At 58.4% G+C, this 56961-nt stretch carries 53 protein-coding genes (2 of these 53 running past the window's edge); 32 read left to right on the top strand and 21 right to left on the bottom strand.

Annotated elements, in window-relative coordinates; all coding sequences use genetic code 11:
* The 4 genes from AA74_RS0100775 to feoC all read left to right on the top strand — a co-directional run.
* On the top strand, window positions 1-613 hold the final stretch of the coding sequence (locus AA74_RS0100775) for a Tex family protein (RefSeq protein WP_025910299.1). 1718 nt of this gene lie to the left of the window's left edge; 613 of the gene's 2331 nt are visible here — the last part of the coding sequence; its start codon lies beyond the left edge, outside the window; its stop codon occupies window positions 611-613.
* 319 nt (window positions 614-932) lie between these two features.
* Entirely contained in the window at window positions 933-1160 is a 228-nt protein-coding gene (gene feoA, locus AA74_RS0100770; protein ID WP_008503050.1) for a ferrous iron transporter A, read from the top strand.
* Window positions 1161-1190: 30 nt separating this feature from the next.
* The gene (gene feoB, locus AA74_RS0100765; RefSeq protein ID WP_025910297.1) at window positions 1191-3509 is read left to right on the top strand and encodes a Fe(2+) transporter permease subunit FeoB; all 2319 of its coding nucleotides are present in this window, start codon (window positions 1191-1193) and stop codon (window positions 3507-3509) included.
* A gap of 12 nt (window positions 3510-3521) precedes the next feature.
* Window positions 3522-3761 (top strand): [Fe-S]-dependent transcriptional repressor FeoC, encoded by a 240-nt coding sequence (gene feoC, locus AA74_RS0100760; RefSeq protein WP_008503052.1) that lies wholly within the window; start codon window positions 3522-3524, stop codon window positions 3759-3761.
* Here the strand turns inward: feoC and bioH are convergent.
* Window positions 3733-4515 carry a pimeloyl-ACP methyl ester esterase BioH gene (gene bioH / locus AA74_RS0100755; protein WP_008503053.1) on the bottom strand — a complete coding sequence of 261 codons (783 nt, stop codon included), beginning with the start codon at window positions 4513-4515 and terminating at the stop codon, window positions 3733-3735. The two genes, feoC and bioH, sit on opposite strands and share 29 nt — an antisense overlap.
* 35 nt (window positions 4516-4550) lie before the next feature.
* Here bioH and gntX point away from each other — a divergent pair, with 35 nt between their 5' ends.
* The 3 genes from gntX (at window position 4551) to gntT (ending at window position 7504) form a co-directional block, all read left to right on the top strand.
* On the top strand, window positions 4551-5234 hold the full coding sequence (gntX, locus tag AA74_RS01000000121895) for a DNA utilization protein GntX (RefSeq protein ID WP_032667195.1): 684 nt from the start codon (window positions 4551-4553) through the stop codon (window positions 5232-5234).
* A 61-nt stretch (window positions 5235-5295) separates the two neighbouring features.
* On the top strand, window positions 5296-5871 hold the full coding sequence (nfuA, locus tag AA74_RS0100740; RefSeq protein ID WP_008503055.1) for a Fe-S biogenesis protein NfuA: 576 nt from the start codon (window positions 5296-5298) through the stop codon (window positions 5869-5871).
* 316 nt (window positions 5872-6187) lie between these two features.
* Complete coding sequence (gntT, locus tag AA74_RS0100735) at window positions 6188-7504, top strand: gluconate transporter (RefSeq protein WP_013099097.1); 1317 nt, start codon at window positions 6188-6190, stop codon at window positions 7502-7504.
* Window positions 7505-7591: 87 nt separating this feature from the next.
* Here gntT and malQ read toward each other — a convergent pair whose 3' ends face one another.
* Together malQ and malP are read right to left on the bottom strand one after the other, a co-directional pair.
* The gene (gene malQ, locus AA74_RS0100730) at window positions 7592-9670 is read right to left on the bottom strand and encodes a 4-alpha-glucanotransferase (RefSeq protein WP_025910290.1); all 2079 of its coding nucleotides are present in this window, start codon (window positions 9668-9670) and stop codon (window positions 7592-7594) included.
* Window positions 9671-9679: 9 nt separating this feature from the next.
* Window positions 9680-12073, bottom strand: coding sequence for a maltodextrin phosphorylase (gene malP, locus AA74_RS0100725; RefSeq protein ID WP_025910288.1), 2394 nt, complete (start codon window positions 12071-12073; stop codon window positions 9680-9682).
* A gap of 588 nt (window positions 12074-12661) precedes the next feature.
* Between malP and malT the strand changes: the two genes are divergently transcribed.
* The gene (gene malT, locus AA74_RS0100720) at window positions 12662-15367 is read left to right on the top strand and encodes an HTH-type transcriptional regulator MalT (RefSeq protein WP_008503059.1); all 2706 of its coding nucleotides are present in this window, start codon (window positions 12662-12664) and stop codon (window positions 15365-15367) included.
* Between the two features lie 85 nt (window positions 15368-15452).
* Here malT and AA74_RS0100715 read toward each other — a convergent pair whose 3' ends face one another.
* From AA74_RS0100715 to glpE, 3 genes are read right to left on the bottom strand one after another with little or no spacing between them, the layout of a single operon-like run.
* Window positions 15453-16211, bottom strand: a complete 759-nt coding sequence (locus AA74_RS0100715) for a DeoR/GlpR family transcriptional regulator (protein WP_008503060.1) — start codon at window positions 16209-16211, stop codon at window positions 15453-15455.
* A 16-nt stretch (window positions 16212-16227) separates the two neighbouring features.
* On the bottom strand, window positions 16228-17058 hold the full coding sequence (gene glpG, locus AA74_RS0100710; protein ID WP_023345039.1) for a rhomboid family intramembrane serine protease GlpG: 831 nt from the start codon (window positions 17056-17058) through the stop codon (window positions 16228-16230).
* A 47-nt stretch (window positions 17059-17105) separates the two neighbouring features.
* Entirely contained in the window at window positions 17106-17438 is a 333-nt protein-coding gene (glpE, locus tag AA74_RS0100705; RefSeq protein ID WP_008503062.1) for a thiosulfate sulfurtransferase GlpE, read from the bottom strand.
* Between the two features lie 188 nt (window positions 17439-17626).
* On the opposite strand from glpE, the gene glpD reads away from it, so the two are divergent.
* Window positions 17627-19135, top strand: a complete 1509-nt coding sequence (gene glpD, locus AA74_RS0100700) for a glycerol-3-phosphate dehydrogenase (RefSeq protein ID WP_008503063.1) — start codon at window positions 17627-17629, stop codon at window positions 19133-19135.
* An 86-nt stretch (window positions 19136-19221) separates the two neighbouring features.
* Here the strand turns inward: glpD and glgP are convergent, their stop codons facing one another.
* The 6 genes from glgP to asd all read right to left on the bottom strand — a co-directional run bounded on the left by glgP (window position 19222) and on the right by asd (window position 29942).
* Window positions 19222-21669, bottom strand: coding sequence for a glycogen phosphorylase (gene glgP / locus AA74_RS0100695; RefSeq protein ID WP_025910282.1), 2448 nt, complete (start codon window positions 21667-21669; stop codon window positions 19222-19224).
* An 18-nt stretch (window positions 21670-21687) separates the two neighbouring features.
* The gene (gene glgA, locus AA74_RS0100690) at window positions 21688-23121 is read right to left on the bottom strand and encodes a glycogen synthase GlgA (RefSeq protein WP_008503065.1); all 1434 of its coding nucleotides are present in this window, start codon (window positions 23119-23121) and stop codon (window positions 21688-21690) included.
* Window positions 23121-24416, bottom strand: coding sequence for a glucose-1-phosphate adenylyltransferase (gene glgC / locus AA74_RS0100685; RefSeq protein WP_008503066.1), 1296 nt, complete (start codon window positions 24414-24416; stop codon window positions 23121-23123). The genes glgA and glgC overlap by 1 nt, the downstream gene beginning before the upstream one ends.
* A 17-nt stretch (window positions 24417-24433) precedes the next feature.
* Window positions 24434-26407 carry a glycogen debranching protein GlgX gene (glgX, locus tag AA74_RS0100680; protein WP_025910278.1) on the bottom strand — a complete coding sequence of 658 codons (1974 nt, stop codon included), beginning with the start codon at window positions 26405-26407 and terminating at the stop codon, window positions 24434-24436.
* Entirely contained in the window at window positions 26404-28590 is a 2187-nt protein-coding gene (gene glgB / locus AA74_RS0100675) for a 1,4-alpha-glucan branching enzyme (RefSeq protein WP_021242180.1), read from the bottom strand. Before glgB ends, glgX begins: the two co-directional genes overlap by 4 nt.
* Before the next feature lie 248 nt (window positions 28591-28838).
* Window positions 28839-29942, bottom strand: a complete 1104-nt coding sequence (asd, locus tag AA74_RS0100670) for an aspartate-semialdehyde dehydrogenase (RefSeq protein WP_021242179.1) — start codon at window positions 29940-29942, stop codon at window positions 28839-28841.
* 177 nt (window positions 29943-30119) lie between these two features.
* On the opposite strand from asd, the gene yhgN reads away from it, so the two are divergent.
* Entirely contained in the window at window positions 30120-30713 is a 594-nt protein-coding gene (yhgN, locus tag AA74_RS0100665; protein WP_003861574.1) for an NAAT family transporter YhgN, read from the top strand.
* A 136-nt stretch (window positions 30714-30849) separates the two neighbouring features.
* Here the strand turns inward: yhgN and AA74_RS01000000121880 are convergent, their stop codons facing one another.
* Window positions 30850-31110, bottom strand: a complete 261-nt coding sequence (locus tag AA74_RS01000000121880) for a hypothetical protein (RefSeq protein ID WP_032667191.1) — start codon at window positions 31108-31110, stop codon at window positions 30850-30852.
* Between the two features lie 44 nt (window positions 31111-31154).
* A complete protein-coding gene (gene tusA / locus AA74_RS0100660) occupies window positions 31155-31397 on the bottom strand; it encodes a sulfurtransferase TusA (RefSeq protein ID WP_017693840.1) in 243 nt (80 codons plus the stop codon).
* Window positions 31398-31564: 167 nt separating this feature from the next.
* Here tusA and AA74_RS0100655 point away from each other — a divergent pair, with 167 nt between their 5' ends.
* Window positions 31565-32230 carry a 7-cyano-7-deazaguanine/7-aminomethyl-7-deazaguanine transporter gene (locus AA74_RS0100655; protein WP_008503072.1) on the top strand — a complete coding sequence of 222 codons (666 nt, stop codon included), beginning with the start codon at window positions 31565-31567 and terminating at the stop codon, window positions 32228-32230.
* 72 nt (window positions 32231-32302) lie between these two features.
* Window positions 32303-32860, top strand: a complete 558-nt coding sequence (locus AA74_RS0100650) for a DcrB family lipoprotein (RefSeq protein WP_008503073.1) — start codon at window positions 32303-32305, stop codon at window positions 32858-32860.
* 4 nt (window positions 32861-32864) lie between these two features.
* Here AA74_RS0100650 and AA74_RS0100645 read toward each other — a convergent pair whose 3' ends face one another.
* Window positions 32865-34082, bottom strand: coding sequence for an MFS transporter (locus AA74_RS0100645; protein WP_025910271.1), 1218 nt, complete (start codon window positions 34080-34082; stop codon window positions 32865-32867).
* A 145-nt stretch (window positions 34083-34227) separates the two neighbouring features.
* On the opposite strand from AA74_RS0100645, the gene AA74_RS0100640 reads away from it, so the two are divergent.
* The 20 genes from AA74_RS0100640 (at window position 34228) to acpT (ending at window position 51313) form a co-directional block, all read left to right on the top strand.
* Window positions 34228-35277 (top strand): AI-2E family transporter, encoded by a 1050-nt coding sequence (locus AA74_RS0100640; RefSeq protein WP_008503075.1) that lies wholly within the window; start codon window positions 34228-34230, stop codon window positions 35275-35277.
* Window positions 35278-35613: 336 nt separating this feature from the next.
* The gene (locus tag AA74_RS0100635) at window positions 35614-36003 is read left to right on the top strand and encodes a hypothetical protein (RefSeq protein ID WP_008503076.1); all 390 of its coding nucleotides are present in this window, start codon (window positions 35614-35616) and stop codon (window positions 36001-36003) included.
* Window positions 36004-36072: 69 nt separating this feature from the next.
* Window positions 36073-37137, top strand: coding sequence for a class I SAM-dependent methyltransferase (locus AA74_RS0100630; protein ID WP_008503077.1), 1065 nt, complete (start codon window positions 36073-36075; stop codon window positions 37135-37137).
* A gap of 67 nt (window positions 37138-37204) precedes the next feature.
* Window positions 37205-37927, top strand: a complete 723-nt coding sequence (locus AA74_RS0100625; protein WP_008503079.1) for a beta-ketoacyl synthase chain length factor — start codon at window positions 37205-37207, stop codon at window positions 37925-37927.
* Window positions 37924-38739, top strand: coding sequence for a 1-acyl-sn-glycerol-3-phosphate acyltransferase (locus AA74_RS0100620; RefSeq protein WP_025910266.1), 816 nt, complete (start codon window positions 37924-37926; stop codon window positions 38737-38739). Before AA74_RS0100625 ends, AA74_RS0100620 begins: the two co-directional genes overlap by 4 nt.
* Window positions 38720-38977 carry a phosphopantetheine-binding protein gene (locus AA74_RS0100615; RefSeq protein WP_008503081.1) on the top strand — a complete coding sequence of 86 codons (258 nt, stop codon included), beginning with the start codon at window positions 38720-38722 and terminating at the stop codon, window positions 38975-38977. Before AA74_RS0100620 ends, AA74_RS0100615 begins: the two co-directional genes overlap by 20 nt.
* Before the next feature lie 12 nt (window positions 38978-38989).
* On the top strand, window positions 38990-39241 hold the full coding sequence (locus tag AA74_RS0100610; RefSeq protein ID WP_008503082.1) for an acyl carrier protein: 252 nt from the start codon (window positions 38990-38992) through the stop codon (window positions 39239-39241).
* A gap of 54 nt (window positions 39242-39295) precedes the next feature.
* Entirely contained in the window at window positions 39296-39835 is a 540-nt protein-coding gene (locus AA74_RS0100605; protein WP_023294735.1) for a hypothetical protein, read from the top strand.
* On the top strand, window positions 39828-41189 hold the full coding sequence (locus AA74_RS0100600) for an acyl-CoA synthetase (RefSeq protein WP_025910260.1): 1362 nt from the start codon (window positions 39828-39830) through the stop codon (window positions 41187-41189). Before AA74_RS0100605 ends, AA74_RS0100600 begins: the two co-directional genes overlap by 8 nt.
* On the top strand, window positions 41176-41529 hold the full coding sequence (locus AA74_RS0100595) for a hydroxymyristoyl-ACP dehydratase (protein ID WP_008503085.1): 354 nt from the start codon (window positions 41176-41178) through the stop codon (window positions 41527-41529). The genes AA74_RS0100600 and AA74_RS0100595 overlap by 14 nt, the downstream gene beginning before the upstream one ends.
* Window positions 41520-43211 (top strand): glycosyltransferase, encoded by a 1692-nt coding sequence (locus AA74_RS0100590; protein ID WP_023345045.1) that lies wholly within the window; start codon window positions 41520-41522, stop codon window positions 43209-43211. Before AA74_RS0100595 ends, AA74_RS0100590 begins: the two co-directional genes overlap by 10 nt.
* Window positions 43212-43214: 3 nt before the next feature.
* On the top strand, window positions 43215-43637 hold the full coding sequence (locus tag AA74_RS0100585) for a thioesterase family protein (RefSeq protein WP_008503087.1): 423 nt from the start codon (window positions 43215-43217) through the stop codon (window positions 43635-43637).
* The gene (locus tag AA74_RS0100580) at window positions 43634-44239 is read left to right on the top strand and encodes an outer membrane lipoprotein carrier protein LolA (protein WP_025910258.1); all 606 of its coding nucleotides are present in this window, start codon (window positions 43634-43636) and stop codon (window positions 44237-44239) included. Before AA74_RS0100585 ends, AA74_RS0100580 begins: the two co-directional genes overlap by 4 nt.
* Window positions 44208-46532, top strand: a complete 2325-nt coding sequence (locus AA74_RS0100575; protein WP_025910256.1) for an MMPL family transporter — start codon at window positions 44208-44210, stop codon at window positions 46530-46532. Before AA74_RS0100580 ends, AA74_RS0100575 begins: the two co-directional genes overlap by 32 nt.
* On the top strand, window positions 46529-47107 hold the full coding sequence (locus AA74_RS0100570; RefSeq protein ID WP_008503090.1) for a DUF3261 domain-containing protein: 579 nt from the start codon (window positions 46529-46531) through the stop codon (window positions 47105-47107). The genes AA74_RS0100575 and AA74_RS0100570 overlap by 4 nt, the downstream gene beginning before the upstream one ends.
* A gap of 1 nt (window position 47108) precedes the next feature.
* Window positions 47109-48278 (top strand): beta-ketoacyl-[acyl-carrier-protein] synthase family protein, encoded by a 1170-nt coding sequence (locus AA74_RS01000000121875; protein WP_032667186.1) that lies wholly within the window; start codon window positions 47109-47111, stop codon window positions 48276-48278.
* Window positions 48275-48748, top strand: a complete 474-nt coding sequence (locus AA74_RS0100555; protein ID WP_023345049.1) for a dehydratase — start codon at window positions 48275-48277, stop codon at window positions 48746-48748. Before AA74_RS01000000121875 ends, AA74_RS0100555 begins: the two co-directional genes overlap by 4 nt.
* The gene (locus tag AA74_RS0100550) at window positions 48745-49476 is read left to right on the top strand and encodes a 3-ketoacyl-ACP reductase FabG2 (protein ID WP_023345050.1); all 732 of its coding nucleotides are present in this window, start codon (window positions 48745-48747) and stop codon (window positions 49474-49476) included. Before AA74_RS0100555 ends, AA74_RS0100550 begins: the two co-directional genes overlap by 4 nt.
* Window positions 49473-50702 carry a beta-ketoacyl-ACP synthase gene (locus AA74_RS0100545; RefSeq protein ID WP_021242168.1) on the top strand — a complete coding sequence of 410 codons (1230 nt, stop codon included), beginning with the start codon at window positions 49473-49475 and terminating at the stop codon, window positions 50700-50702. The genes AA74_RS0100550 and AA74_RS0100545 overlap by 4 nt, the downstream gene beginning before the upstream one ends.
* A gap of 2 nt (window positions 50703-50704) precedes the next feature.
* Window positions 50705-51313 (top strand): 4'-phosphopantetheinyl transferase AcpT, encoded by a 609-nt coding sequence (gene acpT, locus AA74_RS0100540; RefSeq protein ID WP_023345051.1) that lies wholly within the window; start codon window positions 50705-50707, stop codon window positions 51311-51313.
* On the opposite strand, the gene arnF is transcribed toward acpT, so the two are convergent.
* The 6 genes in view from arnF to arnC are tightly spaced (each overlapping or abutting the next) and all read right to left on the bottom strand, a layout consistent with a single transcriptional unit that may run on beyond the window.
* Window positions 51270-51650: a 4-amino-4-deoxy-L-arabinose-phosphoundecaprenol flippase subunit ArnF gene (gene arnF / locus AA74_RS0100535; protein ID WP_023345052.1), complete on the bottom strand. Its 381-nt coding sequence runs from the start codon at window positions 51648-51650 to the stop codon at window positions 51270-51272. The two genes, acpT and arnF, sit on opposite strands and share 44 nt — an antisense overlap.
* Complete coding sequence (arnE, locus tag AA74_RS0100530; protein WP_023345053.1) at window positions 51647-51982, bottom strand: 4-amino-4-deoxy-L-arabinose-phosphoundecaprenol flippase subunit ArnE; 336 nt, start codon at window positions 51980-51982, stop codon at window positions 51647-51649. Before arnE ends, arnF begins: the two co-directional genes overlap by 4 nt.
* A complete protein-coding gene (gene arnT, locus AA74_RS0100525) occupies window positions 51982-53637 on the bottom strand; it encodes a lipid IV(A) 4-amino-4-deoxy-L-arabinosyltransferase (RefSeq protein WP_025910246.1) in 1656 nt (551 codons plus the stop codon). The genes arnE and arnT overlap by 1 nt, the downstream gene beginning before the upstream one ends.
* Window positions 53634-54536 carry a 4-deoxy-4-formamido-L-arabinose-phosphoundecaprenol deformylase gene (gene arnD / locus AA74_RS0100520; RefSeq protein WP_025910243.1) on the bottom strand — a complete coding sequence of 301 codons (903 nt, stop codon included), beginning with the start codon at window positions 54534-54536 and terminating at the stop codon, window positions 53634-53636. Before arnD ends, arnT begins: the two co-directional genes overlap by 4 nt.
* Window positions 54533-56515, bottom strand: coding sequence for a bifunctional UDP-4-amino-4-deoxy-L-arabinose formyltransferase/UDP-glucuronic acid oxidase ArnA (gene arnA / locus AA74_RS0100515; protein ID WP_025910241.1), 1983 nt, complete (start codon window positions 56513-56515; stop codon window positions 54533-54535). Before arnA ends, arnD begins: the two co-directional genes overlap by 4 nt.
* Window positions 56512-56961, bottom strand: partial view of an undecaprenyl-phosphate 4-deoxy-4-formamido-L-arabinose transferase gene (arnC, locus tag AA74_RS0100510; protein ID WP_008503101.1) — the 3' portion only. The gene runs 534 nt beyond the window's last position; 450 of the gene's 984 nt are visible here — the last part of the coding sequence; its start codon lies off the right edge, out of view — the gene reads right to left on this strand; it ends in the stop codon at window positions 56512-56514. Before arnC ends, arnA begins: the two co-directional genes overlap by 4 nt.

Here is a 56961-nt window from a genome sequence, read left to right as displayed (position 1 = left end):
CCCGGTGGTGGAACGCATCCTGGCCGCCACCCAGCAGGCGCTGAAGGATCTCATGGGCGACAGCAGCGCCCTGCGCAACCTGAAAGCCGTTGATTTCACTGACGACAAATTTGGTGTGCCAACCGTTACCGACATTATTAAAGAGCTGGAAAAACCGGGCCGCGATCCGCGTCCTGAGTTCAAAACGGCGACCTTTGCTGACGGTATCGAGACCATGAACGACCTGCTGCCAGGGATGGTGCTGGAAGGTGCGGTGACCAACGTCACCAACTTTGGCGCGTTTGTGGATATCGGCGTGCATCAGGATGGCCTGGTCCATATCTCATCCCTTGCCGACAAGTTCGTTGAAGACCCGCACACCGTGGTCAAAGCGGGCGACATCGTGAAGGTGAAAGTGCTGGAAGTGGATCTGCAGCGCAAGCGTATCGCCCTGACCATGCGTCTGGACGAGCAGCCGGGTGACACCAACGCGCGCCGCGGCGGCAACGGTGGGGGCCGCGAGCAGCAGCGTCCGGCCGCGAAAGCGGCAAAACCGCGTGGACGTGACGCCCAGCCTGCAGGCAACAGCGCGATGATGGATGCGCTGGCGGCCGCGATGGGTAAAAAACGCTAAGGTTGTACATGCCCGGTGGCGCTACGCTTACCGGGCCTACGGTTTTGTAGGCCGGGCAAACGCAGTGCCGTCCGGCAAGCAGGCCGCAGGGAATTAAAATAAATAGCGTGTAGCCATATTTAAACCGCGAATTATCACCCCGTTAACAAATACCTCTCTTTTCGTTTTCCCGGCATTTCAGCAAATATTGAGCAAGGTCAAACAGGCCGTAAATTAATACCGTAAACAACATTCCGTCACAGTTTTAATATTGCTGATAAAAACTATTCTCATTATCATCACATAGTAGATAATTTAACCTTTCGTGGAATCAGGCGTTATGCAATTCACTCCAGACAGTGCATGGAAGATTACCGGTTTTACCCGCGAAATTAGCCCGGCCTATCGGCAAAAGCTGCTGTCGCTTGGCATGCTGCCCGGCTCGTCATTCCAGGTCGTACGCGTGGCACCGTTAGGCGATCCGGTTCATATCGAAACCCGACGCGTGAATCTGGTCCTGCGTAAAAAAGACCTCGCGTTAATAGAAGTCGAAGCCTTATCCCGATAACAAGCCAGCGGTTTCAGTGAGTCCAGAAAAATGAAAAAGTTAACTATTGGCTTAATTGGCAATCCTAATTCCGGCAAGACTACGCTTTTTAACCAGCTGACCGGGGCTCGCCAGCGCGTGGGCAACTGGGCGGGCGTAACGGTTGAGCGTAAAGAGGGGCAGTTCACGACGACAGACAACCAGATGACGCTGGTTGACCTTCCCGGCACCTACTCTTTAACCACCATTTCGTCGCAAACTTCGCTCGATGAGCAAATCGCCTGTCACTACATTCTTGGCGGCGACGCGGATCTGCTGATCAACGTGGTCGATGCCTCAAACCTCGAGCGTAACCTCTATCTGACGCTGCAGCTGCTGGAGCTGGGTATCCCCTGCATCGTGGCGCTCAACATGCTCGACATCGCAGAGAAACAAAAGCTACGCATCGACGTTGATGCCCTCTCCGCACGCCTCGGGTGCCCGGTCGTTCCGCTGGTCTCGACGCGCGCGCGCGGTATTGATGCGCTGAAGCTGGCCATTGACCGTCACGCGGGAAATCGCGACGTTGAGCTGGTGCACTACGCCCAGCCTCTCCTGCGCGAAGCCAACGTGCTGGCGCAGGAGATGGACAAAGCCATGCCTGCGAAACAGCGCCTGTGGCTTGGCCTGCAGATGCTGGAAGGGGATATCTACAGCCGCGCTTATGCCGGTCATGCGGCCGATAAGCTGGACGTGACGGTGGCCCGTCTTAGCGACGAGCTGGACGACCCGGCGCTGCACATCGCCGATGCCCGTTACCAGGCTATCGCCTCGATTTGCGACGTGGTCAGTAACGCGCTGACGGCGGAACCCAGCCGCTTTACGGCGGCGGTGGATAAGATTGTGCTCAACCGCTTCCTCGGTTTGCCCATCTTCCTGCTGGTGATGTACGTGATGTTCCTGCTCGCCATTAACATCGGTGGCGCGCTGCAGCCGATTTTTGACGCCGGTTCCGTCGCGGTCTTCGTGCACGGCATTCAGTGGGTGGGCTACACCCTGCACTTCCCGGAATGGCTCACCATCTTCCTCGCGCAGGGGATCGGCGGCGGTATCAATACCGTTCTGCCGCTGGTGCCGCAGATCGGCATGATGTACCTGTTCCTCTCGTTCCTGGAAGATTCCGGCTACATGGCGCGCGCGGCGTTCGTGATGGATCGTCTGATGCAGGCGCTGGGCCTGCCGGGCAAATCCTTCGTCCCGCTGATCGTCGGCTTCGGCTGTAACGTGCCGTCGGTGATGGGCGCGCGCACGCTGGATGCACCGCGCGAGCGTCTGATGACCATCATGATGGCGCCGTTTATGTCCTGCGGTGCCCGACTGGCGATCTTTGCGGTCTTTGCGGCAGCCTTCTTTGGCCAGCAGGGCGCGCTGGCGGTCTTCTCGCTGTACGTGCTGGGCATCGTGATGGCGATCCTGACCGGCTTAATGCTGAAACACACCATCATGCGCGGTGAAGCGTCGCCGTTCGTGATGGAGCTGCCGGTGTACCACGTCCCCCATCTGAAAAGCCTGGCGATCCAGACCTGGCAGCGTCTGAAAGGCTTCGTCCTGCGCGCCGGTAAGGTGATTGTCATCGTCAGCGTTTTCCTGAGCGCCCTGAACAGCTTTACCCTGAGTGGACAGGCAGCGGATAACATTAACGACTCTGCCCTCGCCTCCGTCAGCCGCGTCATCACGCCGGTCTTCAAACCGATTGGCGTGCATGAGGATAACTGGCAGGCAACCGTCGGGCTGTTTACCGGCGCGATGGCAAAAGAGGTGGTTGTCGGTACCCTGAACACGCTCTACACCGCCGAGAACATTCAGGAGCAGGAATTTAACCCGGCGGAGTTTCACCTCGGTGACGAACTGCTGGGTGCCGTAGAGGAAACCTGGCAGAGCCTGAAGGACACCTTCAGCCTGAGCGTGCTGGCGAACCCGATTGAGGCGAGCAAAGGCGACGGCGAGATGGCGACCGGTGCCATGGGCGTGATGGGCGAGAAGTTTGGCAGCGCGTCCGCGGCCTACAGCTACCTCATCTTCGTTCTGCTCTATATTCCATGCATCTCCGTGATGGGGGCGATTGCTCGCGAGTCCAGCCGCGGCTGGATGGGCTTCTCCATCCTGTGGGGATTAAACATCGCGTATTCGCTGGCGACGCTGTTTTATCAAACCGTCAATTTCAGCCAGCACCCGCGCTACAGCCTGGTCTGCATTCTCGCGGTTGTGCTGTTTAACGTGATCGTTCTCGGCCTGCTGCGGCGGGCACGCAGCCGCGTCGACATCGACCTGCTGGCAAACCGTAAAACCGCGGCGACCTGCTGCAACAGCCCGGCAGGCGACTGTCACTAAGGAGCACACCCCATGGCATCGTTGATTCAGGTTCGTGACCTGCTGGCACTGCAGGGGCGAATGGAGGCGAAACAGCTGAGCCTCAGCCTGCATACGCCGCAGCCGATGATCGACGCCATGCTGGAAAGACTGGAAGCCATGGGGAAAGCGGTGCGCATTCAGGAAGAGCCGGACGGTTGTCTGTCCGGCAGCTGTAAACATTGCCCGGAAGGAAAAGCCTGCCTCAGGGAGTGGTGGGCACTGCGCGAATAAAGGCGGACAGCGCCGAACAAAACTCGCCAGGATGTGAGATAAATGGCGCGTGTGCCGCTTTAGCGACCACCATTGATTGGCTTTCCGGCCACAGGTTATCCAGCAGTGGAACCACCTTACGCGGCACCAGCCCGTCCAGATAGCCATACATACGCAGGTGCGGAAGCGCCAGCGACGCCAGCGGTTCACGCAGATCGATCGTCTTGAGTATCTCAAGCCCCCCGTTAAGCACCTCAACGTCAGGCATCGGCAGCGACAGCACGGTCTGCTTCAGCGTGCGCGCGTCCTGACGCGCGGTTTCGGTACCCATCGTCTGCAGCGCGAGAAAACGCTCCACCGTCCGCTGGAAATCGTCGCTTAGCTGCTGCTGGAACCCTGCCAGCACTTCAGGCTTGATCCCCGGCCACGCGTCCTGCGCGCTAAAACAGGGTGACGAGGCAACGGTAACCAGCGCGCTCACGCGCCCGGGGTTATCCAGCGCAATCTTGCTTGCCACCAGCCCGCCCAGGCTCCAGCCCAGCCAGACAGCGTTTTGCGGCGCGGCGTCCAGAACCTGCTGCGCCATCTCATCAAGCGACATCGCGCCAAAGCCGCGGCTGCGGCCATAACCCGGCAAATCCACCAGATGCAGCGTAAATTGCGAGGCAAGTTCCTCGCTTACGCAACGCCACACTTCAGCATTCAGTCCCCATCCGTGCAGCAGCACAAGATGGCAATTTCCCGTTCCGACGGTCTGCCACCACAGCGTCTTCATCAGTTACTGTTCTCTTTTTCACATGGAGGTTGCACATGCTAACAGTACCTGGGTTGTGCTGGCTATGCCGAATGCCGCTGGCACTCAGCAGGTGGGGCATCTGCTCCGTCTGTACGCGATCGCTGCAATGGCGTATCGGGATCTGTCCACAATGTGGTTTACCGGCCACAAATCCCTCTTTGCCCTGTGGCCGGTGCCTGAAAAAATCCCCGCCGTGGAGCGCGCTGGTGGCGGTGGATAATTATGTTCCGCCGCTGAGCAGGCTGATTCACGCGCTGAAGTTTTCCGGCCAGAGTGCGCTGGCACAGCCCCTTGCGCGACTGCTACTGCTGGCGGTTTTGCAGGCGCGGCGCCACCGCGCATTGCCGAAAATCGACAGGGTGGTAAATGTCCCCCTCTACCGACGCCGCCACTGGCGACGCGGTTACAATCAGAGCGACCTGATCTGCCGTCCCCTCGCCCGGTGGCTTGGCTGTCAGTATGATGCCCGCGCGCTGACGCGTGTTCATGCCACCGCCATCCAGCATCAGCTCAGCGCCCGGCTTCGCAAAAGAAACCTCAAAAATGCCTTTCGCCTTGAATTGCCGGTCGACGGTCTCCATATCGCGATTGTGGATGATGTCGTCACCACAGGCAGTACCGTTGCTGAACTTTCCCGACTGCTTTTGCAAAGCGGCGCCGCGTCGGTTCAGGTATGGTGTCTGTGCCGTACCTTGTAGCCCTTCTTCAATGGGCGTATGATTATACCCAGGTAATTTAGTCAACTATTAGGCCAAAGCTATGATCCGTATTTCCGATTCTGCACAAGCGCACTTTGCCAAACTGCTGGCAAATCAGGAAGAAGGGACGCAGATCCGTGTGTTTGTGATCAATCCAGGCACGCCGAATGCAGAATGTGGTGTTTCTTATTGTCCTCCGGACGCCGTGGAAGCCACCGACACTGCCCTTAAATTTGAACAGCTCACCGCCTATGTTGATGAGCTGAGCGCACCGTATCTTGAAGATGCGGAGATCGACTTCGTCACCGATCAGCTGGGTTCTCAGCTGACCCTGAAAGCACCGAACGCGAAAATGCGTAAAGTGTCTGACGATGCCCCGCTGATGGAGCGCGTTGAGTATCTGCTGCAATCCCAGATTAACCCGCAGCTGGCTGGCCATGGCGGTCGTGTTTCCCTGATGGAAATCACCGACGAAGGTTTTGCCATTCTGCAGTTTGGCGGCGGCTGTAACGGCTGTTCAATGGTCGATGTCACCCTGAAAGAAGGGATCGAGAAGCAGCTGCTGAACGAGTTCCCGGAACTGAAAGGCGTGCGTGACCTGACCGAACACCAGCGCGGCGAGCACTCTTACTACTAATTCAGCGCCGATCTGTATTGCCCGGTGGCGCTGCGCTTACCGGGCCTACAAAACCCTGCTCCTCCTCTTCACTCCCCTCTATATGTTGACCTGCGTCTCATAATTCACATTTTGCCTTCCAGGGTGATTCTCAATCACGCCATGTTACCCGTATCATTCCCATGGGCACTAAGCACACTCATAACAGCCGACTAAACTTAATCGTTTAAAAGGCATCAGTATTAGTGCCGTTACTTCTCTGTTCCCAGTTGGGACAACCGGAATTTGTCGTTGAAACAATGACGTTACCCATAACAATTCAAAGGCCAGGTAAATCATGCCATTAGTCATCGTTGCTATCGGTGTTGTGTTATTACTGCTCTTGATGATCCGCTTCAAAATGAACGGATTTATCGCTCTGGTTCTGGTGGCACTTGCAGTCGGTCTGATGCAGGGGATGCCGCTGGTAAAAGTTATCAGCTCGATTAAAGCCGGTGTCGGCGGCACGCTCGGCAGCCTGGCGTTGATCATGGGCTTCGGCGCCATGCTCGGTAAAATGCTGGCGGACTGCGGTGGCGCGCAGCGTATTGCCACCACGCTTATCGACAAATTTGGTAAGAAGAACATTCAGTGGGCAGTGGTGTTAACCGGCTTTACCGTTGGTTTCGCGCTGTTCTATGAAGTAGGCTTCGTGCTGATGCTGCCGCTGGTGTTCACCATTGCGGCTGCCGCGAGCATCCCGCTGCTGTATGTCGGTGTGCCAATGGCCGCGGCGCTGTCCGTGACCCACGGCTTCCTGCCGCCGCACCCGGGCCCAACCGCTATCGCGACCATCTTCCACGCCGACATGGGTAAAACCCTGCTGTTCGGTACGATTCTGGCGATCCCAACGGTGATTCTGGCAGGCCCGGTTTATGCCCGCTTCCTGAAAGGCATTGATAAGCCGATTCCGGAAGGTCTGTACAGCGCCAAAACCTTCACCGAAGAAGAGATGCCTGGCTTTGGCGTCAGCGTCTGGACCTCTCTGGTACCGGTGATCCTGATGGCGATGCGCGCCGTGGCAGAGATGGTTCTGCCAAAAGGTCATGCGTTCCTGTCCGTTGCAGAATTCCTGGGTGACCCGGTGATGGCAACGCTGATTGCCGTGCTGATCGCGATGTTCACTTTCGGTCTGAACCGCGGCCGCTCCATGGATCAGATCAACGACACGCTGACCTCTTCCATCAAAATCATTGCCATGATGCTGCTGATCATCGGCGGTGGCGGTGCGTTCAAACAGGTTCTGGTCGACAGCGGCGTGGACAAATACATCGCTGCCATGATGCATGAAACCAACGTGTCGCCGCTTCTGATGGCCTGGTCTATTGCCGCGGTTCTGCGTATTGCGCTGGGTTCTGCGACCGTTGCAGCGATCACCGCAGGCGGCATCGTTGCGCCGCTGATTGCCACCACGGGCGTGAGCCCTGAGCTGATGGTTATCGCCGTCGGTTCCGGTAGCGTGATTTTCTCTCACGTAAACGATCCGGGCTTCTGGCTGTTCAAGGAGTACTTCAACCTGACGATCGGTGAAACCATCAAGTCCTGGTCCGCGCTGGAAACCATTATTTCGGTGTGCGGTCTGGTCGGGGTGCTGCTGCTGAATATGGTGGTCTGATGCCCTAAGTCGGGTGGCGGCTACGCCTTACCCGACCTACATGAGCACCACCTGATAATAAAAAACCCGCCGCTGGCGGGTTTTTTATTACTTCTTACCAGCAGCTTTTCGCCGCTTATCCAAATCCTTGATCAGCCTGTTCACCCCGTCATCGGCAAACATCGCCTCAAGCGTGGTGGACAGCTTGCGACGCCAGTTCTTGTACTGATAGCTGGTACCCGGGATGTTCACCGGCTCCGCCATATCAATCCAGTCTTCCGGCTGCAGGCCCAGCAGGGCGCTATTGCTGTCGGCAATATAGCGCTGCAAACCGCGGTTGAGTGTCGCAGTCATCGCCATCAGCGACGCTTTATGCCCGGCGCGCTTCGGCAGACAGCCATGCTTATGCAGCGCATCCAGCAGCCCCTGCTTGGAGAGCTCGCGATCCTGATACAGGCCGCGTAACACCTCTTCGTCAGGATACAGGCCCAGCGTTTTGCCAAGGGTCAGATCGCCGCTTTCCCAATAGCCACGAAGCGTAGGAAGGTCATGCGTCGTCGCGACTGCCATTGACTGTTCAGGGTACGCTTGCGGCGCGCGGAAGGTTTTCTCATGGTCGTTTTCAAAATAGAGCACTTTATAGGAGTAGACGCCGCTGTCGCGGAGCTTGCTGACAATCTCCACCGGCACGGTACCGAGATCTTCACCGATCACCATGCACTGGTGACGCTTGCTTTCCAGGGCCAGGATCGACAGCAGATCGTCAACCGGATACTGCACGTACGCCCCGTGATCCGCCGTTTCACCGTACGGGATCCACCACAGGCGCAGCACGGACATCACGTGGTCGATACGCAGCGCCCCGCAGTTCTGCATGTTGGCGCGCAGCAGGTCGATAAACGGCTCGTAGGCGCGCGCCGCCATCACGTGCGGATCCATCGGCGGCAAGCCCCAGTTCTGGCCGAGCGGGCCAAGGATATCCGGCGGCGCGCCGACGGAGGCCTTCAGGCAGTAGAGTTCACGGTCGCACCAGGTTTCCGCGCCGCCCTCTGCCACACCTACGGCCAGATCGCGGTACAGGCCAATCGGCATTTTATAGCCCTGGCTCACCTGCCAGCAGGCGGCAAACTGGCTGTACGCCAGCCACTGCAGCCACAGGTAGAAGTCCACTTCATCGGCATATTTTTTACAGAATGCTTTCACTTCCGGCGTGTCGACGGATTGATACGCTTCAGGCCAGACCGGCCAGCCCCAGCGCATTTCGTCCTCTTTCACCTGATACGCGTGCAGCGCATCGAACGCCGCCTGCCAGTACAGGCTCTCGCCCTCCTGCGTCACGAACTGGCGGAACGCCGCCATCTGCTCGTCATCGCGCTGCGAAAAGCCTTTCCACGCCAGACGCAGCGCGGCCATTTTCAGCGCCGTGACGGTGGAATAGTCCACCCAGTCGGCTTCGCGCGCCTGCTTCAGCGCCTGCTGCGTGGTACTGAGTTTCCACCAGGCCTGCGCCTCTTTGCTGTTTTTGAAGTCATCTAAGGCGTTAACGTCGATATAAATCACGTTCAGCCAGCGACGGGAGGACGGGCTGTACGGGCTGGCGCTCTCCGGGTTGGCCGGATAGAGGGCGTGGATCGGGTTGAGGCCGATAAACGCGCCGCCGCGCTCGCCCACGGATGCCAGCATGTTCTTCAGATCGCCAAAATCACCGATCCCCCAGTTGCTGTCGGAGCGCAGCGTGTAGAGCTGCACGCAGGCGCCCCACAGCTTTTTCCCTTCGAGCAGCGCCTGCGGCTCGTAGCAGCGTTTTGGCGCGACGATCACCCGGCAGTGGAAACGCCGATCGTCCTGGGTGAGCGTCAGGGTGTGGTAGCCCTCCGGCAGCTTCGCCGGAAGGTTAAGGGTTTTGCCGCCGGTGGCGTGGCCTTTGTGCTGATGCCCCTCTTCGGTCGTGAGCAGCCAGCTAAACTCGCCGCGCCCTTCCACCGCGAGCGGCATCTTTTTACCTGCGGTGAATACCTTCACGTTCGGCACCGGCGCAGCCGACGCTTTCGCTTCGGTTTTGTGCATGGCATCCAGCAAACGTCTTTTGGTGTCGGCGCCAATAGACTGTGGTTTGCCGTGAGCATTAATGTAACTGAGGCTAATTCCCGCCGCCTGCGCGGCACTGTCCAGACGTTTACTCTCCATCGCGCTTCCTTAGCGTTTTGCCTGCCAGATACGGGCCTGATAATCACGGATTGAGCGGTCAGAGCTGAACATACCGCAGCGGGCGGTGTTCAGAATGCACGCCCGGGTCCACGCGTCCTGGTCGCGATACAGCACGTCGACCTGTTTTTGCGCTTCAACGTAGGCCGTGAAGTCCGCCATGACCAGATACGGGTCACCGCCGTGTTTGTCCATGCTGTGCAGCATCTGGTCAAACGCGTGCTTGTCGCCGTCGCTGTATTTGCCGCTCTCCAGCTCCTTCAGCACCGCGTCCAGCACTTTGTCTTTCTTACGCCATTTCACCGGGTCGTAGCCTTTGGCCTTGATGGCTTTCACCTCTTCCACGGTATGACCGAAGATAAAGATATTCTCTTCGCCCACCTTCTCGGCGATTTCGACGTTCGCCCCGTCCAGCGTGCCGACGGTCAGCGCGCCGTTCAGCGCCAGCTTCATATTGCCGGTACCGGAGGCTTCTTTTCCTGCGGTTGAGATCTGCTCGGAGATATCCGCCGCCGGGATCAGCATTTCAGCCGCCGAGACGCAGTAATCCGGCAGGAATACCACTTTCAGCTTGTCGCCCACGTTCGGATCGCTGTTGATCGCCTCCGCCACTTTATTGATGGCGAGGATAATGTTTTTCGCCAGGTAGTAGCCCGGCGCCGCCTTCGCGCCGAACAGGAACACGCGCGGCACGCGGTCAGCCTGCGGGTTCTCGCGGATCTCTTTGTATAGCGCCAGAATGTGCAGCAGGTTCAGGTGCTGACGTTTGTACTCGTGCAGGCGTTTGATCTGGATATCGAAAATCGCATTCGGGTTGATCTCAATCCCGGTGCGCGCTTTCACGAACGCCGCCAGGCGAACTTTGTTCTCCAGCTTAATCGCGCGGTACTGTTCGCGGAATTTCGCGTCGTCAGCGTATTTTTCCAGGTTGATGAGCTGGTCCAGATCGTTGGCCCACTCTTTCTTGAGGGTCTTGTCCAGCAGGCCAGCCAGCAGCGGGTTGCACTGCTTGATCCAGCGACGCGGCGTAATGCCGTTGGTCACGTTGTGGAATTTGGTCGGCCACAGCTGGTGGTATTCCGGGAACAGATCTTTGACCACCAGATCCGAGTGCAGCGCCGCCACGCCGTTCACCGCAAAGCCGCTCACTACGCACATGTTCGCCATGCGTACCTGCTTATCGTGAACCACCGCCAGCTTCGCCCAGACCGCTTTGTTGCCCGGCCAGGTTTTATCCACCAGGGTTTTAAACTGGTCGTTAATCTTGTTGATGATCTGCATGTGGCGCGGCAGCAGCGCTTTCACCAGCTTCTCATCCCAGCACTCGAGCGCTTCCGGCATCAGGGTGTGGTTGGTGTAGGCAAAGGTACGGCTGGTGATGGCCCAGGCGTCGTCCCAGCTCAGTTGATGCTCGTCAATCAGCACGCGCAGCAGTTCCGGGATGGCAATGGTCGGGTGCGTGTCGTTGAGCTGAATGACTTCGAAGTCCGGCAGCTGCGCCAGCTTGCGGCCCGCCAGGTGATGGCGACGCAGAATGTCCGCCACGGAGCAGGCGCACTGGAAGTACTGCTGCATCAGGCGCAGCTTTTTACCGGCCAGGTGGTTGTCGTTCGGGTAGAGGACTTTGGTCAGCTTCTCGGCATCGATGCCCTGCTGCTCGGCACGCAGGAAATCGCCGTCGTTAAATTTGGTCAGGTTAAACGGATGGGCGTGCTTCGCCTGCCACAGACGCAGCGGCTGCGCCACGCCGTTACGGTAGCCAAGCACCGGCAGATCCCAGGCTTCGCCGGTAATGGTGAACGCAGGCTCCCAGAGACCTTGTTTCGTCACTTTCCCGCCAATGCCAACCTGCACGTCCAGCTGCGCGTTATGGCGGAACCACGGGTAGGTATTGCGATGCCAGTCGTCCGGCGCTTCCATCTGATGGCCGTCAGCGAAGGACTGACGGAACAGGCCGTACTGGTAGTTCAGACCGTAACCAATCGCCGACTGGCCGACGGTCGCCATGGAATCCAGGAAACAGGCCGCCAGACGGCCCAGACCACCGTTGCCCAGCGCCGGGTCAATCTCTTCTTCCAGCAGATCGGTCAGGTTAATGTCGTGTTCTTTAAGAACGTCACCAACCTCCTGATACCAGCCGAGGTTCAACAGGTTGTTGCCCGTCAGACGGCCAATCAGGAACTCCATTGAAATGTAGTTTACATGGCGCTGCCCGTTTGCCGGTTTTGCCAGAGGTTGAGCATCCAGCTGCTCTGCGAGCGCACCGCTCACTGCCTGCCACCACTGGTGAGGCGTCATCTCGTTTGCAGCATGAAGGCCAAAACGCTGCCACTGACGCGTCAGGGCAGCCTGGAATTGAGCTTTGTTGAAGGTAGGCTGTGACATAGGGGATCGGCATCCTTTAGAAAGAAAACACAAGTTGGCGCTAGTGTGCCTGGCTCATTTCACCTCTTCCTCCTCCCGTAGGGGATTAGACAGGGAGGAGTAGCGGGGATGAGCAGAAAAGTGTGATCAAGGCCACTCTCAGAGCATAGTTCGAGTGTGCCCGGAAGATAAAAAAGTAACCGAGGAGAATGTCAAAGAAATGAAATGCAGTTTCGGATGAAATTAAACCCTGCCGAAATAATTACTTACCTGGAATAATATTTTTGCAACAGGATGTCATGACGATGAAAGGTATTATTCTCGCTGAACTTTACCCACACTTTATTAAATTTGACGTCACTATCCCTTCCTGAAACCAGTTTCAGCGCAGCCGCAGCACAACCATACAAGCCAGCATTGACGCGGCATTAAAGCCCTTTCCAGAAAGTTCCATCATCTGCCTGAATGTTTTGTGACAGAGTGCAAATTCAGAGCCACCAAATCCAGACATAACTTGCAATAGTTCTCTTTCTGACCGACCTTATATCGTATTAATTACGAAGCGCAAAAAAAATAAAATCTCTCGTTCCCCACAGTGAAGTGAAACCTATGTTGATTCCGTCTAAATTAAGTCGCCCGGTTCGTCTTGACCATACAGTGGTCCGCGAGCGTCTGTTGGCTAAACTTTCCGGCGCGCATAATTTCCGACTGGCGCTGGTTACGAGCCCTGCAGGTTATGGAAAAACAACGCTCATCTCGCAATGGGCCGCAGGTAAGAGCGATCTTGGCTGGTACTCCCTTGATGAGGGCGATAACCAGCAAGAACGTTTTGCAAGCTATCTGATTGCCGCCATACAGCAAGCCACCCATGGACACTGCGTCGCCAGTGAGGTGATGGTGCAAAAGCGCCAGTACGCCAGCCTGTCCTCCCTTTTCTCTCAGCTGTTTATCGAACTGGCTGAATGGCATCGCCCGCTTTACGTGGTGATTGATGATTACCATCTCATCACTAACCCGGTGATTCATGAATCGATGCGTTTCTTCCTGCGCCATCAGCCGGAAAACCTGACGTTAGTGGTGCTGTCACGCAACCTGCCGCAGTTGGGTATTGCCAACCTGCGCGTGCGCGATCAGCTTCTGGAAGTGGGTAGCCAACAGCTTGCTTTTACCCACCAGGAAGCGAAACAGTTCTTCGACTGCCGCCTGAACTCACCGATTGAGGCCGCCGAAAGCAGCCGTCTGTGTGATGACGTCGCGGGCTGGGCCACGGCGCTGCAGCTGATTGCCCTCTCTGCCCGGCAAAACAACAGCCCGGCGCATCAGTCAGCGCGCCGTCTGGCCGGCATCAACGCCAGCCACCTCTCTGATTACCTGGTGGATGAGGTGCTGGACAGCGTCGATCCCTCGACGCGTAATTTCCTGCTGAAAAGCTCGCTGCTGCGCTCCATGAACGATGCGCTGATCGTGCGGGTGACGGGCTGTGAAAACGGTCAGCTTCAGCTCGAAGAGATTGAACGTCAGGGCCTTTTCCTGACGCGCATGGACGATCCCGGCGAGTGGTTTAGCTATCATCCGCTGTTTGGTAGCTTCCTGCGCCAGCGCTGTCAGTGGGAGCTGGCGGTTGAACTGCCGGAGATCCACCGCGCCGCTGCCGAAAGCTGGATGGCACAGGGCTTCCCGAGCGAGGCCATCCACCACGCGCTCGCCGCCGGTGACGCCAGCATGCTGCGCGATATCCTCCTCAATCACGCGTGGGGCCTGTTTAACCACAGCGAGCTGACGCTGCTGGAAGAGTCACTCAAAGCCCTGCCGTGGGAAAGCCTGCTGGAGAATCCGCGTCTGGTGCTGCTGCAGGCCTGGCTGATGCAGAGCCAGCATCGCTACAGCGAAGTGAACACCCTGCTGGCACGCGCCGAGCAGGAGATGGAAAGCGAGATGGATACCACCCTGCACGGCGAGTTCAACGCGCTGCGCGCTCAGGTGGCCATTAACGATGGCGACCCGGACGAAGCGGAACGGCTGGCGATGGTCGCGCTGGATGAACTGCCGCTGGCCAACTTCTACAGCCGCATCGTGGCGACCTCCGTACACGGCGAAGTACTGCACTGCAAGGGCGACCTCACGCGCTCGCTTTCACTGATGCAGCAAACCGAACAGATGGCGCGTCGTCATGATGTCTGGCACTACGCGCTGTGGAGCCTGATCCAGCAGAGCGAGATTTTATTCGCGCAGGGGTTCCTGCAGGCCGCCTGGGAAAACCAGGAGAAAGCGTTCCAGCTGATTCGCGAGCAGCATCTGGAACAGCTGCCGATGCACGAGTTCCTGCTGCGTATTCGCGCTCAATTACTGTGGGCATGGTCGCGTCTGGATGAAGCAGAAAGCTGCGCCCGCCAGGGTGTGGATGTTCTTTCCAGTTTCCAGCCTCAGCAGCAGCTGCAGTGCCTGGCGCTGCTGGTGCAGTGCTCGCTGGCGCGCGGCGATCTCGATAACGCCCGCAACCATCTTAACCGCCTGGAAAACCTGCTCGGCAACGGCCAGTATCATAGCGACTGGGTGTCAAACGCCGACAAGGTCCGGGTGATTTACTGGCAGATGACCGGCGATAAAAAATCCGCCGCCAACTGGCTGCGTCAGACGCCAAAACCGGAATTTGCCAACAACCACTTCCTGCAGAGCCAGTGGCGCAACATTGCCCGCGCGCAGATCCTGCTCGGTGAATTAGAGCCCGCAGAGATTGTGCTGGAAGAGCTGAACGAAAACGCGCGCAGCCTGCGCCTGATGAGCGACCTGAACCGCAACCTGCTGCTGCAAAATCAGCTCTACTGGCAGGCGGGCCGTAAAAACGATGCCCAGCGCGTGCTGCTGGAGGCGCTACAGCTGGCTAACCGCACCGGGTTTATCAGCCACTTTGTGATTGAAGGGGAAGTGATGGCCCAGCAGCTGCGTCAGCTGATTCAGCTCAACACGCTGCCGGAGCTGGATCAGCATCGCGCCCAGCGCATTCTGCGCGAGATTAACCAGCATCATCGCCACAAGTTTGCGCATTTCGATGAGAACTTCGTTGAACGTCTGCTGAACCACCCGGAAGTGCCGGAGCTTATCCGCACCAGTCCGCTTACCCAGCGCGAATGGCAGGTTCTGGGGCTCATCTATTCAGGCTACAGCAACGAGCAGATTGCCGGCGAGCTGGCGGTGGCGGCGACCACCATCAAAACGCATATCCGCAACCTGTACCAGAAGCTGGGCGTGGCGCATCGACAGGATGCGGTGCAGCATGCGCAGCAGCTGTTGAAGATGATGGGGTACGGCGTTTAGTTTTGTGCGGTCTGATGCCCTCTCCCACAGGGAGAGGGAAAACAATTTGTAGGTCGGGTAAGCGCAGCGCCACCCGACACAACCGTTAGCACAGTTCCAGCTGCAAATTATTATCTTTAATTACCTGCATCACGCCCGCCGGCGGCATCACGTCGGTATAGACCGCATCCACCATGCTGATGCTGCCCATGTTCACCATCGCGTTACGGCCAAACTTCGAGTGATCCACCACCAGCATCACGTGGCGTGAGTTTTCAATGATCGCGCGCTTGGTGCGCACCTCGTGGTAATCAAACTCCAGCAGCGAACCGTCGCTGTCGATGCCGCTGATGCCCAGAATGCCGAAGTCGAGGCGGAACTGAGAGATAAAGTCGAGGGTCGCTTCACCGATAATCCCGCCGTCGCGGCTGCGTAGCTCGCCGCCCGCGAGGATGATGCGGAAATCGTCTTTTTGCATCAGGGTATTGGCGACGTTCAGGTTGTTGGTGACCACGCGCAGGTTCTCGTGATCCAGCAGCGCATGGGCGACCGCTTCCGGCGTGGTGCCGATATCAATAAACAGCGTCGCCCCGTTCGGGATCTGGCTGGCGACCTTGCGGGCAATGCGCTCTTTCTCCGCCGTCTGCGTCGCTTTTCGGTCGTGCCAGGAGGTGTTGACCGAGCTGGACGGCAGCGCCGCGCCGCCGTGGTGGCGAAGGATGCGGTTCTGATCGGCCAGGTCGTTCAGGTCACGACGGATGGTTTGTGGGCTGACGGCAAACTGCTCCACCAGCTCTTCGGTGCTGACGTATCCCTGTTTTTTTACCAGTTCGATAATGGCGTCATGACGTTGTGTTTGTTTCATCAATTATCCCTGAGAATTATGTTCGTTTTCGCGCATGGAGCGTGTCGGCAAAGGCCATCGCCAGCCCCACGGCCAGCCCGGCGACGTGCGCACCGTTGGCGATAGACATACCAAACAGATCAAACCATCCGGCAATTAGCCATATTAACGCAAAGGTTATCAATCCGCGTTGCAGATAGATGCCGCTTTGCGGATCGCGCTCCCCGCGAAGCCAGACGTAGCCCATCAGGGCATAGACGACACCCGACAGCCCGCCGAACCACGGGCCGCTGAACTTGTGCTGTACGTAGCCGCTCAACAGGGCGCTGATGATGGTGATAACGATCAGCTTGCCGCTGCCCAGACGCTTTTCAACGGCACCGCCGAGATACCACCACCAGAGCAGGTTAAAGAGGATATGCATCACCGAGAAGTGCATCAGCGCGTGGCTAAAGTAGCGCCATACGTCAAACTCAAGCGACGGATCATAGGGCCACGCCAGGGCAATCATTACGCTCTGGTCGCCGACCACGTTCATGATAATGAAGACAATGATGCAGGCCGCCATCAGCAGCAGCGTAAACGGGCCCGCGCGCTCGCGAAGGGTGGCGAGGAAGGGAAAGCGGCTGTAGTGCAATCCGCTGCCGGTCTGGCCGGATTGCCAGCTGGCCGCGAGATAGCGCGGGTCGCCAGGGTTCTCAAGAAAACGCGCCAGCTCCTCGTTTACCCGCCCGGCCTGGCTCTCATCGGCCAGCCAGACGTCGGTCTGCGTATGTTGCTGAATAGTCAGAATAACGCCCTGCGTCGCCATATAGTCGACAAACGCCTGGGCGACGCGCGGGTTGGTAAAAGAGGTGATCATCAACATGGGCAGCGGTCGCTTATTTCCACACAAAAGGGGACAGTATAGCGGGATCAGCGCTCAAACGCGTATTCCACTTCCGCCGGGAAATGACGATGCCAGGCATCGAAACCGCCGTCGACGCTGTAAACCGCGTCGTAACCCTGCTGAAGCAGGTACTGCGCCGCGCCTTTGCTGCTGTTGCCGTGGTAGCACATGACCATCACCGGCGTGTCGAAGTCGTTATCGCGCATAAACGCGCCCAGCGTGTCGTTGGTAAGATGAAACGCGCCCGGCGTATGGCCCATCGCAAAACTCTGCGGATCGCGGATGTCCACCAGCACCGCTTTTCCCTGGTGCATCTTCTGGTGGGCTTCTTCTACGTTAATACATTCAAACTGATCCATGGTGTTCTCTTAACAGTGGTCAACGACAAGATTTTACCCCGTAGTGTACGTCCTGGCGGCGGGTAAACGCCATTATGTTATCCATATCACTCTAAATTGTTTTTTTGATGTTACCAAAAGCGCGTTCCTTTGCTATTATGAGCGATATCGAACATTTCTGAGCTTTAACGAAAGTGCATGAGGGTGTTATGGAAACCAAAGATCTGATTGTGATAGGCGGTGGCATCAACGGTGCCGGTATTGCGGTCGATGCCGCAGGACGCGGTTTATCCGTACTGATGCTGGAAGCTAACGATCTCGCCTGCGCGACGTCGTCCGCCAGCTCCAAACTGATTCACGGTGGCCTGCGCTACCTGGAACACTACGAATTCCGCCTGGTCAGCGAAGCGCTGGCCGAACGTGAAGTGCTGCTGAAAATGGCCCCGCATCTGGCGATTCCGATGCGCTTCCGCCTGCCCCATCGCCCGCATCTGCGTCCGGCGTGGATGATCCGAATTGGTCTGTTTATGTACGATCATCTGGGTAAACGCACCAGCCTCCCGGGTTCGAAAGGTTTGCGTTTTGGCTCAGAATCGGTCCTTAAGCCTGAAATCGTGCGCGGATTCGAATATTCCGACTGCTGGGTGGACGATGCCCGCCTGGTGCTGGCGAACGCGCAGATGGTTGAGAAGAAAGGCGGCGAGGTGAAAACCCGCACCCGCGCGACCGCTGCCCGCCGTGAAAACGGCCTGTGGATTGTCGAGGCGGAAGATATCGATACCGGCGAGAAGTTCAGCTGGAAAGCGCGCGGCCTGGTGAACGCCACCGGCCCGTGGGTGAAACAGTTCTTTGACGAGGGCATGCATCTGCCTTCCCCGTACGGCATCCGCCTGATAAAGGGCAGCCACATTGTGGTGCCGCGCGTGCATACCCAGAAGCAGGCCTACATTCTGCAGAACGAAGACAAGCGCATCGTGTTTGTGATCCCGTGGATGGACGAGTTCTCCATCATCGGCACCACCGACGTGGAGTACAAAGGCGATCCGAAGAACGTCGAGATCGACGAGAGCGAAGTGAACTACCTGCTTAAAGTGTATAACGCGCACTTTAAGAAACAGCTGTCGCGCGACGACGTGGTCTGGACCTACTCCGGCGTGCGTCCGCTGTGCGATGACGAGTCTGATTCACCGCAGGCCATCACCCGCGACTATACGCTCGATATTCACGACGTAGACGGTCAGGCGCCGCTGCTGTCCGTGTTTGGCGGCAAGCTCACCACCTACCGCAAGCTGGCCGAGCACGCGCTGGAAAAACTGGCGCCGTACTATAAAGGCATTGGCCCGGCATGGACCAAAGGCGCGGTTCTGCCCGGCGGTGATATCGGCGATAACCGCGATGATTACGCCGCGAAGCTGCGCCGTCGCTTCCCGTTCATCACTGAAGGGATGGCGCGCCACTATGCCCGCACCTACGGCAGCAATACCGAGCTGATCCTGGGTGATGCAAAAGAGATTGCCGATCTGGGCGAGCATTTCGGTCACGAGCTGTACGAAGCCGAGCTGCGTTATCTGGTTGAGCACGAGTGGGTGCGTCGTCTGGATGATGCTATCTGGCGCCGTACCAAAGAAGGGATGTGGCTCAACGCCGAACAGCAGTCTCGCGTGGCGCAGTGGTTGCTGCAACATGCGGCGAAACGCGAGCTGTCGCTGGCGTCCTAATACAAAAAAGCCGGGTGGCGGCTCCGCCTTACCCGGCCTACTCGATCCCGTAGGCCCGGTAAGCGCAGCGCCACCGGGCTTTATTTTTACAACCTCACCGGATCAATATGCCAGATCGTCTCGGCATACTCCTTGATGGTCCTGTCTGACGAGAAATAGCCCATATTGGCGATGTTGTACATCGCGGCGCTGGTCCACTTCTCAGGCTGGCGATACAGTTCGTCCACCTTATCCTGACAGTCGACGTAGCTGCGGTAATCCGCCAGCACCTGATAGTGATCGCCAAAGTTAATCAGCGAATCCACCAGATCGCGGTAGCGGCTCGGTTCATCAGGGCTAAACACGCCGGTTGCAATCTGCGTCAGCACCTGACGCAACTCTTCATCCTCTTCGTAATACTGACGCGGCGAGTAGCCTTTCCTGCGCAGCGCCTCTACCTCTTCCGTCGTATTACCGAAGATAAAGATATTGTCTTCGCCCACGTGCTCCAGCATCTCGACGTTCGCCCCGTCCAGCGTGCCGATGGTCAGCGCGCCGTTGAGGGCAAACTTCATGTTACTGGTGCCGGATGCCTCCGTCCCCGCCGTGGAAATCTGCTCAGAGAGATCCGCCGCCGGGATGATCAGCTGCGCCAGGCTGACGCTGTAGTTCGGAATGAACACCACCTTCAGCTTGTCGCCAATATCCGGATCCTGGTTAACCACCTTCGCCACGTCGTTGATGAGATGAATAATGTGCTTCGCCATGTAGTAGGCCGACGCCGCCTTACCGGCGAAGATCTTCACGCGCGGCACCCATTCGGCCGTCGGGTCGGCCTTAATCCGGTTGTAATGGGTGATCACGTGCAGCACGTTCATCAGCTGACGCTTGTATTCGTGGATGCGTTTGATCTGCACGTCGAACAGCGCTTTCGGGTTTGCCACCACGTTCAGGTGCATCGCCAGCCAGACCGCCAGACGCTTTTTGTTCAGCAGCTTGGCTTCGCGCACGGCTTTGTTCACCGTCGGGAAATCAATATGCTGCTCCAGCTCGCTCAGCTGGCTCAAATCGGTACGCCAGGTGCGGCCGATATTCTCGTCCAGCACCTCAGAGAGCGGCTGGTTAGCCAGCGCCAGCCAGCGGCGCGGGGTGACGCCGTTGGTCACGTTGCAGAACCGCGTCGGGAAGATCTTCGCGAAGTCCGCAAACAGCGACTGCACCATCAGGTTCGAGTGGAGCTCGGACACGCCGTTGACCTTGTGGCTGATGACAACCGCCAGCCAGGCCATGCGCACGCGGCGGCCGTTCGACTCATCAATGATGGACGCGCGGCTCAGCAGGCCGGTATCGTTTGGATACTGCTCCTGCAGCGTCTTGAGGAAGTAGTCGTTAATCTCAAAGATAATCTGCAGATGGCGCGGCAGGATTTTGCCGAGCATGTCCACCGGCCACGTCTCCAGCGCTTCGCTCATCAGCGTGTGGTTGGTGTACGAGAACACCTGGCAGGTCACCTCAAAGGCGTCGTCCCAGCTGAACTTATGCTCGTCGATGAGCAGGCGCATCAGCTCCGGAATAGAGAGCACCGGGTGGGTGTCATTAAGGTGGATCGCGGTTTTCTCCGCCAGGTTGGCGTAGGTTTTGTGCAGCTGATGGTGGCGGCTGAGGATATCCTGAATGGTCGCCGAAACGAGGAAATACTCCTGACGCAGGCGCAGCTCGCGGCCTGAGTAGGTCGAGTCATCCGGGTACAGCACGCGGGACACGTTCTCGGAGTGGTTTTTATCCTCCACCGCCGCGAAGTAGTCACCCTGGTTAAATTTACCGAGGTTAATTTCGCTACTGGCCTGAGCGCTCCACAGGCGCAGCGTGTTGGTGGCATCGGTGTCGTAGCCGGGGATAATCTGGTCGTAGGCCACGGCCAGGATCTCTTCCGTTTCCACCCAGCGGGATTTTTTTCCTTCCTGCTGAATACGCCCGCCAAAGCGCACCTTGTAGCGCGTGTTGTGGCGCTTGAACTCCCACGGGTTGCCGTACTCCAGCCAGTAGTCCGGGGACTCTTTCTGACGCCCGTCGACGATGTTTTGCTTGAACATGCCGTAATCGTAGCGAATACCGTAGCCGCGGCCCGGCAGCGCGAGCGTCGCCAGCGAGTCGAGGAAGCAGGCGGCAAGACGTCCCAGACCGCCGTTACCGAGGCCCGGGTCGTTCTCTTCGTCGATCAGTTCTTCTAAATCTAACCCCATCTCTTCCAGTGCGGTTTTGACGTCGTCATAAATACCGAGCGACAACAGCGCATTGGACAGCGTGCGGCCAATCAAAAATTCCATCGACAGATAGTAAACCTGACGCGTCTCCTGCGAGAGCTGGGCGCGGTTTGAGCGTAGCCAGCGTTCAACTAAGCGGTCGCGCACCGCAAACAGGGTGGCGTTCAGCCACTCGTGCTTGTTGGCAATAACCGGATCTTTCCCGATGGTGAACATCAGCTTGTAGGCGATGGAGTGCTTTAACGCCTCAACGCTGAGCGTGGGTGAAGAGTAGCTAAATGGAGCGTTCATATCAGTAACTTCGCCTCGTTACATCAAGCGTTGATAGAGATCGCGGTATGACTGCGCCGCAACGTGCCAGCTAAAGTCCATGGACATCGCCTGGCGTTGGACGTAGCGCCACAGCGATGGACGGGACCACAAGACGAAAGCACGCCGAATCGCCCGAAGCAGCGACCAGGCATTACTGTCCTCAAAGACAAACCCGCTGGCGATACCGTCCGCCAGGTTTTCCAGTGAGCTATCCGATACCGTATCCGCCAGCCCGCCCGTGCGGCGCACCAGCGGCAGGGTGCCGTATTTCAGGCCGTAAAGCTGCGTCAGGCCGCAGGGTTCGAAACGGCTCGGCACCAGGATGACGTCCGCGCCGCCCATAATGCGATGCGAAAACGCCTCGTGGTAACCAATCTGTACGCCGACCTGCCCCGGATGTTCCGCGGCGGCGGCAAGGAAACCTTCCTGCAGCACCGGGTCGCCCGCGCCGAGCAGCGCCAGCTGCCCGCCCTGCTCCAGTAAACCGGGCAGCGCCTCCAGCACCAGATCCAGCCCTTTCTGGCTGGTCAGGCGGCTTACGACGGCGAACAGCGGCACTTTGTCGTTAACCTTCAGGCCCATCGCAATCTGCAGCTGGCGTTTGTTTTCCGCTTTGTCCTCCACGGAATCACGGCCGTAGCGCGCCGCCAGCAGGAGATCGGTTTCCGGGCTCCAGATCTGTTCATCCACGCCGTTCAGAATGCCCGACAGGCGGCCTTCGCGGTGGCGCTGCTGCAGCAACCCTTCCATGCCGTAGCCAAACGCCGGCTGGGTGATCTCACGCGCGTAGGTTGGGCTCACCGCCGTGATGTGATCGGCGTAGTACAGCCCCGCCTTCAGGAACGAGATCTGTCCGTTAAACTCCAGACCGTGCATGTTAAAGAACGACCATGGCAGATCGATGTCATTCATGTGATGGGCGTAGTACATCCCCTGATAGGCCAGGTTATGCACGGTAAAGACCGATTTCGCCGGGTGGCCGCGCGCGGCGAGATACGCCGGAGCAAGCCCGGCGTGCCAGTCGTGCGCATGCACCACATCCGGACGCCAGAACGGATCCAGCCCCGTCGCCATTTCGGCGCCGACCCAGCCGAGCAGCGCAAAGCGCAGCACGTTGTCGGTGTAGGCGAACAGGTTCGTATCGTGATACGGGCTGCCCGGGCGATCGTATAAATGCGGCGCGTCGATCAGGTAAATCCCTACGCCATTGTAATGTCCAAACAGCAGGGTAATGCGTCCGGCAAACGTTTCACGGCGGGTCACCACTTTTGCATCAGGTATACCGCGCCGGATATCCGGAAAGGCGGGCAGCAGGACTCGGGTATCCACGCCTCCGGCGATTTGCGCCGCCGGTAATGCGCCAAGCACATCTGCCAGACCGCCCGTTTTTAATAACGGGAACATCTCAGAACATACGTGTAAAACCTGCATCATCGCTCCTGTTTGATTTGCAGCTTCCGCAACATTTCCCGTGTGACTAACACGATCCCCTCTTCCGAACGGTAGAAACGACGCGCGTCTTCTTCCGCATTCTCCCCAATGACCATCCCTTCAGGGATGACGCAGGCACGGTCGATCACGCAACGACGTAGACGACACGAGCGCCCTACCCAGACGTCCGGCAACAAGACTGCCGAATCGATATTACAGAATGAATTTATCCGCACGCGCGGGAACAGCACGGACTGCACCACCACCGAACCGGAGATAATGCACCCGCCGGAGACCAGCGAGTTCAGCGTCATACCGTGGCTGCCGGAGCGGTCCTGAACAAATTTCGCAGGCGGCAGGGATTCCATATGGGTACGAATCGGCCAGTTCTGGTCGTACATATCCAGCTCGGGCGTCACGGACGCCAGGTCCAGGTTGGCTTTCCAGTACGCTTCCAGCGTTCCCACATCGCGCCAGTAAGGCTCCGCATTCGGGTCGGACTGCACGCAGGACAGCGGGAAAGGATGTGCATACGCCATGCCAGCTTTGGTGATTTTCGGAATGATGTCTTTACCGAAGTCGTGGCTTGAGTTTTCGTCTTTGTCGTCTTCTTCCAGCAGCTCATAAAGATAATCTGCGTCAAAGACATAGATCCCCATGCTGGCGAGCGATTTGGTGTCATCGCCCGGCATGGTTGGCGGGTTCGCCGGTTTTTCAACGAAGTCGATAATTTTGTCGTCGGCATCTACGTGCATGACGCCAAACGCCGTCGCTTCAGCAACGGGCACAGGCAGACACGCCACGGTGCAGCGCGCCCCTTTTTCGACGTGGTCGATGAGCATGTGGGAGTAATCTTGCTTGTAAATGTGGTCCCCGGCGAGGATCACAATGTATTCCGCGTTATAGCGACGAATGATGTCGAGGTTCTGGGTGACCGCATCCGCCGTTCCGCGATACCAGTTCTCGCCGTGAACGCGCTGCTGCGCAGGAAGGAGATCGACAAATTCGTTCATCTCTTCGCTGAAGAATGACCAGCCGCGCTGAATATGCTGCACCAGGGTGTGCGACTGATACTGCGTGATGACGCCAATGCGGCGAATGCCCGAGTTCAGGCAGTTGGAGAGCGCAAAGTCGATAATACGGAACTTACCACCAAAGTGAACGGCCGGCTTGGCGCGCTTGATGGTCAAATCTTTCAGACGGGTACCACGCCCGCCCGCAAGTATCAGGGCAACCGTTTTTAATGGTAGCTGGCGTGCCAACATTAAGGGATCGTTCTTCTCTAATCTAACCATGACTAACTCCTTTTTTATCATCTTTGGAATACGCACACTCCGTGCGCAGGCCCGTGCCAGACAGCCATTACTACCGGATTATCCGCTCCGGCAAAGGGGGGAACGGCTCGCCACTCCCCGTCAGGTAAAACAATCTCTGCGACGTCATCCGTCGCGTTCAGCGTGACCAGCCATTTATCCGACAGCAGGATTTGCAGGCGTGGTACGCCGTGTTGCCACTCTTGCGCGCTTAACGGTTGCGCGTCTTTATTCAGCCAGCGAACGTTGCCGTCACCCTCTTCCCACCAGCTGTTGGCGGTCAGCGCGGGGATCTGCTGACGAAGATGGATCAGCGCAGCGGTAAAATGAATCAGCCCGCTGTTGGCTTCACCCCAGTCGAGCCAGGTTAAGGTGTTGTCCTGGCAATAGGCGTTGTTGTTACCGTGCTGGCTGTGACCCTGCTCGTCGCCTGCCAGCAGCATCGGCGTGCCCTGCGACAGTAAAAGCGTTGTCAGCAGCGCATGAACGCTGGCGCGTCGCCGCTCTATCACATCCAGACTTCCGCCTAACCCTTCTATACCATGATTAAAGCTATGGTTATTGTTAGTGCCATCGCGATTCTCTTCGCCGTTCGCCTCATTGTGTTTCTGATTGAAACAAACGCAGTCCCTGAGCGTAAAACCGTCGTGCGCCGTCAACAGATTAACGGTGGCCGACGGGCGTTTGCCGTCGCGCTTAAAGAGATCGCTCGACGCGGCAAAGCGCCCGGCAAATTCCCCCAGCGACAGGTTCCGCTCCAGCCAGAAGCGGCGTACGGCGTCGCGGTAGTGGTCGTTCCACTCGGCAAACAGCGGCGGGAAATTCCCGACCTGATAACCGCCTTCACCAATGTCCCACGGCTCGGCAATCAGCTTCACCTGCGAGAGCACCGGACAGTTTTTTATCGCCTCAAACAATGGCGCCTGCTGGCTGAACGCCGGCGTGCGTCCCATGACGGGCGCCAGGTCGAAACGAAAACCGTCGACGTGGAACGTCTCCACCCAGTATTTCAGGCATTCATACGCAAAATGCGTAACCGCCGGATGGCTGAGATTGAGCGTGTTACCGCAGCCGGTCCAGTTCTCATAATCGCCATCGTGCCTGATCCAATAATAGCTACGGTTATCAATTCCGCGCATGGAGAGCGTCGGGCCGTCGAGATCGCTTTCTGCGCTGTGGTTCAGCACCACGTCCAGAATGACCTCAATGCCCGCCGCGTGGAGCGCCTTCACCGCATCGCGGAACTCGTCCCGCGCCTTTTCCGGATGGACGGCATAGCGCGGCTCGAGCGCGAACATCGCCAGCGGGTTATAGCCCCAGTAGTTGCTCAGCCCCAGCCGCTGCAGACGCGGCTCGCTGGCAAAAAGGGCGACGGGGAGCAGTTCCAGAGCGGTGATGCCGAGGTGTTTCAGGTAGGCGATCATGGTGGGATGCCCGAGCGCCTTGTAGGTGCCGCGCATCTCTTTGGGGATCGACGGATGCAGGTACGTCAGCCCTTTGACGTGGGCTTCATAAATAACGGTCTTGCCCCACGGCGTCTGCGGCGGGGCATCGTCTTCCCAGTCATAAAGATCGTTCACCACCACGCTTTTTGGCGCGACGGGCGCGCTGTCGCGGTGGTCGGGCTCGCCGTAGCCCACGTGGAAGAGCGGGTCATCTTTAAATTCACCGTCCACGCGGTGCGCGCACGGGTCAATCAGCAGCTTCGCCGGGTTAAACCAGTGCCCCTGCGAGGGATCCCACGGACCGTGAACGCGAAAGCCATAGTGCATACCGGGCCGTCCTCCGGCCAGGTAGCCGTGCCAGGTATCCCCCGTGCGCGCGGGTAAATCGTAACGGTGCTCGTTACCTTCCCCGTCAAACACGCACAGTTCAACCCGCTCGGCGTGAGCGGAAAAGAGGGTGAAGTTCACCCCTTTTCCGTCAAAATGCGCCCCGAGCGGTTCGGGTTTACCTGCCGTAAGCTGCGTCATTCGCCCTCCCGCATCAGCCAGATGGTGCCAAGCGGCGGCAGCGTCAGGCTCAGGGAGTTGGGTCGCCCGTGGCTTTCAATGGCGTCGCTCTGTACCAGCCCACCGTTACCGGCGTTGCTGCCGTGGTAGTGCATCGAGTCGGTATTCAGAATTTCGCGCCATTTGCCCGGCTGGTTAATGCCGAAGCGGTAATGTTCGCGCGGCACCGGCGTAAAGTTGCTGGCGACGATGATCTCGTTACCCGCTTTGTCACGACGCACAAAGACAAACACCGAGCGCTCGTGGTCGTCCACCACCAGCCATTCAAAGCCGTACGGATCGAAGTCGAGCTCGTGCAGCGCTTTGTGGTGGCGATAGGTCAGGTTCAGATCGCGCACCAGACGCTGCACGCCGTGGTGCCAGTTGTCGCCGCCTTCCAGCAGATGCCAGTCGAGGCTGGCGTCGTGGTTCCACTCGCGACCCTGGGCGAACTCATTGCCCATGAACAGCAGTTTCTTGCCCGGGAAGGCAAACATCCAGCCGTAATAGGCGCGCAGGTTGGCAAACTTCTGCCACGCGTCGCCCGGCATGCGGTCGAGAATCGATTTTTTACCGTGTACCACCTCATCGTGCGACAGCGGCAACATGAAGTTTTCGGTGTAGTTGTAGAGCATCCCGAACGTCAGCTTGTCGTGATGATACTTACGGTGAACCGGATCCAGCTTCATGTAGTCGAGCGTGTCGTGCATCCAGCCCAGGTTCCACTTATACCAGAACCCCAGGCCGCCTGATGACGGCGGACGGGAGACGCCCGCAAAGTCGGTTGACTCTTCCGCCATGGTCACGGCACCGTCCACCTGCTCGCCGATAATGCGGTTGGTATTACGCAGGAATTCAATGGCTTCCAGGTTTTCGCGGCCGCCAAACTCGTTCGGGATCCACTCCCCCTCTTTGCGGCTGTAGTCGCGGTAGATCATCGACGCCACCGCATCCACGCGCAGGGCGTCAATACCAAACCGCTCGATCCAGTACAGGGCATTCCCGACCAGGTAGTTCGATACTTCACGGCGACCGTAGTTGTAGATCAGCGTGTTCCAGTCCTGGTGATAGCCCTCGCGCGGATCGCTATGCTCGTACAGCTTCGTGCCGTCAAACTCTGCCAGCGCAAAATCATCCGCCGGGAAATGGCCCGGCACCCAGTCGAGGATCACGTTCAGCCCGGCGGCGTGCGCGGCATCAATGAAATAGCGGAAGTCGTCGCGGGTGCCGAAGCGGCGGGTCGGCGCATACAGCCCGGTGGGCTGATAGCCCCAGCTGCCGTCGAACGGATGCTCGTTGACCGGCAGCAGCTCAAGGTGGGTAAAGCCCATCCATTTGGCGTATGGCACCAGCTGGTCGGCAAGCTCCCGGTAACTCAGCCAGAAGTTGTTATCGGTATGGCGGCGCCAGGAGCCGAGATGGACTTCATAGACGGATATTGGCGCATCAAAACGGTTGGCCTGTTTACGCTCCTCCGTCTGGACGACCTTCTCCGGCAGGCCGCAGATCAGCGACGCGGTATCCGGGCGCATCTGCGCTTCGAAGGCATACGGGTCGGCTTTAATGCGCAGCTTGCCGTGGGCGTCGATCATCTCGAATTTATAAAGCTGCCCGTGGTGTGCCCCGGGGATAAACAGCTCCCAGATGCCGGTTTCCCGACGCAGGCGCATCGGGTGACGGCGGCCGTCCCAGTAGTTGAACTGGCCGACAACGGAGACGCGCTGGGCATTGGGCGCCCACACGGAAAACCGCGTGCCGGTGATGCCGTCCATGGTATCGGCATGGGCACCCAGCGTTTCATAAGGACGCAGATGCGTCCCCTCGGAGAGCAGCCAGGCATCCATCTCTTTAAGCAGAGGGCCGAAGCTGTAGGGATCGTCAATCAGGTTCTGCTGGCCGTGCCAGAGAACGGCGAGCTGATAGCGAAAAGGATTTTTACGACGGGGCATCACGCCCGAGAAGAAGCCACGGGAATCGAGGCATTCAAGGTTACCGACCTTGCGGCCGGTTTTGGGTTCAATCACCCAGACTTCTGTGGCATCCGGTAACAGTGCCCGAACTTCCAGACCGGCCTCAGTACGGTGCATCCCAAGCACAGAAAAGGGGTCAGCGAAATGACCCGCAATAAGCGCATTAATCACGTCTCTATCCACACGATCGGACATGGTATTCATCCTGTTTTTTATGTCGTCCTTTTTAAGCGCTCCGGGACGACTTTTAATGTGACCTGAACGGGACAGCACAAAAATGTGCATCCATTCTGCTCCGCTCGAACCTCAGGTAAGAAATGACTCTTCCTTAAAGCATAGCCAACGCTCTAAATGACTCCTGATAAAAATAAGACATACGCGTGTTACTCCATGTAGTACGCAAAAAAAAGGGGTGAAAATCACCCCCGGTATTTAACAAATTATTACGCCAGCTGGCGCAGCATGCGGCGCAGCGGCTCAGCGGCGCCCCACAGGAGCTGGTCACCGACGGTGAACGCGGAGAGATACTCCGGCCCCATGTTCAGCTTACGCAGACGGCCAACCGGCGTGGTCAGCGTGCCGGTCACCGCTGCCGGGGTCAGCTCGCGCATGGTGATATCGCGATCGTTTGGCACCACTTTCGCCCACGGGTTGTGCGCGGCCAGCAGCTCTTCCACGGTCGGAATAGACACATCTTTTTTCAGTTTAATAGTGAAAGCCTGGCTGTGGCAGCGCAGCGCGCCGATACGCACGCACAGACCGTCAACCGGAATGGTGTTCGCGGTATTGAGGATTTTGTTGGTCTCGGCCTGGCCTTTCCACTCTTCGCGGGTCTGGCCGTTATCCAGCTGCTTGTCGATCCACGGGATCAGTCCGCCGGCCAGCGGTACGCCAAAGTTATCCACCGGCAGCTCGCCGCTGCGGGTCAGCTCGGTCACTTTACGCTCGATATCGAGAATAGCCGACGCCGGGTTTGCCAGCTCGGTCGCGACGCTCTGGTGCAGCTGGCCCATCTGGGTCAGCAGCTCGCGCATGTGACGCGCGCCGCCGCCGGACGCCGCCTGGTAGGTCGCCACGGAGACCCACTCCACCAGATCCTGCGCGAACAGGCCGCCGAGGGACATCAGCATCAGGCTGACGGTGCAGTTACCGCCAACAAAGGTTTTTACGCCGTTGTTCAGGCCATCGGCGATCACGCCCTGGTTAACCGGGTCGAGAATGATGATGGCATCGTCTTTCATGCGCAGCGACGAGGCCGCGTCAATCCAGTAGCCCTGCCAGCCGCTTTCACGCAGCTTTGGATAGATTTCGTTGGTATAATCGCCGCCCTGGCAGGTCACAATAATGTCGAGTGCCTTCAGCGCTTCCAGATCGTAAGCATCCTGCAACGTGCCTGTGGTACCACCAAAGGACGGAGCAGCCTGGCCGAGCTGGGAAGTGGAGAAGAAGACCGGGCGGATAGCGTCGAAATCGCGCTCTTCAACCATGCGTTGCATGAGTACAGAGCCGACCATACCGCGCCAGCCGATAAAACCAACGTTTTTCATAGCATTTTTTTCCTGCTGAGGGTGTGTGCTGATTGTGCAAGCCAGTATTGAACTGGGATATGCTTCACATTACAAAATGCTGCCAAAGTCGCAAGCGAAATTAATCGATGATTGCCCGGCAATCAGAAATACAGCTAATTATCATAATAACCTTAGAGAAATTCAGGGATAATTTACATGAGTGAAATCATTTCCGCAGCGGTTTTATTGATCCTGATAATGGATCCCCTGGGTAACCTGCCGATCTTCATGTCGGTGTTGAAGCACACCGAGCCGAAGCGCCGCCGGGCGATCATGATCCGCGAGCTGCTCATCGCCCTGCTGGTGATGTTTATCTTCCTGTTTGCGGGTGAAAAAATCCTCGCCTTCCTGAACCTGCGCGCTGAAACCGTGTCGATTTCCGGTGGGATTATTCTGTTCCTGATTGCGATTAAGATGATTTTCCCGAGCGCGGAAGGCAGCAGCAGCGGCCTGCCTGCGGGTGAAGAGCCATTTATTGTGCCGCTGGCGATCCCGCTCGTCGCGGGGCCGACCATTCTGGCGACGCTGATGCTGCTGTCGCACCAGTATCCGAACCAGATGAGCCATCTGGTCATTGCCCTGCTGATTGCCTGGGGCGGGACGTTTATCATTCTGCTGCAGTCGTCCCTGTTCCTGCGCCTGCTGGGCGAAAAAGGGGTAAACGCGCTGGAGCGCCTGATGGGGCTCATTCTGGTCATGATGGCAACGCAGATGTTCCTGGACGGGATCCGGGCGTGGATGAAAGGATGACGTTCTCCCTCTCCCTGTGGGAGAGGGCATCAGGCCGCAGAGGCCGTATTCTTGCCGGGTGGCGGCTTCGCCTTACCCGGCCTACAACGGCTCTAGTCCCGTAGGTCGGGTAAGCGTTAGCGCCACCCGACTTTTTTCACAGTGGCAAGATGCCTTCATTTGTACGCAACCAGCGCGGTGCTTTCAACATACCGCTATACAGCCCAACTAAGCCTTGCAACAAATCTCCAGCCACTCTTTCATTACTCTCTGAAAGTGAACGAGCCAACAGCAACTGTGTTAATAGCGGGCAATAGCTTCCCAACTGATCAACTTCCGGTTCGAAGGCAGGGACGTCCAGAGGCAGGTCATCTACCGTTAAACTCGCTTTTAAATATTCAGGAACAGGTTCAAGCATGGGTGCGGCCTGATACCCCCAACCTCCCCCCAAATAAGTGAGGGCTACCCCTTACGAATCAAATACCGGTACGGCAGCGTTTCCGTCTGCTGCGCCACCAGCTCATGCTCCATAAAGGTACAAAAACCGGGAATGTCGCGCGTGGTGGCAGGGTCGTCGGCAACGATCAGCAGCGTTTCACCGGTCTGCATGTTGCGCACGGTTTTACGTACCATCATTACCGGTTCCGGGCAGCGAAGGCCCTGGGCATCAAGAGTGTGGTCTGGGCTGGAAAACAGGTCGGTCATGATCTTCTCGGTCAGGTAAAAACGGCTGTAGTTTACGCCCCGTTGCGGTCAATGCAAACCAGGTTAACGATTGCGTAAAAACTAACCATTGCAATGTCCCGCCAAAGCAGTATTATGCTGCGGTTTTTATTGGGTTCCCTCACCCCAACGTATAAAAAGGTCACAATATGACGCAGTTTTCTGAATCACAGCGCGTAAAAGCGTTGTTCTGGCTTTCGCTTTTCCATTTGCTGGTGATCACCTCCAGCAACTATCTGGTGCAGCTCCCTATCTCCATCTTTGGTTTTCATACCACCTGGGGCGCGTTCAGCTTTCCGTTTATTTTCCTCGCCACCGATCTGACCGTGCGTATTTTTGGCGCACCGCTGGCTCGCCGCATTATTTTTGCGGTCATGCTCCCGGCGCTGTTCATCTCGTACGGGGTGTCGTCCCTGTTTTATATGGGAAGCTGGCAGGGTTTTGAGGCGTTAACCCACTTCAACCTGTTTGTCGCCCGTATCGCCGCAGCAAGCTTTATGGCCTACGCGCTGGGGCAGATTCTGGACGTGCACGTGTTTAATCGCCTGCGTCAGAATCATCGCTGGTGGATGGCACCCACCGCCTCCACGCTGTTCGGTAACGTGAGCGATACGCTGGCCTTCTTCTTCATCGCCTTCTGGCGTAGCCCGGATGCGTTCATGGCCGAACACTGGATGGAAATCGCGCTGGTGGACTACTGCTTCAAGGTGCTCATCAGCATTGTGTTCTTCCTGCCCATGTACGGCGTGCTGCTGAATATGCTGCTGAAAAGGCTGGCAGATAAATCTGAAATCACGGCATTGCAGGCTGGTTAAGGGTTCGCTTTATCAGTTGTGATAAGATGAGCGAATGAGCCGTTATGGCCGTTTATCGAAAGGAAGAAGTCAATGCGCAATCTGGTTAAATATGTCGGGATTGGCCTGCTGGTTGTGGGTCTTGCAGCCTGTGATAACAGCGACACGAAAACGCCTGCTCAGGGCGCATCCGCAGAAAGCAATGCGACCGGCCAGCCGGTGAATCTGATGGATGGCAAACTCAGCTTCTCTCTGCCAGCCGATATGACTGACCAGAGCGGCAAGCTGGGCACTCAGGCGAATAACATGCACGTTTACTCCGACGCAACCGGGCAGAAAGCGGTCATTGTGATTGTGGGCGACGACACCAGCGAAGATCTGGCGGTCCTGTCCAAACGTCTGGAAGATCAGCAGCGCGGCCGCGACCCGCAGCTGCAGGTCGTGACCAATAAATCCATCGAGCTGAAAGGCCATAAGCTACAGCAGCTGGACAGCATCATCTCTGCGAAAGGCCAGACCGCGTACTCCTCTGTCGTGCTGGGCAAGGTTGATAACAAACTCCTGACCCTGCAGATCACCCTGCCAGCGGAAGATCAGCAGAAAGCGCAGACGGCTGCTGAAAACATCATTAACACCATCGTAATCCAGTAACGTTTCACGATGATGACGTGGCCTCCGGTGCCTGCACCGGGGGCCATTTTTTTAGCCGCCACGTCAGCAGCAATGCCATCATGACCAGACCCGCCGCGGCGAGATAGATCACCGGTACCCCCGCCCGGGCCATTACCAGCCCTGCCAGCGGCCCGGTAATGCCCAACGACATATCCATAAACACCGTATAGGTCGCCAGCGCCGCCCCCTGGTTCTGCTGCGGCACCGCTTTCACCGCGACCACGCCCAGCGCCGGGAAGACCAGTGAAAAACCGGCTCCCGCGAGAAATACGCCCATTTTCGCCATCCAGGGCGCGCTGGCTACGCCGGTCAACAGCAGCCCGACAATCTCTACCACAAAGCAGATCGTCGCCACGTTCAGCCCGCCCAGACGGTTGATACCGTTAGGGAAAAGCAGGCGCGCGCCAACAAACGCACAGCTGAACAGGGTTAACGCAAAGGCCGCGCCGTCCCAGCCTTTGGCGTCATAGAACAGGGTAATGAAGGTGGCGATGACCCCGAAGCCGGTGGTCGCCAGCGCCAGCGCCATCCCGTATGGCCAGACTCGCCCGAGCACCGCCCGGAACGGCAGCGGTTTGCCCTTGCTGGCCTTCACTGTCGGGCGCGGCAGCGCAAACAGTATCGCCACAAGCGCGACCGCCATAATGGTGACGGCCAGGCCATACAGCCCACCAAAGGCATAGCAGGCCACGCCAAGCGGCGCGCCGAGCGCCATCGCGCCGTAGGTGACAATCCCGTTCCAGGAGATCACCCGACCAATGTGTGGCGTACCGACAACCCCCACGCCCCAGAGCGTCGAGCCGGTTCCCGCCAGGCTTTGCCCAATGCCGAGGATGACGCGGCCCAGGCAGAGCAGCGCCAGGCTGACCAGCGGCCAGTGGCTGGCTGAGGCAGCCAGCAGGTAGCTCAGGCCACTGAGGAAGCAGCCACACAATCCCACCACCACGATGCTTTTTGGACCGAACGTGTCCGCGTAGCGCCCGGCATGCGGGCGGCTCAGGAGCGTGGCGAAATACTGCAGGCTAATCACCAGCCCCGCCCAGAAGGCACTGAAGCCCATGACGTCATGGACATAGCCCGGCAGAACCGCCAGCGGCAGGCCGATGGTGAGATAGCTGGCAAAGTTAAAAATCACAACGGAAACGATGCGCAGATTGAGGCGCAGTCCGCTCAGTGCCGGTTCAGCGGCAGGTTCGGGCATGGGGTTCTACCTGGATTTTTTACAACAGTGTTTCACTATTACCACGCCCCAATAAGAAAATCAGCAGTGACTTTCAGATTAACGGTGCCAGACGAAGCGAGGCCCGGGCACTACACTTACCGGGTCATCACATTAAGGAACGCGCATGATCGCTAACCCGTCCGACAAAGCAGGACTCCACATCTTATTAAAACTCGCCTGTCTGGTGGTTATCCTTGCGGGTATCCATGCGGCCGCCGACATCATAGTTCAGCTCCTGCTGGCGCTCTTTTTTGCCATTGTGCTTAATCCTCTGGTCACCTGGTTTCTGCGCCGGGGCGTTAGCCGCCCGGTCGCCATCACCATTGTCGTCATCGTGATGCTGATTGCCCTGACGGCGCTCTTCGGCGTGCTGGCGGCCTCGCTGAGTGAATTCTCCACCATGCTGCCGCAGTACAACAAAGAGCTGACGCGTAAGATCGTCGCGCTGCAGGAGATGGTGCCCTTCCTTAATCTGCATATCTCACCCGAACGGATGCTGCGCAGGATGGACTCCGAGAAGGTCATGACCTACGCCACCACCTTGATGACGGGGCTTTCCGGCGCGATGGCCAGCATTCTGCTGCTGGTCATGACGGTGGTGTTTATGCTGTTTGAAGTCCGCCACGTCCCGTATAAGCTGCGCTTTGCACTGAATAACCCACAAATTCACATTGCTGGCTTACACCGGGCGCTGAAGGGCGTCTCTAAATATCTGGCGCTGAAAACGCTGCTGAGCGTCTGGACCGGGATCATCGTCTGGCTGGGGCTGATGCTGATGAACGTGCAGTTCGCGCTGATGTGGGGCGTGCTGGCGTTTCTGCTGAACTACGTGCCCAACATTGGCGCGGTGCTTTCCGCCGTGCCGCCGATGATTCAGGCGTTTCTGTTTAACGGTTTCTACGAATGTATGCTGGTCGGCGCGTTATTCCTCGTCGTGCATATGGTGCTGGGCAATATTCTCGAGCCACGCATGATGGGGCACCGGCTCGGCATGTCGACGCTGGTCGTCTTTTTATCCTTACTGGTTTGGGGATGGCTGCTGGGCCCGGTCGGTATGCTGCTCTCGGTCCCCCTGACCAGCGTGTGTAAGATCTGGATGGAGACCACCAAAGGCGGCAGCAAGCTGGCCATTTTGCTCGGGCCGGGAAGGCCGAAAAGCCGGTTGCCCGGGTAGCTGACCTACCTTTATAGGTAGGTTTAAACCGCCAATAATCCACCTTAAATTACCGCGTTCATAACCTGTCGCGGTATTTTTATTTGCGTTAAGGAAATATTAATTCTGTTTTTGTTTACGTCGGTCGCATTACGTTGAAACGCAAATCATGATTTAACGCAAATTAAAAAAAATGAAATTGTTAATTATTTTCCATGTTATTATGCCCGCCTTCGCGTCAACGTAATGCAAACCTTAATATTGATTAAAAAAACATCTGGCACATAAGAAACGCCGGATGAATATTATTTGTAAAAACCACTACCTTTAATTGTTATTATTGATATGGAGTTGTTGATGAAAAAGATCGTTAAATGGTGTGCTGCCGCCGTATTCGTTGGCGCACTGGCAGGCTGTGCGCGTACTGCCCCAATCGCTCAGGTTCACTCTACTGTGAGCGCGGGTCATACCGCCGACCAGGTAAAAACAGCGATTTTGAAAGCAGGACAAAAACGTGACTGGATCATGACGGAAGCCGGTCCGGGCGTTATCAAAGGTCGTCTGCAGGCGCGCGACCACTCGGTCGACGTTCGTATTCCTTATTCCGCCACAAGCTATTCCATTAACTACGAAAGCAGTATGAACCTGAAAGCGGCTGACGGTAAAATTCACAAAAATTATAACCGTTGGGTGAATAACCTCGACCACGATATTCAGCTGAACCTCTCCGCGGGCGCCGCACTGTAATATTTTTCTAAAGTCGGGCCGCATATGGCCCGATAACCCCTATTTCTTGCCCTGAAAGGTTACGCAGCAATGTACGAAAAGGATACGCTCAGCGCACTGGATGCCATTACCGAAGCGCAACGCATCGCTTTTGCTCCGATGTTATTTCAGACCGCGCTTTGTCTGCGTAACTCAGGCATTCTCGCCTGGCTCGATAAACAAGGTAAAGAGGGTGCCAGCCTCGAGGAAATAACCGAACACAGCACGCTCGGCAGCTATGGCGTCAGCGTACTGCTGGATATGGGATTAAGCGGGCGGATCGTTACCCAACAGCATGGACGTTATTTTCTGGCGAAAGTGGGCCACTTTTTACTGCACGATGAAATGACCCGCGTAAATATGGATTTCACTCAGGACGTTTGTTACAAAGGGCTATTTCACCTGGCGGACGCCCTGAAGGAAGAAAAACCTGCGGGATTAGCGGTGTTTGGCAACTGGCCAACCATCTATCCGGCATTATCCCAATTACCGGCTCAGGCGAAAGAGAGCTGGTTCGCCTTTGATCATTACTATTCCGACGCCGCGTTTGATGCCGCTTTGCCATATATATTCGCAAGCTCGCCGACAAAATTGTACGATGTGGGCGGAAATACGGGTAAATGGGCGTTACGCTGCTGCCGCTATGACGAAAATGTTGCCGTGACGATCCTCGACCTGCCGCAGCAGATAGCGCTGGCGCAGGAAAACATCGCAAAAGCAGGTTTTTCTCATCGTATTGGATTCCATGCTGTCGATATGCTTAGCCCAGCAGCCTTGCCGGGTGAGGCCGACGTCTGGTGGATGAGCCAGTTTCTGGATTGTTTCTCTCCGGATCAGATTGTCGCCATGCTGACGCGCGTCGCACAGGTCATGAAGCCAGGCGCACGTTTGTGCATCATGGAGCTTTTCTGGGATGCCCAGAAGTTTGAAGCGGCCTCTTTCAGCCTGAATGCCACCTCGCTCTATTTCACCTGTATGGCGAATGGCAATAGCCGGTTTTACAGCGTAGAGGCGTTTTATCGTTACCTGGAGAGCGCAGGTTTCAGCGTTGAACAGCGTCTGGATAACCTTGGGGTCGGGCATACCCTGCTGATATGCACCAAACGTGAACAATAGAGCAGCTTAGCTGCCCGGGTGGCCAGGTCTGCCCTTTGAATACGGTTTTTTTCGCGGACGCGCGTAGATGAAATTTTCACTGAACATTATCGACTGGCAGGCGAGAGCCCCAGGACTCAGCGATGCCACAGAGTGGCAGGCGTGGTCACGCCTGCAACTGCCCGTCGATCCAGCGGCCCCGCTTCCCCGGCTGACCGCTTTACCCATGATGACCGCGCGCCGCCTCAATTCAGGCAGTAAGCTGGCGGTGGACATTGGTCTCGCTATGCTGCAACACCACGCCATTGATGCCGTCGTCTATTCCAGCCGCCACGGCGAGCTGGAGCGCAACTACCGTATTCTGCATGCTCTGGCGACGGGGCAATCCGTATCGCCTACCGACTTCGCCATGTCCGTGCACAACTCGGCGGTGGGCAATCTCACGATAACCGCACGCCAGGCAATCGTCTCGTCATCCATTTCTGCCGGGCTGGACACCTTCCAGCAGGCATTATGTGAAGTCCTGAGCCTGCTGCAGGCGGGCTACTCCCGCGTCTTGCTGGTCGATTTTGACGGCGCACTGCCGGAATTTTACCACCCGGCGTTACCGCACCAGATGCCCACCTGGCCCTACGCGCTGGCGCTGGTGATTGAATCCGGCAAGGAATTGCAGTGTGAAACCCGCAGCGGCAGCACGGGGGATGAACCCGCCCTTCCGCAAAGCCTGGTCTTCCTGCAACGCTATCTCAGCGAGGCACGCCAGTTTGTGGTACCCGGCGAACGTTTGCTGTGGCAATGGACGCGCGCATGAACCGCCTGACTGCCCGAATTAACTGGTTATGGCGTCTGGTGATGACCGGATTCTGCTTCGTGCTGTTTGGCGTGGGCGGGCTGCTGCTGTCACTGGTATGGTTCAACCTGCTGCTGATCGTCCAGCGCGACCGCACCAACCGCCGTCGCCTTGCGCGGCGCAGCATTGCGGCCAGCTTCCGCTTCTTCCTGACCGTTGCCCGTGGCCTCGGGGTACTGGACTATCGCATTCACAATCTTGACGCCCTGCGCAACGATCGGGGTTGTCTGGTGGTGGCTAACCACCCCACGTTAATTGACTACGTGATTCTGGCATCGGTGATGCCAGAAACCGACTGTCTGGTGAAAAGCGCGCTGCTGCGCAATCCGTTTGTCAGCGGCGTCATCCGCGCGGCGGATTACCTGATTAACAGCGAAGCCGAGCCTCTGCTGGCTGCAAGCCAGCAGCGTCTGGCTCAGGGCGACACGCTGTTAATCTTCCCGGAAGGCACACGTACCCGGTCTGGCGAAGCTATTTCCCTCCAGCGCGGCGCAGCAAATATCGCCGTGCGCTGTAACAGCGATCTGCGGGTGGTGCTGATCCACTGTAGCGAACATCTGCTGGATAAAAAAAGTCGCTGGTATGATGTGCCGCCAGAAAAACCTGTCTTCACCGTGGATGTCCGCGACCGCGTGAACATCCACGAATTTTACGATGCAAATGAACAAGAACCGGCGCTGGCGGCAAGGCAGTTAAACCGGCATCTACAGCATCGATTAACATCAGGCCTTCAATCTTTGTCAGGAATTAATGATGCAAGCGCTTTATCTTGAAATTAAGAATCTCATTATCACCACGCTGAATCTGGACGAGCTTACCGCAGAGGATATTGATACCGATGCCGCGCTGTTTGGCGATGGGCTGGGTCTCGACTCTATCGACGCGCTGGAACTGGGTCTGGCCGTGAAAAACCAGTATGGCGTGGTGCTTTCCGCTGAAAGCGAAGAGATGCGCCAGCACTTCTTTTCCGTCGCCACGCTGGCGTCCTTTATCAACGCTCAACGCGCCTGAGATGTGATCACGATGACCGAACAAGAAACCATTTATCAGGAAGTCTGTGGCCTTCTGACCCGACTGTTTGAAATCGACCCGCAGGATATTACCCCTGAAGCCCGTCTTTACGAAGACCTGGAGCTGGACAGCATTGATGCGGTGGACATGATTGTTCATCTGCAGAAGAAAACGGGCAAGAAAATCAAGCCGGAAACCTTCAAATCGGTTCGTACCGTTCAGGATGTGGTAGACGCCGTCGAACAGCTTCTGCGCGAAGAGTAAGACGTCGTGCGCGGCGGACGGACATTCCCGATCATCCCACTTCTGACGGGGTTGATGCTGCTGGCGTGGCCCTTCCTGATTGGATTTGGGCTGGCGCATAACAGCCTGCAGTGGCTATTACCCGTGATGGCTCTGGTGTTACTGCTGCGGCTGCGTCAGGCGCAGCGGAACACAAGCCCGATGCGGTATGTGGTGCAGTGCGTGGCGCTGGCGGGGATCGCCCTCTGCACGGCAAGCTACCTGCTGAAAGCCCACCAGTGGCTGCTGCTCTACCCGGTGGTCGTCAACCTTGTCATGCTGGCCGTGTTTGGCGGCTCGCTGTGGACAGCGATGCCGCTTGTCGAACGACTGGCGCGCTTGCGCGAGCCAAACTTGCCCCCGGAGGGCGTGCGCTATACCCGTAAGGTGACCCTCGTCTGGTGCGGTTTTTTCGTCGGCAACGGCACGATGGCGCTGTTTACCGTCCTCCACGGCGACATGCATCTGTGGACGCTATGGAACGGTATGGTGGCTTACATCCTGATGGGGATGCTGATGGCAGCAGAGTGGCTGGTGCGCCAGCGGGTGATAAAAAAAGAGATGCACAATGACTAACCCCCTTCCGCTGGGCCAGTGGTTAAATGCGCCGCGCCCTGACGACACGCCTGTTGCATGGCTTGACGATCGTACCTGGACGCTGGGCCAGTTGCGCCACGATGTAACCTTACTGGTCGAGACCCTGCGTCAGCAGGAAGGCGAGCGCTGGGCGCTGTGCTTTGAAAACAGCTACCTGTTTATTGTTGCGCTGCTGGCCTCGCTGCACGCCGGTAAAACACCGGTCATTCCCGGCCATAGCCGCGTCTCCCAGCTTGAAGAACAGCAATCTTTGTTTAGCGGCGTTCTGAGCGATCGCACTCTTGGTTTTCGTGGGAAACAGATTGTGGTGGCCTCCAGCCACCAGACAGCCAGCCACTGGGTGCCTCTGCCGGCCATTGACGAAAACCGCTTCGTTGAACTGTTCACCTCAGGCTCCACGGGCACGCCGCGCCGGGTGGTTAAGCACATCGTCAGTCTGGATCGCGAAGCCCGCCTGCTGGCTAACCGCTTTGGTGAGCGTCTGGCCGGATGCAGCATTGTGGCCTCGGTCGTACCGCAACACCTGTATGGCCTGACATTCCGTATCGTCTTGCCGATGGCGCTGGGCCTGCCGCTGCATGCCGCGATGCTCTATTACGCAGAACAACTGGCCGCTCTGCCTCCTGACAGGCAATACCTGTTCATCAGCAGCCCGGCGTTCCTGAAGCGCCTGGATACCGAGCTTGCCGCGCCGCCCGTCAGGATGCTGATTTCAGCAGGTGGAATGCTGCCCTGGCGTGACGTCTCGACCACCTCTGGCTGGCTTAACCTTTGGCCGGATGAAATTTATGGCAGTACCGAAACCGGGATCCTCGCCTGGCGCCATCGTCAGGAGGATAACGTGCCCTGGCTACCGTTCCCCGGCGTGATCTTCCATCAGGAAGATGACGCCTGTCGCGTTACGTCGCCACTGATCCATGAGCCAGAAGGGCTCCAGCTCGACGATATCCTGCACTTCGACAGCGAGGGGCTTTTCAGCATCGCCGGTCGCCGCGGGCGAGTGGTCAAAATTGAAGAAAAACGCATCTCGCTTAACGAGATCGAACGCCGCCTGCTGGAGCTCGACGGTATTTGCGAAGCGGCCGCACTGCCGGTCACGCGCGGGGGTCGTCAGGGGATTGGCGCCCTGCTGGTTCTGGATGAAACGGCCCGTCAGCGCGGGTATGTGCAGGATAAAAAAGCGCAGGAGTTCGCCTGGCGTCGCGCCCTGCTGCCGTGGCTTGAACCTGTCGCGGTGCCGCGCTACTGGCGCATCGTTGATGAAATGCCGGTAAACAGTATGAACAAGCGTGTCTATGCGCAGTTAGAGGAGTTATTTCATGAAAATTCATGAAATTGAGCGCCACCAGACACAGCCGGAGAAGCTGGAGATCGTTTTGCATCTCGACGCAACGCTGTTCTGGTTTCAGGGCCATTTCGCCGTACAACCGCTGCTGCCCGGCGTTGCGCAGCTTGACTGGGTGATGCACTACGCCACGACGTTACTGGCACCGGGCTATCGCTTTCACAGCATTCAAAACGTGAAGTTTCAGGCACCACTGCTGCCGGAAACCACGGTGACGCTGATGCTTGAGTGGCATGCCGAACGTCAGATGCTGACCTTCAGCTATCAACGCCATGCCGGGGCTGAGCGCCACACCGCCAGCAGCGGGAAAATTCGTCTATGTCAGTAATCTTTCGTCCCTGCGTGCTGATCCCGTGCTACAACCACGGCGCGATGATTGCCCGCGTGCTGTCACGTCTCGCGCCGTTCGGCCTGCCGTGCCTGGTGGTGGATGACGGCAGCGACGCAGTCACCCGTCAGGAGCTTGAGCGCCTGGCGGCGGAGCAGCCGCAGATGACGCTGGTTCGTCTGGCGCAAAACGCCGGAAAAGGTGCCGCGGTCATCAGAGGGCTGGAGGAGTGCGCGCGGACGGGCTACACCCACGCCGTGCAGGTGGATGCGGACGGCCAACACGCCATTGAGGATATCCCCAAACTGCTGGCGCTGGCGGAGCGCCACCCGGACGCGCTGATTTCCGGGCAGCCCATTTACGATGACTCTATTCCGCGCTCACGACTTTACGGGCGCTGGATCACCCACGTCTGGGTGTGGATTGAAACCTTATCGCTGCAGCTTAAAGACAGCATGTGCGGCTTTCGGGTCTATCCGGTTTCACCCACGCTGCGGCTGGCAGCGCGCGAACCGCTCGGCAAGCGGATGGACTTTGACACCGAAGTGATGGTTCGTCTCTACTGGCAGGGCAACACCAGCGTCTTTCTGCCCACGCGCGTGACCTATCCGCAGGACGGTTTGTCCCACTTCGACGCGCTAAAAGATAACGTGCGGATCTCCCTGATGCATACCCGGCTCTTCTTCGGCATGCTGCCCCGCATGCCCGGCCTGCTTTTCCGTCGACGCCGCCAGCACTGGGCGCAGCAGGACGAGGTCAAGGGTCTGTGGGGGATGCGCCTGATGCTGCGCGTCTGGGAACGGCTGGGTCGGCGGGCCTTTACCGTGCTGTTGTGGCCGGTTATCGGCGTGTACTGGCTTATCGCGCGTCCGGCGCGGCAGGCCTCGCGGCAGTGGATGGCGAGAGTGAAGCAAGAACTGCGTCAGCGGAGCATGCCTGTTCCCTCACGGCTTAACAGCTTTTTCCATTTCATGCGCTTCGGCAACGCGATGCTGGATAAAGTCGCCAGCTGGCGCGGCGAACTGAAGCTTCATCGCGATATTGTCTTTGCCCCCGGCGCGAGCGAAGCGTTAAACATCGCGGCTCCACAGGGCAAACTGCTGCTGGCCTCGCACCTTGGCGACGTAGAGGCCTGCCGGGCCCTGGCTCAGCTGGAAGGCAGTAAAATCATCAACGCCCTGGTTTTCAGCGAGAACGCCCAGCGCTTTAAGCAAATCATGAGCGAAATGGCGCCCGAAGCTGGCGTGAATTTGATGTCGGTCACCGACATCGGCCCGGACACCGCCATTGCCATCAAAGAGAAGCTTGAGCGCGGTGAATGGGTCGCGATTGTGGGGGATCGCATCGCGGTGAATCCGCAGCGCGGCGGCGAATGGCGCGTGATCTGGAGCCGATTCATGGGCCAGCCTGCACCGTTCCCACAGGGGCCGTTTATCCTGGCCTCCATCCTGCGCTGCCCGGTGGTGCTGATTTTCGCCCTGCGCCAGCAGGGTAAGCTCGTCCTGCACTGCGAGCCGTTTGCCGACCCGCTGCGCCTGCCGCGCGGTGAACGCCAGCAGGCACTGCAAGATACCGTCGATCGCTATGCGCAGCGGCTGGAACATTACGCCCTCATGTCGCCGCTCGACTGGTTTAATTTTTTCGATTTCTGGCATCTGCCAGAGTCCAGTGAGAAGGAGTAAAGGGTGCTGACCGATCCCCGCTTTACGACTGAAGTCGAAATCACCGTTCCGTTCCACGACGTCGATATGATGGGCGTGGTCTGGCACGGTAACTATTTCCGCTACTTTGAGATCGCCCGCGAGGCGCTGCTCAATCAGTTTGATTATGGCTATCGCCAGATGAAGGCCTCCGGCTACGTCTGGCCCGTCGTCGACACCCGGGTGAAATACCGCGATGCGGTGACCTTTGAGCAGCGTATTCGCGTCCGCGCGCACATTGAAGAGTATGAAAACCGCCTGCGCATTGCCTATCAAATTTTCGATGCGCAGACCGGCAAACGCACGACCACCGGTTACACCATTCAGGTGGCGGTGGAAGAAGCGACCCGCGAAATGTGCTTTGTGAGCCCGGCAATACTGTTTGAACGTATGGGAGTAACACCATGAGATGGTTGCCTTTACTGGCGCTGATCGTCAGCCCGCTGGTCAGCGCCGTGACGCTGGATGAGCTGCAGCAGCGCTTCACCGAGCAGCCCGTGGTGCGCGCGCACTTCGAACAGGTTCGCACGATAAAAGATATGCCGCAGCCGCTGCGCTCGCAGGGCGAGATGCTGATCGCCCGCGACAGCGGCCTGCTGTGGGATCAAAAAGCGCCGTTTCCGATGACGCTCCTGCTGGACGATAAACGGATGGTGCAGGCGATTAACGGCCAGCCGCCGCAAACCATCACTGCCGACAATAATCCGCAGATGTTCCAGTTCAACCATCTTCTGCGCGCCCTGTTCCAGGCGGACCGCAAGGTGCTGGAAGAGAACTTCCGCATCGATTTTAAAGACCTGGGAGCGGGCCGCTGGTCGCTGGTGCTTACGCCAAAAACGACGCCGCTGGACAAGATTTTCGCCACCCTCGATCTGGGCGGCGCGACCTATCTGGAAACGATTCGCCTCAACGACAAACAGGGCGACCGTACCGATATCGCCCTTTCTCGCCACCAACTGACGCCCGCCAGCCTGACCGATGACGAACGCCAACGCTTTGCCGCACCGTAAATCCCTGCGCCCGGCGCTGCTGTGGGCCACGCTATGCCTGATTCTGCTGGGCGTGTTGCTGTCGCTTCTGCCCGGCGCGCGACTGAACAGCAGCGTGCTGGCCATGCTGCCGAAGCAGACGCTGGGGGCGATCCCGCCGGCGCTCAACGACGGGTTTATGCAGCGTCTCGACCGCCAGCTGGTCTGGCTGGTCAGCCCCGGCAAAGAGCCGGATCCGCGCGTGGCACAGCAGTGGCTGGCGCTGCTGCAAAGCACTGATTCGCTCAGCGAGGTCAAAGGCCCGATGGACGCCGCCGGGCAAAAGGCCTGGGGAGAGTTCTTCTGGCAGCACCGAAATGGCCTGATTGACCCCGCCACCCGCGCCCGCCTGCAAAACGGCGGAGAAGCGCAGGCGCAGTGGATTTTATCTCAGCTCTACTCGGCCTTTTCCGGCGTCAGCGGTAAAGAGCTGCAAAACGATCCCCTGATGCTGATGCGCGGCTCGCAGCTCGCTCTGGCGCAAAACGGCCAGAAGCTGCGGCTGATGGACGGCTGGCTGGTCGCAAAAGATGAGGCGGGAAACTACTGGTATCTGCTCCACGGCGAGCTGGCGGGCTCATCATTTGATATGCAGCAGACCCACCGGCTTGTGACGACGCTTAACGCGCTGCAGGAGACGCTGAAAGCCCGCTACCCTCAGGCACAGCTGCTTTCCCGCGGGACCGTGTTCTACAGCGATTACGCCAGCCAGCAGGCCAAACGTGATGTTTCGACGCTGGGTATCGCCACCCTGCTTGGCGTGTTCCTGCTCATCGTGGCGGTGTTCCGCTCTCTGCGCCCGCTGCTGCTGAGCGTGCTCTCCATTGCCATCGGCGCGCTGGCGGGGACGGTGGTGACGCTGCTGCTCTTTGGCGAGCTGCACCTGATGACGCTGGTGATGAGCATGAGCATCATCGGAATTTCGGCAGACTACACGCTTTACTACCTGACCGAACGGATGGTACACGGCGCGGAGCATACTCCCTGGCAAAGCCTGGCCAAAGTTCGCAATGCGCTGCTGCTGGCGCTGCTGACGACCGTCGCCGCCTACCTGATTATGATGCTGGCCCCCTTCCCCGGGATCCGCCAGATGGCAGTGTTCGCTGCCGTGGGACTCAGCGCCTCCTGCCTGACGGTGATTTTCTGGCATCCGTGGTTGTGCCGCGGGTTACCGGTGCGCCCGGTTCCCTTTATGGTCCTGATGTTGCGCTGGCTGGCCGCCTGGCGACGCAGTAAAAAACTGTCAATTGGTCTTCCCGTCGCGCTGGCGCTGCTCTCCGCCGTGGGAATAAGCACGCTGAAGGTGGACGACGACATCGCCCAGCTGCAGGCGCTGCCGAAAGATATTCTGGCGCAGGAGAAGGCCATTACCGCCCTGACCGGACAGAGCGTGGATCAGAAATGGTTTGTGGTTCATGGCGCTTCGCCTCAGCAAACGCTGGAGCGGCTGGAAGCCTTTACCCCGGCGCTGGCAGAGGCGCAGAAAGCGGGAGAAATTACCCGCTGGCGCACCCTGCCGCTGAACTCGCTGGCCCGTCAGAAAAGCGATCTTACGCTGCTGCAAAACGCCGCGCCTGCGGTAACGAACGTGCTGAAAAGCGCAGGGCTCAACGCCGTCTCCCCGAATCTGGACGCCATGCCGGTCAGCGTGGACGCGTGGCTTAAAAGCCCGGCCAGCGAAGGCTGGCGTCTGCTCTGGCTGACCCTGCCCGACGGTCAAAGCGGCGTGCTCGTGCCGGTGGACGACGCAAAAAACAGCGCGGCCCTCGGCGAGCTGGCCGCGCGCCATGACGGTGTCGTCTGGGTCGATCGCAAAGCCAGTTTTGACACCCTGTTTGCCCTCTACCGCACGCTGCTGACGGGGCTCCTGTTTGCCGCGCTGGCGGTGATTGCCTGCGGGGCGATGGTGCGCCTCGGCTGGCGTAAGGGACTGATAAGCCTGGTGCCGTCCGTGCTGTCGCTGAGCTGCGGGCTGGCGGTACTGGCCGCAACGGGCCACCCGGTAAACCTGTTTTCACTGCTGGCGCTGGTGCTGGTGCTCGGCATTGGCATTAACTACACGCTGTTTTTCAGCAACCCGCGCGGCACGCCGCTGACCTCGATGCTGGCGATTACGCTGGCGATGATGACCACGCTGCTGACGCTGGGCATGCTCGTCTTCAGCGCCACGCAGGCCATCAGCAGCTTTGGTATCGTGCTGGTGAGCGGTATTTTTACCGCCTTCCTGCTGGCGCCGCTGGCGATGCCGGATAAGAAAGAGAGAAAACGTAAATGAACGCTTTTTACCGCGCCGTCGCGCTAACCGCGGCGCTGCTGCTGGCAGGCTGCAGCCATTCGACCGATACCCAAGAGACGCGTCCCCAGGCCTGGCTCCAGCCGGGAACCCGCGTTACGCTCCCGCCGCCCGGCATTAGCCCGGCGGTAAGCTCCCAGCAGCTGCTGACCGGCAGCTTTAACGGGCAAACGCAGTCCCTGCTGGTGATGCTCAACGCGGATGCGCATAAAGTGACGCTGGCCGGGCTCTCTTCCGTGGGCATTCGTCTGTTCCTGGCGACGTACGATGAGACCGGTATTCATACCGAGCAGTCGATCGTTGTGCCGCAGTTGCCGCCCGCCAGCCAGGTGCTGGCCGACGTGATGCTCAGCCACTGGCCGATTAGCGCCTGGCAGCCGCAGTTGCCGAAGGGCTGGACGCTGACTGACACGGGCGATCGGCGCGAACTGCGTAACGCCAGCGGCAAGCTGGTGACGGAGATTGTCTACCTGCAGCGTAAAGGCAAGCGCGAGCCGATCAGCATCGAGCAACACGTTTTTAAATACCACATCACCATTCAATATCTGGGTGACTGAGATGATTTATATTTCCGCTGTTGGCATGGTCAACGCGCTGGGCAACTCGCATGATGAAATCGCTGCTAACCTGGTGACGGGCGCAGCGCCGGGTATGCATGCCCGAACCGGCTGGTTACAGGGTTCACCCGACGCCGTGCTGGGCGGTGTGGAAGGCGAACTGCCGCCCATCCCGGAAACGCTGTCCGCACACCGCACCCGCAACAACCAGCTTCTGCTGGCCGCGCTGGCGCAGATTCAGTCGACCGTCGACGAGGCTATCGCCCGCGTCGGCCGCGATCGGGTGGCCGTGGTGCTGGGGACCAGCACCTCTGGGCTGGATGAAGGCGATGAGCACGTGCAGCGCATGACCCATGGCGAAGCGAGCACGCACTGGCAGTACCCGCAGCAGGAGCTCGGCGATCCGTCCCGCTTCCTCGCCAACTGGCTTCAGCTCGAAGGCCCGGCCTATACGATCTCGACAGCCTGCTCTTCCAGCGCGCGGGCGATGATTGGCGGCAAACGTCTGATTGAAGCCGGGCTGGTGGACATCGCGATTGTTGGCGGAGCAGATACCCTGAGCCGGATGCCCGTCAACGGGTTTAACAGCCTTGAATCCTTCTCCCCTACGCTCTGCGAGCCTTTTGGTCGCGACCGTCGGGGGATCACCATCGGTGAAGCCGCCGCGCTGATGGTGCTTAGCCGTGAGCCCGCGGACGTGGCGCTGCTCGGGACGGGTGAATCCAGCGATGCGTACCATATTTCCGCTCCGCATCCGCAGGGCGAAGGGGCGATCAGGGCCATCACGCAGGCGCTCAACGAAGCGGGTATGCAGCCCGGAGATATCGGCTACATCAACCTGCACGGCACGGCCACGCCGCTTAACGATCAGATTGAATCGCAGGTGATACACGATCTCTTTGGGGAAAGCGTGCCCTGTAGCTCTACTAAACACCTTACCGGCCATACGCTGGGCGCTGCCGGTATCACCGAAGCGGCCCTGAGCTGGCTGATTCTGACGCGCGATCTGCCCTTACCGCCGCAGGACTTCGCCCGCTACGCACCGGACGACACGCTGGCGCCGTGCGGTCTGCTGCACCAGCGCACCGCGCTGACAAAGCCGGTCATTCTGTCTAACTCGTTCGCGTTTGGCGGCAACAACGCCAGCATTCTGCTGGGGAGAGCGTCATGAGCTACTTATCACCCGAAGCCTATTTGCCGCACGATGCGCCCATGATGTTGCTGGAGTCCGTTGAGAATGTGACGGACGACATGGCGGTATGCCGCGTCGCGATAGACAGACAAAGCGTGCTGGCACCCTTTCTGAATGCCGATGGCGACCTGCCGGGCTGGTACGCGCTCGAGCTGATGGCGCAGACCATCGGCGTCTGGTCCGGCTGGCATCGCCAGCAGCAGGGGCAGGAGCATATTGCGCTGGGCATGGTGCTCGGCGCGCGTGAACTGATCTGCGCCAGCGGGCGTTTCGCCGCAGGCTTGACGCTGGACATCACCGTTAAGCTGCTGATGCAGGACGAACGCTTCGGCAGTTTTGAATGCGCAATTTCCGCTAATGAAGAGACGCTGGCCACGGGCCGGGTCAACACCTTCCAGCCAAGCGCAGAAGAATTAACCTCGCTTTTTAATCAGGGATCTAACGCATGAGTCGTTCCGTACTGGTCACCGGGGCCAGCAAAGGCATAGGGCGCGCCATCGCCCGACAGCTTGCCGCCGACGGATTTACCGTAGGCGTGCATTACCATCGTGATGCCGCAGGCGCGCAGGAGACGCTGGACGCCATCACGCAGGCGGGCGGCAACGGCCGTTTACTCTCGTTTGATGTGGGCAACCGCGAACAGTGCCGCGAGGTGCTGGAACAGGACATTGAAGCCCATGGCGCATGGTATGGCGTGGTCAGCAACGCGGGTATCACCCGCGATGGCGCCTTTCCGGCATTGAGTGAAGACGACTGGGACAGCGTGATCCACACCAATCTCGACAGTTTTTATAACGTCATTCACCCCTGCATTATGCCGATGATTGGCACCCGTAAAGGGGGACGCATTATCACCCTATCGTCCGTGTCCGGCGTGATGGGTAACCGCGGGCAGGTGAACTACAGCGCGGCAAAAGCGGGCATTATCGGTGCCACCAAAGCGCTGGCGATTGAGCTGGCAAAACGCAAAATCACCGTGAACTGCATTGCGCCGGGGCTGATTGATACCGGAATGATTGAAATGGAAGAGACCGCGCTGAAAGAAGCGATGTCCATCATTCCAATGAAACGCATGGGCCAGGCTGAGGAGGTCGCCGGGCTGGCAAGCTATCTGATGTCAGATATTGCGGGTTACGTCACCCGCCAGGTCATTTCCATTAACGGAGGAATGCTATGACGCGTCGCGTGGTGATTACGGGCATGGGCGGCGTGACCGCCTTTGGCGAAAACTGGCAATCCGTGTCCAGCAGGCTGCTGGCGTATGAAAACGCGGTGCGTAAAATGCCGGAGTGGCAGGTCTATGATGGCCTGCACACCCTGCTGGGCGCGCCGATTGATGACTTCACGCTGCCGGAACATTATACCCGCAAACGGATCCGCGCCATGGGCCGCGTGTCGTTGATGTCGACCCGCGCCACCGAGCTGGCGCTGGAGCAGGCGGGGCTGATTGGCGAGGCGGTGCTCACCAATGGGCAAACGGGTATCGCGTATGGCTCATCCACAGGCAGTACCGGGCCCGTCAGCGAATTCGCCACTATGCTCACCGAAAAGCACACCAATAACATCACCGGCACAACCTACGTGCAGATGATGCCGCACACCACCGCGGTGAATACCGGACTGTTCTTTGGATTACGTGGCCGCGTCATCCCGACCTCAAGCGCCTGTACGTCCGGCAGCCAGGCAATTGGCTACGCCTGGGAGGCGATTCGCCACGGCTATCAGACCGTTATGGTTGCGGGGGGCGCTGAGGAGCTGTGCCCGTCTGAAGCGGCGGTGTTTGACACGCTGTTTGCAACCAGCCAGCGTAACGATGAACCCAAAACCACCCCTTCGCCGTTTGATACGCAGCGCGATGGTCTGGTGATTGGGGAAGGCGCGGGTACCCTGATACTCGAAGAGCTGGAGCATGCCAAAGCGCGCGGGGCCACTATCTACGGCGAAATCGTGGGCTTTGCCACTAACTGTGATGCGGCCCATATCACCCAGCCTCAGCGTGAAACCATGCAGATTTGTATGGAGCAGTCGCTGGCCATGGCGGGATTAAGCGCCCTGGATATGGGGTATATCTCCGCACACGGTACTGCCACCGATCGCGGCGATATTGCTGAAAGCCAGGCCACTGCCGCTATCTATGGTGACAACGTGCCGATTTCATCGCTGAAGAGCTATTTTGGCCACACGCTCGGAGCCTGCGGCGCGCTGGAAGCATGGATGAGTTTACAGATGATGCGTGAAGGCTGGTTTGCCCCGACACTCAATTTAAGGCAACCGGATGAGCAATGTGGTGCTTTAGATTATATTATGGGAGAAGCCCGCCAGATCGATTGCGAGTATCTGCAGAGCAATAACTTCGCGTTTGGCGGCATCAACACCTCGATTATCATTAAACGCTGGGCGTAACTATGTACCAGTTTGTACTGGGAAAAATACCCACCCTTTGCGCGGACCCGCTGGCGTCAACGCTCGCAGACAGCGCACCTCAGGGTGCTCGCAATGCCTCATGGCTGGCTGGCAGGATGCTGCTCGCCAGAGCGTTATCCCCTCATCCGCTCCCCGACATTATTTACGGCGAGCAGGGGAAACCGGCCTTTGCGGAGGGCCATCCGCTGTGGTTCAACCTGAGCCACAGCGGTGACGATATCGCCTTGCTGATGAGCGATGAAGGCGAAGTCGGCTGTGATATCGAAGTGATTCGCCCCAGGAAGAACTGGCAGGCGTTGGCGAATGCCGTCTTCAGCATGACGGAGCATGATGAGCTTGAGCGCGAAGCGCCAGAGGAACGGCTTGCCGCCTTCTGGCGTATCTGGACGCGAAAAGAGGCAATCATCAAACAGCGTGGCGGTAGCGCCTGGCAGATTGTCAGCATCGACAGCACGGCGCCGTCGCACTCGGTCAGCCAGGTGCAGATCGGCTCACTCAGCCTGGCCGTTTGTACGTCGACCCCTTACACCCTGACCACCGAGTCGATTATCCACGTCGGGGCAGGAAAATCACCAGTACACCCAACATAATAAACACAACGCCGACCAGCCCGTGCCAGGAGAAGCTTTCTCCCCAGCCCGGCAGCAGGATCGCGGCGCCCCACACCAGGATATAGCTAAGACTCAGCAAGGCATACGCTTTGCTGAGCGCCATCCGATGCAGCGCCAGGTACCAGCAGCCCATAGAAGCCACATACCCCATCAACCCCAGCAGCAGCGCGCCCGTGCCGGACGAGACGTGCCACAGCGCGGAAATAAACGTCATAATCTCGCTGACCGGAGGCAGAGCCTGCATGGCCTCGCGCAGCAGCAGCTGCGCGGCGCTGACTAACAGCACGCTGCATAAGGCCCAGAACGCCCCTTTCACAGGCTCCCTCCCAGGATAACAATCCCAATGATGATCAACCCCACCCCCAGCCAGTGATGCCAGGCGACGTTTTCGCGCCAGAATACCTTCGCCGCCAGCGTCACCCAGACAAAATTGAGGCTCAGCATGGGGTAGGCAATGCCGACAGGCAGGCGCTGCAGCACCACCAGCCAGACCAGCATCCCGCTGCCCAGCGCCAGCAGAGCCAGGCCAAGCCACAGCGCGATATGCACGCCACGCCGCCCGGCTTTCGCCGGACGGGTAGCCTGTTTCTGGCACAGCTGCCCCGCACAGCTGAGCAGGCTTGCCAGTACCAGCCAGATCCAGGTCATCACTTCGGCAGATACTGCAGGTAGGCCAGACGGCCCTGGATATACAGGCTGTCCGGTTCTGGCAGATTCGCCCGCGAAAGGTCATCGCGTTTTGACAGCAGAATCACCAGCGATACGCGTCCCTGCTGACGGTGCTCAGCCAGCCACTGCGCGAAGTCATCTTTACCGACAAAACGATCTTTCACATCAGGATAATCCAGCCCGTAGCGCAGTTCGCCGCTCTGGCCAAACAGCGTGATGTCATTGCGCTTCAGCTCCCACGCCAGGCCAGCGGCCAGGCCGACGTTATTGGCCAAGACAAATCGGCTGTCCTGAAGCGGCTCGCGCACGGTGTCGACCAGCGACTGCGGCTGTTTGGAATCCACCACCAGGTTAGGAATGGCAAAACCGATCAGCAGCGCCAGGCCCGCAGGGCAGAGCGCCGCAAGCCACCAGCGCTGCTGACTCTGCCTGAACGTAAACCAGCCGACCGCGGCCCAGATGAGGAACGCGACCACCGCGCAGAACACTTTATACAGTTCAACCGAGGACCAGACCGGATGCTTAGCGACCCCCCACGGGGAGACCACCAGCGCCGCCACCATGCCGATAACGCCAAACGCCAGGTTGATCCCGCCGTTAATGCGTAACGCTCTGGCGCCCTTCTCCGCCGCGAGGCAGGCATAGCGCGCCATCAGGATCGCCAGCGGGGCAAAGCACGGCAGGATATAGGTCGGCAGCTTGCCTTTGGCGATGCTGAAGAACAGCAGCGGCATCACCACCCAACCCAGCAGATAGAACCCGCCGCCCGCGTTTTGTCTGTCACGCCAGCCAAGACGGAACGCGCCGGGCAGCAGCGCCAGCCACGGCAGGCTACCCGCGATCAGGAACGGCACGTAGTACCAGAACGGGGCTTTGTGCTGCGCGTCGCTCTGGGCAAAACGCTGAATATGCTCAACCCAGAAGAAGTAACGCCAGAAGTCAGGCTCACGCTGCGCAATGGCCAGCCCCCATGGCAGAACAATCAGCACGCAGCTCAGGATCGCGAGCCAGCCAAAAATCAGCACCTCTTTCCAGCGCTTCTGGGCGATCACCCACGGCAGCACGCCAATCACCGGTACCGCCAGTGCCAGGAAGCCTTTGGTCATCACCCCCATCCCGCAGGCCAGCCCAAGCAGCACATAGCCGCCCGCTTTTCCGGCAACGGTCTGGGCCTGTGACGCCAGCCAGAAGCTGCACATCGCCGCCACCAGCCACAGGGTGATGATAGGATCCAGCACCGCATACGTGCCGATGCCATACACCAGGAACAGGGTCAGGAAGATCAGGCCGGAGAAAAGGGCTGTCCGCTTATCCCGCCAGAGACGCCAGGCCATCCAGATGACCAGCAGCGCGGCTAAACCGGTGGAGAAGATGGACCCGGCGCGCACGGCGAGGTTCGTGTGCCCGAACAGCATCTGCCCGATGCTGTTGATCCAGTAGCCGGCAATCGGCTTTTCAAAGTAACGCAGCCCCAAAAAATGCGGGACAACCCAGTCTCCGGAGGCCAGCATTTCGCGGCTGATTTCCGCATAGCGCGTTTCATCAGGCTGCCAAAGCAGGCGGATATCAACCGGGATGAGGTAGTAAACGATAAACAGTGCGAGAAGCGCTAAGCCATAACGGGCTGTTTTCATTGGACCGGACTCACGGTTTGTTGATAGCCAAGCCAGCCTTCCCGGCCAGCCAGTTCATTGCGGACCACTTTGCCCACGGGTAGGGTGCTGAGGTCGTCTGGCAGCAGCTCGCTTAACGGGCAAAACGCAATGCCTTCCTGAGCGGCCATCGTCAGCAGTTCGTCGAAATCATGCTGATACGCAATCCCTTCCACTTCGGCATGGATGGTATACACCGGCGTACCGGCGTCACGATGAATGCGGTCCAGGATGTAGCGATTGAACTCATCAGCTTTCACCTCGCGCCCGACCACTTCATCCCAGGTGGGAAGCGTGACCGGAATTTGCACCGTACCGTAGCGATTTTCGCCCAACAGCGGCAAAAAGGGCCCGGTTCCGCGGCAATCGCTGTTGTAGCGAAACGCAAAGGCTTCTTTGGCCTTCACGACGCGCTGATCCGCACGCCATCCCGCCACGGCGGAGCAGCACACGGGCTGACCGATAATGGCCTCCAGTTCCAGCATCCCACGCTCGACCTCACGGGACAGGCGCGGGATATCCCAGACGCCCGCCCAGGCTTGCCAGGCATGGTGATCCCATGCGTGCAGACCCACCTCATGATGCTGCGCCGCCTCACGGATAACCGCTTCATTACCCGCGCCGATGCGTCTGCCGGGCCAGGCGGTGCCGGCCAGCAAAATATCCCAGCCGTAGAGGGATGCTGCGCGCGAGCGCAGCATTTTGTACAGAAATGCCGGTTTAACCAGACGCCATAAATGGCGTCCCATGTTGTCAGGCCCCACGCTGAAGAAAATGCTGGAGCGCACGCCGTGCTTGCTCAGCAGTTCCAGCAGTTTGGGTACGCCGTCACGCGTTCCCCTGAAGGTGTCGACATCAATGCGTAAACCGACTTTTTTCATGAGACCTGTTCCGACAGCTCCACGGTGCGCAGGAAGAAATCAAGCGTTTCATCAATGGTCTGTTCCATCTTCACCGTCGGCGTCCAGTTCAGGCAGCGCTTCGCATTGCGAATGCTTGGCTTACGGTGCTCAACGTCCTGATACCCTTTACCGTAGTAGCTGCTGCTTTCCACTTCGCGGAAGCCGGCAAACGGCGGGAATTTATCGCGCAGCGGGTGGCGCTCAAAGCTGGCCAGCAGCATCTCGGCCAGCTCGCGAATGCTCGCTTCGTTGTCCGGGTTGCCGATATTGATGATTTCACCGTTGCAGCGATTATCTTTGTTTTCGATGATGCGGAACAGCGCTTCGATACCGTCGCTGATATCCGTAAAGCAGCGTTTCTGTTTCCCGCCTTCGATAAGCTTGATTGGCGAGCCTTCCACCAGGTTCAGGATCAGCTGGGTGATCGCACGGGAGCTGCCGATACGCGCTGCGTTCAGGTTATCCAGACGCGGACCCATCCAGTTGAACGGACGGAACAGGGTAAAGCGCAGGCCCTCTTTCTCACCGTAGGCCCAAATCACGCGGTCCAGCAGCTGTTTGGAGACGGAGTAAATCCAGCGCTGTTTGTTGATCGGCCCGACCACCAGGTTGGAGGTGTCTTCATCGAAGTTCTTATCGGTACACATGCCGTACACTTCAGAGGTGGACGGGAAGATGATGCGCTTGTCGTATTTCACGCAGTCGCGGATGATCTTCAGGTTCTCTTCGAAGTCCAGCTCGAACACGCGCAGCGGGTTACGGGTGTACTCGATTGGCGTGGCAATAGCGACCAGCGGCAGCACCACGTCGCATTTCTTAATGTGGTATTCAATCCACTCGGAGTGGATGCTGATGTCCCCTTCCACGAAGTGGAAGCGCGGGTTGTCGAGGAAACGGCTGATCGCATCCGCGCCAATATCCAGGCCGTAGATTTCGTAGTTATCGTCTTTGAGCAGACGTTCGGTCAGGTGGTTACCGATAAAACCGTTCACGCCGAGGATCAGCACGCGGGTACGGCGTTTGATGGCCACCACCGGCGCGCTGGTGATCAGCGCCCCGGCCACCAGCCCCAGCGACTGCGCCAGCTGGGTGCCCTGAACGTACAGACCGTTGTCGGTTTGGCCGGTAACGATCTCCAGCGCCTGCTCGCCGCAGCTCACAATCAGCGGGGAGACGGAGACGACGGTGCCCGGTTTTGCCGCCGGAATGTCGTCACGCACGCGGGATTTCCAGACGATGAACTTGCTGACGCCCGCAAAGCTGTAGGCGCCCGGCCACGGGTCGGTCACGGCGCGCACCAGGTTGTGCAGCTGGCGGGCCGGTTTGTTCCAGTCCAGACGACCATCTTCCGGCGCGCGGCGACCAAAGCTGCTTGCCTTGCTCTCGTCCTGCGCGGTCTCGCTGAAGGTGCCGTTAAGGATGCCCGGCAGCGCATCGCGCAGCAGCGTCTGTGCCGTCGCGTTCAGCTTTTGATGCAGCTGCAGCGCGGTGTCGTCCGCATCAATAGCGACCTTCTGCTGCGCCACGATAGCGCCCGCATCCGCACGGCGCACCATGCGGTGCAGCGTCACGCCCGTTTCCGTTTCACCGTTCACCAGCACCCAGTTCAGCGGGGCGCGGCCACGGTAGGCAGGCAGCAGAGAACCATGAAGATTAAAGGCGCCTTTTGCAGCCAGGCCTAAGATCTCGTCGGAGAGCAGGTTGCGATAGTAGAACGAGAAGATGACGTCAGGCGCGAGGGCGCGGATGCGCTCCACCCACAGCGGGTGGTTGACGTCGTCTGGCGCATAAACCGGAATACCACGCTCGGCGGCGATACGCGCCACGGAGCCGAAAAAGTTATTCTCTCCAGCCGTGTCCGGATGGGTAAAGATTGCCGCAATGTCATAGCCCGCTTCCAGCAGGGCCTGCGTGCCCGTGCACCCCATATCGTGATAGGCAAATACAACAGCTTTCATGGGTGAATTTCCTCTTGAGATGCTTTGTGTTCCTGACGGACAACACGTTGAATAAAGTAGCGCGGACGCGCGCGAACGTCGTTATAGATACGGCCAATGTATTCACCGAGGAGACCCATTCCGACAAACTGGGCGCCGATGAACATAAACAGCACGGCAAAGAGCATGAAGACCCCTTCCGCCGCCCACTGCGGGCCAAAGACCAGGCGCAGTACCACCAGCAGAACGGACAGCGCAAAACCGGCCACGGCGATGATGCTGCCGAACACGCTCAGCAGACGCAGCGGCGTGGTGGTCAGGCAGGTGATGAGGTCGTACATCAGGTTGATGAGGCGCATAAAGCTGTACTTCGACTCCCCGTGCTCGCGCTCGGCGTGCAGAACCGGGATTTCCGTTGCCTTACGGGCAAAGGTATTCGCCAGAATCGGAATGAAGGTGCTGCGCTC

The organism is Enterobacter sp. 5-4 (assembly GCF_000612205.1).
GTDB classification, from domain to species: Bacteria; Pseudomonadota; Gammaproteobacteria; order Enterobacterales; family Enterobacteriaceae; genus Enterobacter; species Enterobacter roggenkampii.
Note: the sequence above shows the minus strand (reverse complement) of the source record. Positions and strands in the feature narration are given on the sequence as shown.

Excerpts from the sequence above, each read along its gene's own strand:
- AA74_RS0100605 (WP_023294735.1), top strand. The coding sequence starts at position 39,296 with ATGCTGCTGGCGTGGCCCTTCCTGATTGGATTTGGGCTGGCGCATAAC.
- AA74_RS0100550 (WP_023345050.1), top strand. The coding sequence starts at position 48,745 with ATGAGTCGTTCCGTACTGGTCACCGGGGCCAGCAAAGGCATAGGGCGC.
- bioH (WP_008503053.1), bottom strand. The coding sequence starts at position 4,515 with ATGAAGACGCTGTGGTGGCAGACCGTCGGAACGGGAAATTGCCATCTT.
- AA74_RS0100625 (WP_008503079.1), top strand. The coding sequence starts at position 37,205 with ATGAAATTTTCACTGAACATTATCGACTGGCAGGCGAGAGCCCCAGGA.
- nfuA (WP_008503055.1), top strand. The coding sequence starts at position 5,296 with ATGATCCGTATTTCCGATTCTGCACAAGCGCACTTTGCCAAACTGCTG.
- AA74_RS0100630 (WP_008503077.1), top strand. The coding sequence starts at position 36,073 with ATGTACGAAAAGGATACGCTCAGCGCACTGGATGCCATTACCGAAGCG.
- glgA (WP_008503065.1), bottom strand. The coding sequence starts at position 23,121 with ATGCAGGTTTTACACGTATGTTCTGAGATGTTCCCGTTATTAAAAACG.
- gntT (WP_013099097.1), top strand. The coding sequence starts at position 6,188 with ATGCCATTAGTCATCGTTGCTATCGGTGTTGTGTTATTACTGCTCTTG.
- glgC (WP_008503066.1), bottom strand. The coding sequence starts at position 24,416 with ATGGTTAGATTAGAGAAGAACGATCCCTTAATGTTGGCACGCCAGCTA.
- yhgN (WP_003861574.1), top strand. The coding sequence starts at position 30,120 with ATGAGTGAAATCATTTCCGCAGCGGTTTTATTGATCCTGATAATGGAT.
- AA74_RS0100545 (WP_021242168.1), top strand. The coding sequence starts at position 49,473 with ATGACGCGTCGCGTGGTGATTACGGGCATGGGCGGCGTGACCGCCTTT.
- arnA (WP_025910241.1), bottom strand. The coding sequence starts at position 56,515 with ATGAAAGCTGTTGTATTTGCCTATCACGATATGGGGTGCACGGGCACG.
- malT (WP_008503059.1), top strand. The coding sequence starts at position 12,662 with ATGTTGATTCCGTCTAAATTAAGTCGCCCGGTTCGTCTTGACCATACA.
- AA74_RS0100555 (WP_023345049.1), top strand. The coding sequence starts at position 48,275 with ATGAGCTACTTATCACCCGAAGCCTATTTGCCGCACGATGCGCCCATG.
- arnD (WP_025910243.1), bottom strand. The coding sequence starts at position 54,536 with ATGAAAAAAGTCGGTTTACGCATTGATGTCGACACCTTCAGGGGAACG.
- tusA (WP_017693840.1), bottom strand. The coding sequence starts at position 31,397 with ATGACCGACCTGTTTTCCAGCCCAGACCACACTCTTGATGCCCAGGGC.
- glpG (WP_023345039.1), bottom strand. The coding sequence starts at position 17,058 with ATGTTGATGATCACCTCTTTTACCAACCCGCGCGTCGCCCAGGCGTTT.
- gntX (WP_032667195.1), top strand. The coding sequence starts at position 4,551 with ATGCTAACAGTACCTGGGTTGTGCTGGCTATGCCGAATGCCGCTGGCA.
- glgB (WP_021242180.1), bottom strand. The coding sequence starts at position 28,590 with ATGTCCGATCGTGTGGATAGAGACGTGATTAATGCGCTTATTGCGGGT.
- AA74_RS0100620 (WP_025910266.1), top strand. The coding sequence starts at position 37,924 with ATGAACCGCCTGACTGCCCGAATTAACTGGTTATGGCGTCTGGTGATG.
- AA74_RS0100635 (WP_008503076.1), top strand. The coding sequence starts at position 35,614 with ATGAAAAAGATCGTTAAATGGTGTGCTGCCGCCGTATTCGTTGGCGCA.
- feoA (WP_008503050.1), top strand. The coding sequence starts at position 933 with ATGCAATTCACTCCAGACAGTGCATGGAAGATTACCGGTTTTACCCGC.
- arnT (WP_025910246.1), bottom strand. The coding sequence starts at position 53,637 with ATGAAAACAGCCCGTTATGGCTTAGCGCTTCTCGCACTGTTTATCGTT.
- AA74_RS0100610 (WP_008503082.1), top strand. The coding sequence starts at position 38,990 with ATGACCGAACAAGAAACCATTTATCAGGAAGTCTGTGGCCTTCTGACC.
- feoC (WP_008503052.1), top strand. The coding sequence starts at position 3,522 with ATGGCATCGTTGATTCAGGTTCGTGACCTGCTGGCACTGCAGGGGCGA.
- AA74_RS0100655 (WP_008503072.1), top strand. The coding sequence starts at position 31,565 with ATGACGCAGTTTTCTGAATCACAGCGCGTAAAAGCGTTGTTCTGGCTT.
- AA74_RS0100595 (WP_008503085.1), top strand. The coding sequence starts at position 41,176 with ATGAAAATTCATGAAATTGAGCGCCACCAGACACAGCCGGAGAAGCTG.
- glpE (WP_008503062.1), bottom strand. The coding sequence starts at position 17,438 with ATGGATCAGTTTGAATGTATTAACGTAGAAGAAGCCCACCAGAAGATG.
- AA74_RS01000000121875 (WP_032667186.1), top strand. The coding sequence starts at position 47,109 with ATGATTTATATTTCCGCTGTTGGCATGGTCAACGCGCTGGGCAACTCG.
- malP (WP_025910288.1), bottom strand. The coding sequence starts at position 12,073 with ATGTCACAGCCTACCTTCAACAAAGCTCAATTCCAGGCTGCCCTGACG.
- AA74_RS0100615 (WP_008503081.1), top strand. The coding sequence starts at position 38,720 with ATGCAAGCGCTTTATCTTGAAATTAAGAATCTCATTATCACCACGCTG.
- feoB (WP_025910297.1), top strand. The coding sequence starts at position 1,191 with ATGAAAAAGTTAACTATTGGCTTAATTGGCAATCCTAATTCCGGCAAG.
- AA74_RS0100650 (WP_008503073.1), top strand. The coding sequence starts at position 32,303 with ATGCGCAATCTGGTTAAATATGTCGGGATTGGCCTGCTGGTTGTGGGT.
- AA74_RS0100645 (WP_025910271.1), bottom strand. The coding sequence starts at position 34,082 with ATGCCCGAACCTGCCGCTGAACCGGCACTGAGCGGACTGCGCCTCAAT.
- arnE (WP_023345053.1), bottom strand. The coding sequence starts at position 51,982 with ATGACCTGGATCTGGCTGGTACTGGCAAGCCTGCTCAGCTGTGCGGGG.
- asd (WP_021242179.1), bottom strand. The coding sequence starts at position 29,942 with ATGAAAAACGTTGGTTTTATCGGCTGGCGCGGTATGGTCGGCTCTGTA.
- AA74_RS01000000121880 (WP_032667191.1), bottom strand. The coding sequence starts at position 31,110 with ATGCTTGAACCTGTTCCTGAATATTTAAAAGCGAGTTTAACGGTAGAT.
- AA74_RS0100580 (WP_025910258.1), top strand. The coding sequence starts at position 43,634 with ATGAGATGGTTGCCTTTACTGGCGCTGATCGTCAGCCCGCTGGTCAGC.
- glpD (WP_008503063.1), top strand. The coding sequence starts at position 17,627 with ATGGAAACCAAAGATCTGATTGTGATAGGCGGTGGCATCAACGGTGCC.
- AA74_RS0100600 (WP_025910260.1), top strand. The coding sequence starts at position 39,828 with ATGACTAACCCCCTTCCGCTGGGCCAGTGGTTAAATGCGCCGCGCCCT.
- AA74_RS0100575 (WP_025910256.1), top strand. The coding sequence starts at position 44,208 with ATGACGAACGCCAACGCTTTGCCGCACCGTAAATCCCTGCGCCCGGCG.
- AA74_RS0100640 (WP_008503075.1), top strand. The coding sequence starts at position 34,228 with ATGATCGCTAACCCGTCCGACAAAGCAGGACTCCACATCTTATTAAAA.
- malQ (WP_025910290.1), bottom strand. The coding sequence starts at position 9,670 with ATGGAGAGTAAACGTCTGGACAGTGCCGCGCAGGCGGCGGGAATTAGC.
- AA74_RS0100590 (WP_023345045.1), top strand. The coding sequence starts at position 41,520 with ATGTCAGTAATCTTTCGTCCCTGCGTGCTGATCCCGTGCTACAACCAC.
- glgP (WP_025910282.1), bottom strand. The coding sequence starts at position 21,669 with ATGAACGCTCCATTTAGCTACTCTTCACCCACGCTCAGCGTTGAGGCG.
- AA74_RS0100715 (WP_008503060.1), bottom strand. The coding sequence starts at position 16,211 with ATGAAACAAACACAACGTCATGACGCCATTATCGAACTGGTAAAAAAA.
- AA74_RS0100570 (WP_008503090.1), top strand. The coding sequence starts at position 46,529 with ATGAACGCTTTTTACCGCGCCGTCGCGCTAACCGCGGCGCTGCTGCTG.
- acpT (WP_023345051.1), top strand. The coding sequence starts at position 50,705 with ATGTACCAGTTTGTACTGGGAAAAATACCCACCCTTTGCGCGGACCCG.
- glgX (WP_025910278.1), bottom strand. The coding sequence starts at position 26,407 with ATGACGCAGCTTACGGCAGGTAAACCCGAACCGCTCGGGGCGCATTTT.